General features: G+C 71.4%; 36 protein-coding genes and 4 pseudogenes (1 of these 40 cut by a window edge). 12 read left to right on the forward strand and 28 right to left on the reverse strand.

What is annotated here, in order from left to right:
• The 3 genes from AC5WRT_RS27650 to AC5WRT_RS27660 form a co-directional block, all read left to right on the forward strand.
• Positions 1-709: the 3' portion of an ROK family protein gene (locus AC5WRT_RS27650; RefSeq protein ID WP_496100702.1), read on the forward strand. It extends 479 nt beyond the left edge of the window; the window shows 709 of its 1,188 coding nt (coding positions 480-1,188); the start codon falls outside the window, past its left edge; its stop codon occupies positions 707-709.
• A 309-nt stretch (positions 710-1,018) separates the two neighbouring features.
• Positions 1,019-2,812 (forward strand): alpha-galactosidase D, encoded by a 1,794-nt coding sequence (locus AC5WRT_RS27655; RefSeq protein ID WP_496100715.1) that lies wholly within the window; start codon positions 1,019-1,021, stop codon positions 2,810-2,812.
• A 183-nt stretch (positions 2,813-2,995) separates the two neighbouring features.
• Entirely contained in the window at positions 2,996-5,413 is a 2,418-nt protein-coding gene (locus AC5WRT_RS27660; protein WP_496096762.1) for a glycosyl hydrolase family 95 catalytic domain-containing protein, read from the forward strand.
• A gap of 81 nt (positions 5,414-5,494) precedes the next feature.
• Here the strand turns inward: AC5WRT_RS27660 and AC5WRT_RS27665 are convergent, their stop codons facing one another.
• Positions 5,495-5,728, reverse strand: a complete 234-nt coding sequence (locus AC5WRT_RS27665; RefSeq protein WP_496100703.1) for a hypothetical protein — start codon at positions 5,726-5,728, stop codon at positions 5,495-5,497.
• Between AC5WRT_RS27665 and AC5WRT_RS27670 the strand changes: the two genes are divergently transcribed.
• On the forward strand, positions 5,727-6,824 hold the full coding sequence (locus AC5WRT_RS27670; protein WP_496100704.1) for an SGNH/GDSL hydrolase family protein: 1,098 nt from the start codon (positions 5,727-5,729) through the stop codon (positions 6,822-6,824). The genes AC5WRT_RS27665 and AC5WRT_RS27670 overlap by 2 nt on opposite strands.
• A 33-nt stretch (positions 6,825-6,857) precedes the next feature.
• Here the strand turns inward: AC5WRT_RS27670 and AC5WRT_RS27675 are convergent, their stop codons facing one another.
• Positions 6,858-7,010, reverse strand: a complete 153-nt coding sequence (locus AC5WRT_RS27675; protein WP_496096763.1) for an XdhC family protein — start codon at positions 7,008-7,010, stop codon at positions 6,858-6,860.
• A gap of 190 nt (positions 7,011-7,200) precedes the next feature.
• Here AC5WRT_RS27675 and pyrF point away from each other — a divergent pair, with 190 nt between their 5' ends.
• The 3 genes from pyrF to AC5WRT_RS27690 all read left to right on the forward strand — a co-directional run bounded on the left by pyrF (position 7,201) and on the right by AC5WRT_RS27690 (position 8,870).
• A complete protein-coding gene (gene pyrF / locus AC5WRT_RS27680; RefSeq protein ID WP_496100705.1) occupies positions 7,201-7,896 on the forward strand; it encodes an orotidine-5'-phosphate decarboxylase in 696 nt (231 codons plus the stop codon).
• Between the two features lie 147 nt (positions 7,897-8,043).
• Complete coding sequence (locus AC5WRT_RS27685; RefSeq protein WP_496096765.1) at positions 8,044-8,202, forward strand: hypothetical protein; 159 nt, start codon at positions 8,044-8,046, stop codon at positions 8,200-8,202.
• A 155-nt stretch (positions 8,203-8,357) separates the two neighbouring features.
• A complete protein-coding gene (locus AC5WRT_RS27690; RefSeq protein WP_496096766.1) occupies positions 8,358-8,870 on the forward strand; it encodes a DUF2231 domain-containing protein in 513 nt (170 codons plus the stop codon).
• A gap of 207 nt (positions 8,871-9,077) precedes the next feature.
• Here the strand turns inward: AC5WRT_RS27690 and AC5WRT_RS27695 are convergent, their stop codons facing one another.
• The gene (locus AC5WRT_RS27695; RefSeq protein WP_496100706.1) at positions 9,078-9,365 is read right to left on the reverse strand and encodes a metal-sensitive transcriptional regulator; all 288 of its coding nucleotides are present in this window, start codon (positions 9,363-9,365) and stop codon (positions 9,078-9,080) included.
• A 72-nt stretch (positions 9,366-9,437) separates the two neighbouring features.
• Here AC5WRT_RS27695 and AC5WRT_RS27700 point away from each other — a divergent pair.
• A pseudogene (locus tag AC5WRT_RS27700) lies at positions 9,438-9,692 on the forward strand (rhodanese-like domain-containing protein); the annotation flags it as partial.
• 32 nt (positions 9,693-9,724) lie between these two features.
• Here the strand turns inward: AC5WRT_RS27700 and AC5WRT_RS27705 are convergent.
• The 7 genes and pseudogenes from AC5WRT_RS27705 to AC5WRT_RS27735 all read right to left on the reverse strand — a co-directional run.
• A complete protein-coding gene (locus AC5WRT_RS27705; RefSeq protein ID WP_496100707.1) occupies positions 9,725-9,913 on the reverse strand; it encodes a hypothetical protein in 189 nt (62 codons plus the stop codon).
• A gap of 407 nt (positions 9,914-10,320) precedes the next feature.
• Positions 10,321-11,148, reverse strand: a pseudogene (locus AC5WRT_RS27710) (serine dehydratase beta chain); the annotation flags it as partial.
• Between the two features lie 164 nt (positions 11,149-11,312).
• On the reverse strand, positions 11,313-12,494 hold the full coding sequence (locus AC5WRT_RS27715; protein ID WP_496100708.1) for an NAD(P)/FAD-dependent oxidoreductase: 1,182 nt from the start codon (positions 12,492-12,494) through the stop codon (positions 11,313-11,315).
• A gap of 258 nt (positions 12,495-12,752) precedes the next feature.
• Positions 12,753-13,172 (reverse strand): annotated as a pseudogene (locus tag AC5WRT_RS27720) (SpoIIE family protein phosphatase); the annotation flags it as partial.
• A gap of 181 nt (positions 13,173-13,353) precedes the next feature.
• Positions 13,354-14,487: an aromatic ring-hydroxylating oxygenase subunit alpha gene (locus tag AC5WRT_RS27725; RefSeq protein WP_496096796.1), complete on the reverse strand. Its 1,134-nt coding sequence runs from the start codon at positions 14,485-14,487 to the stop codon at positions 13,354-13,356.
• Positions 14,488-14,507: 20 nt separating this feature from the next.
• A complete protein-coding gene (locus AC5WRT_RS27730) occupies positions 14,508-14,645 on the reverse strand; it encodes a hypothetical protein (RefSeq protein WP_496096800.1) in 138 nt (45 codons plus the stop codon).
• A 160-nt stretch (positions 14,646-14,805) separates the two neighbouring features.
• Positions 14,806-14,880 (reverse strand): annotated as a pseudogene (locus tag AC5WRT_RS27735) (hypothetical protein); the annotation flags it as partial.
• Positions 14,881-15,240: 360 nt separating this feature from the next.
• On the opposite strand from AC5WRT_RS27735, the gene AC5WRT_RS27740 reads away from it, so the two are divergent.
• The 3 genes from AC5WRT_RS27740 to AC5WRT_RS27750 all read left to right on the forward strand — a co-directional run bounded on the left by AC5WRT_RS27740 (position 15,241) and on the right by AC5WRT_RS27750 (position 17,667).
• Positions 15,241-15,753 carry an IclR family transcriptional regulator domain-containing protein gene (locus AC5WRT_RS27740; RefSeq protein ID WP_496096769.1) on the forward strand — a complete coding sequence of 171 codons (513 nt, stop codon included), beginning with the start codon at positions 15,241-15,243 and terminating at the stop codon, positions 15,751-15,753.
• Between the two features lie 129 nt (positions 15,754-15,882).
• Positions 15,883-16,755, forward strand: coding sequence for a formyltetrahydrofolate deformylase (gene purU, locus AC5WRT_RS27745; RefSeq protein WP_496096770.1), 873 nt, complete (start codon positions 15,883-15,885; stop codon positions 16,753-16,755).
• A gap of 114 nt (positions 16,756-16,869) precedes the next feature.
• On the forward strand, positions 16,870-17,667 hold the full coding sequence (locus AC5WRT_RS27750) for an IclR family transcriptional regulator (protein WP_496100709.1): 798 nt from the start codon (positions 16,870-16,872) through the stop codon (positions 17,665-17,667).
• Positions 17,668-17,720: 53 nt separating this feature from the next.
• Here AC5WRT_RS27750 and AC5WRT_RS27755 read toward each other — a convergent pair whose 3' ends face one another.
• The 14 genes from AC5WRT_RS27755 to betA form a co-directional block, all read right to left on the reverse strand.
• Positions 17,721-17,999, reverse strand: a complete 279-nt coding sequence (locus AC5WRT_RS27755; protein ID WP_496096772.1) for a dihydropteroate synthase — start codon at positions 17,997-17,999, stop codon at positions 17,721-17,723.
• Between the two features lie 36 nt (positions 18,000-18,035).
• Positions 18,036-18,413 (reverse strand): bifunctional 3-phenylpropionate/cinnamic acid dioxygenase ferredoxin subunit, encoded by a 378-nt coding sequence (locus AC5WRT_RS27760; RefSeq protein ID WP_496096773.1) that lies wholly within the window; start codon positions 18,411-18,413, stop codon positions 18,036-18,038.
• Positions 18,414-18,615: 202 nt separating this feature from the next.
• Positions 18,616-19,218, reverse strand: coding sequence for a sarcosine oxidase subunit gamma (locus AC5WRT_RS27765; RefSeq protein WP_496096774.1), 603 nt, complete (start codon positions 19,216-19,218; stop codon positions 18,616-18,618).
• Positions 19,211-22,465 carry a sarcosine oxidase subunit alpha family protein gene (locus AC5WRT_RS27770; protein WP_496100710.1) on the reverse strand — a complete coding sequence of 1,085 codons (3,255 nt, stop codon included), beginning with the start codon at positions 22,463-22,465 and terminating at the stop codon, positions 19,211-19,213. Before AC5WRT_RS27770 ends, AC5WRT_RS27765 begins: the two co-directional genes overlap by 8 nt.
• An 11-nt stretch (positions 22,466-22,476) precedes the next feature.
• On the reverse strand, positions 22,477-23,709 hold the full coding sequence (locus AC5WRT_RS27775; RefSeq protein ID WP_496096776.1) for a sarcosine oxidase subunit beta family protein: 1,233 nt from the start codon (positions 23,707-23,709) through the stop codon (positions 22,477-22,479).
• Positions 23,706-24,989 (reverse strand): serine hydroxymethyltransferase, encoded by a 1,284-nt coding sequence (gene glyA / locus AC5WRT_RS27780; protein WP_496100711.1) that lies wholly within the window; start codon positions 24,987-24,989, stop codon positions 23,706-23,708. The genes AC5WRT_RS27775 and glyA overlap by 4 nt, the downstream gene beginning before the upstream one ends.
• Positions 24,986-25,846: a bifunctional methylenetetrahydrofolate dehydrogenase/methenyltetrahydrofolate cyclohydrolase gene (locus tag AC5WRT_RS27785; protein ID WP_496096778.1), complete on the reverse strand. Its 861-nt coding sequence runs from the start codon at positions 25,844-25,846 to the stop codon at positions 24,986-24,988. Before AC5WRT_RS27785 ends, glyA begins: the two co-directional genes overlap by 4 nt.
• Before the next feature lie 102 nt (positions 25,847-25,948).
• Positions 25,949-28,387: a GcvT family protein gene (locus tag AC5WRT_RS27790; RefSeq protein ID WP_496100712.1), complete on the reverse strand. Its 2,439-nt coding sequence runs from the start codon at positions 28,385-28,387 to the stop codon at positions 25,949-25,951.
• Between the two features lie 219 nt (positions 28,388-28,606).
• Positions 28,607-29,572 (reverse strand): ABC transporter substrate-binding protein, encoded by a 966-nt coding sequence (locus tag AC5WRT_RS27795; protein ID WP_496096780.1) that lies wholly within the window; start codon positions 29,570-29,572, stop codon positions 28,607-28,609.
• Positions 29,573-29,585: 13 nt separating this feature from the next.
• Entirely contained in the window at positions 29,586-31,556 is a 1,971-nt protein-coding gene (locus tag AC5WRT_RS27800; protein WP_496096781.1) for an ABC transporter permease, read from the reverse strand.
• Positions 31,556-32,647, reverse strand: a complete 1,092-nt coding sequence (locus AC5WRT_RS27805) for a quaternary amine ABC transporter ATP-binding protein (RefSeq protein WP_496096782.1) — start codon at positions 32,645-32,647, stop codon at positions 31,556-31,558. The genes AC5WRT_RS27800 and AC5WRT_RS27805 overlap by 1 nt, the downstream gene beginning before the upstream one ends.
• Before the next feature lie 21 nt (positions 32,648-32,668).
• The gene (locus tag AC5WRT_RS27810; RefSeq protein WP_496096783.1) at positions 32,669-34,138 is read right to left on the reverse strand and encodes an aldehyde dehydrogenase family protein; all 1,470 of its coding nucleotides are present in this window, start codon (positions 34,136-34,138) and stop codon (positions 32,669-32,671) included.
• 144 nt (positions 34,139-34,282) lie between these two features.
• Positions 34,283-35,119: a methylenetetrahydrofolate reductase gene (locus AC5WRT_RS27815; RefSeq protein WP_496096784.1), complete on the reverse strand. Its 837-nt coding sequence runs from the start codon at positions 35,117-35,119 to the stop codon at positions 34,283-34,285.
• Between the two features lie 3 nt (positions 35,120-35,122).
• Positions 35,123-36,793, reverse strand: coding sequence for a choline dehydrogenase (gene betA, locus AC5WRT_RS27820; RefSeq protein ID WP_496096785.1), 1,671 nt, complete (start codon positions 36,791-36,793; stop codon positions 35,123-35,125).
• A 152-nt stretch (positions 36,794-36,945) separates the two neighbouring features.
• On the opposite strand from betA, the gene AC5WRT_RS27825 reads away from it, so the two are divergent.
• The gene (locus AC5WRT_RS27825) at positions 36,946-37,743 is read left to right on the forward strand and encodes an IclR family transcriptional regulator (RefSeq protein ID WP_496096786.1); all 798 of its coding nucleotides are present in this window, start codon (positions 36,946-36,948) and stop codon (positions 37,741-37,743) included.
• An 87-nt stretch (positions 37,744-37,830) separates the two neighbouring features.
• On the opposite strand, the gene AC5WRT_RS27830 is transcribed toward AC5WRT_RS27825, so the two are convergent.
• The 4 genes from AC5WRT_RS27830 to AC5WRT_RS27845 form a co-directional block, all read right to left on the reverse strand.
• A complete protein-coding gene (locus tag AC5WRT_RS27830) occupies positions 37,831-38,964 on the reverse strand; it encodes an aromatic ring-hydroxylating oxygenase subunit alpha (protein WP_496096787.1) in 1,134 nt (377 codons plus the stop codon).
• A 130-nt stretch (positions 38,965-39,094) separates the two neighbouring features.
• The gene (locus tag AC5WRT_RS27835; RefSeq protein ID WP_496100713.1) at positions 39,095-40,258 is read right to left on the reverse strand and encodes an NAD(P)/FAD-dependent oxidoreductase; all 1,164 of its coding nucleotides are present in this window, start codon (positions 40,256-40,258) and stop codon (positions 39,095-39,097) included.
• Positions 40,255-40,617: a bifunctional 3-phenylpropionate/cinnamic acid dioxygenase ferredoxin subunit gene (locus tag AC5WRT_RS27840; protein ID WP_496096789.1), complete on the reverse strand. Its 363-nt coding sequence runs from the start codon at positions 40,615-40,617 to the stop codon at positions 40,255-40,257. Before AC5WRT_RS27840 ends, AC5WRT_RS27835 begins: the two co-directional genes overlap by 4 nt.
• A gap of 255 nt (positions 40,618-40,872) precedes the next feature.
• On the reverse strand, positions 40,873-41,218 hold a 346-nt coding region (locus AC5WRT_RS27845), incomplete at its 5' end, for an MBL fold metallo-hydrolase (protein ID WP_496096790.1).

Below are 41,218 nucleotides of genomic sequence, written 5' to 3' on the forward strand. Positions count from 1 at the left end.
GGAGGGTGTGGTGCGCTATTCGCCGTTCCTGGAGTGGCGGGACGTACCACTCGCCGAGATCGCCGCCACCGCGACCGGGCTGCCGGTCACGGTCGACAACGACGTGCGGGCCCTCACGGTCGCCGAGCACTGGTTCGGCGCCGGCGTCGGCCTCAGCGACTTCGCCCTGGTGACCGTGGGCGCCGGCATCGGCTGCGGCCTGGTGGTGCACGGGCAGGTCGTGTCGGGGGCCCACGGTGTGGCCGGTGAGATCGGGCATCTCTCGCTCGATCCGCGCGGCCCGCTCTGCCACTGCGGCAACCGGGGATGCGTGGAGGCCATCGCGGCGGACCCGGCGATCCTCCGCGCCGTACGCTCGGTCACGGGCAGGCCGGTGGCCGACGCGGCCGAGGCACTGGACCTGGCACGCGGCGAGGACCCCGCCGTCAGAGGGATCTACGCACGAGCCGGTGAGGCCGTCGGCAAGGCCATCGGATTCCTGGTCAACATCCTCGGACCCGAGCGGGTGGTCATCTCCGGCGAGGGCCTGGCCGCCTACGACCTGGTCGCCGACGGCATCCGGGAGGCGTTCGCCGCGTCCGCCTTCGACACCGCCGCACACTGCGACGTGGTGACACGTCCCCTGCCCTTCGAGGAATGGGCCCGCGGGGCCGCGGCCACCGCCATCCAGTCGTTCATGGCATCGGGCATGCAGGAGGAGCAGCGATGACGCGGAAGAGCCGCCGCGCGCGGGCCGCCGAACCGCCCGCACCCCGAAGGGCGTTCCCGGGACCGCCCGGCGCCGGGCCGCCGCCCCGTCCCCTCATCGGCTCGCGAAAGAGCTGATCCGCCCGTCCGACACACAGGCGGCCGGCGCCACGTCCGTCTGCCGGAGGCTTCACCACGCGTCCACCTGCACGGAAGAACGCCCGTCCCCACCGGGTACCACCGCACGACCCCGCACCCCCTCACAGGAGGCGACCCATGCGGTCCCCGTTCAGAACCCTCCCGGGCCTCCCCCCGACGTACCGTCGGAGCGCTGCTCGTCCTCGCCGTCACCGCCGGACTCGCCTCGGCGGTCCCGGCCGCCGCGTCCGGCTCCCCGGGCCGCACCGCCGCCCCGGCTCTGGCCACCTCCGCCGACGATGCCGGATCCGGCCCAGCCGCCAGGCCGTACATGGGCTGGTCGAGCTGGAGCATGCAGTCCTCCCGGTACCCGGGCCTGAACCCTGACGGCAACTACAGCTACCTCACCGAGGCGAACGTCCTGAAACAGGCGGACGCCCTCGCCACCACGCTGAAGAAGTACGGCTACGACTACGTCAACATCGACGCCGGCTGGTGGATGGACAAGAGCTGGACGTCCGAGTTCGACCGGTACGGCCGGCAGACACCCGACCCGGTGCGGTTCCCGCACGGCATGAAGTCCGTCGCCGACCACATCCACTCCCAGGGCCTGAAGGCCGGCATCTATCTGCCCGTAGGCCTGGAGAAGGGCGCGTACGGCGACGGCAGGACACCCATCTGGAACGCACCCGGCTGCACCACGGCGGACGTCGTCTACCCGGATCTGCGCACCACCAACGGCTGGGACAGCGCCTACAAGCTGGACTTCGACAACCCGTGCGCGCAGAAGTACATCGACTCGCAGGCGCGGATGCTCGCAGACTGGGGCTACGACTTCCTCAAACTGGACGGTGTGGGCCCCGGTTCGTTCAAGTCGGGCGACAACTACAACAACGTCGCGGACGTCGCCGCCTGGCACCGGGCCATCGCCGCGACCGGCCGCCCCATCCACCTCGAGCTGTCCTGGTCGCTCGACATCGGACACGCCGCCGACTGGAAGAAGTACTCCAACGGCTGGCGCATCGACACCGATGTCGAGTGCTACTGCAACACCCTGGTCACCTGGCAGAACTCGGTCGACGACCGCTGGAACGACGCGCCCGCCTGGAGCCACGAGGCGGGTCCCGGCGGCTGGAACGACCTCGACGCGCTCGACGTCGGCAACGGCGCCATGGACGGCCTCACCAACGCCGAGCGCCAGAGCTACATGACGCTGTGGGCCATCAGCAAGTCGCCCCTGTTCACCGGTGACGACCTCACCGAGCTGGACGATTACGGCCTCTCGCTGCTGACCAACCGGGAGGTCATCGCGGTCGACCAGAACGACTCGCCCGTCGCCCGTCCCGTCACCCCGCTCGGCGACCAGCAGGTCTGGGGAACCAGGAACGCCGACGGCACCTACACCGTCGCCCTGTTCAACCTCGGTACCTCCTCGGCCTCCGTCACCGCCGACTGGGCGTCCTTCGGCTTCACCGGGGCCGCCTCCGTGCGCGACCTGTGGAACCACCAGGATCTGGGGACGCACCGGAACAGGATCACCGCGACGCTGCCCGCACACGGCTCCCGGCTGTTCACCGTCAAACCCGGCGGCACGCCCCTGGCGACCACGCGCTACGAGGCCGAGTCCGCCGACAACACCCTGACCGGCAACGCCTCCGTCGCCGGATGCGACGCGTGCTCCGGCGGCAAGAAGGTCGGCAACCTCTACCTCGACAGCAAGCTGCAGTTCAACGACATCACCGTGAAGAAGGACGGCATCTACACCGTCGACGTCGGCTATGTCAGCGGCGATCCCCGCTCGGTCACCGTCTACTCCAACAGCGGCAACGGCACCAGTCTGCGGTTCCCCTCCACCGGCGACTGGAGCACCGTGGACACCGTCAGCGTCCAGCTGGCGCTGAAGGCGGGCACCAACACCGTCACGTTCGACAGCGGCTGGGACTACTCCCCCGACATCGACCGGATCGACGTACCCAAGTCCGCCTGACCCCACGCACGCGGGCCCGCCGGCGACACACGCACCGGGCCCGCGTGCACCCGAGGTCGCCCACGCGTGTCCTGCCGGCCTCAGCCCCCGGCATCCCCACCGTACTGGCCCCACCCGACGCCCGACGGTCCCCGTGTCCGTCGTCTCCCCGCACGCGCCTTTCCCCCGACATGGAGTGCACCCGTGGACACCGAGCACACCGGATCGCGCGACACCCACCCGAGCCGCAGGGGCTTTCTGACTCTCGCCGCCACTGGCGGCGCGGCCGCCGCCCTCGGCGGTCTGCCCGCTTTCACCGCATCCGCGGCCCCCGTCCGCCCCACCGCCTCGCCACTGCTGTCCGCGGCCGCAGCCGCGAAGAACCAGCTGTGGTGGCAGGCCCCCGCCTCCCCCACCTCGATGATCCAGCAGGGCCTGCCGGTGGGGAACGGGCGCCTCGGAGCGCTCGTGAGCAATGACCCCGCCACCGAACTGCTCAGGATCACCGACTCGACCCTGTGGACCGGCGGCCTCAACGACACGCTGCAGAGCGACGGCCAATTCCCCTACGGTCGCGACGACTTCGGCTCCCTGACCCTGCTGGCCGAGCTCACCGTGGACGTCCCCGGCCACGACCTGGGCGCGGTCGACGGCTACCGCCGCTCGCTGGACCTGGCCCAGGGGCTCGTCAGCGCCTCGTACGAGCTGTCCGGCGTCACCTACCGGCGGCAGATCTTCGCCAGCCGCCCGGACGACGTCATCGTCCTGTACTTCTCCCAGCAGGGCGGCGGCACCTACACCGGTACGGTCTCCCTCGCCGGCGCCCACGGCGAGACCGTCAGCGCCGACCGCGCCGGGCGCCACGCCTCGTTCGGCGCGTCCTTCGCCAACGGGCTGAAGTACGGCGCCGCCGTCACGGCCCGCAGCAGCGACGGCCAGGTCTGCGTCGACGGTACGTCGGTCTCCTTCAAGGGCTGCAAGGACCTCACCGTCGTGGTCAGCGGCGGCACCGACTACGCGCCCGACGCGGCCGCCGGATTCCGCGACCCGTCCGTCGACCCGGAGCGCCTGGCCCGCACCAAAGTCCTGGACGCGGCCGGCCACTGCGCGACCACCCTGCTGCACACCCATGTCGCCGACTTCCGGCCGCTCTTCGAGCAGTTGGACATCGACCTCGGCACGTCGTCCGCCGCGCAGCGCGCGCTGGACACCTGGCAACGAGTGCAGGCCCGCTACCGGGACGACGTACCCGATCCCGAACTCGAGGCGGCCTACCTGCAGTTCGGCCGCTACCTGATGATCTCCGGATCGCGCGGCAGCCTCCCCATGGGGCTTCAGGGGCCCTGGCTGGACGGCATCGCCCCGGACTGGATGGGCGACTACCACACCGACATCAACGTCCAGATGAACTACTGGACCGCCGACCGCGCCGGCCTGTCCGGCTGCTTCGACGCCTTCGCCGACTACTGTCTGGCCCAGCTGCCGTGCTGGACGCACGTCACCCAGCGGCTGTTCAACTCGCCGGCCAACAGGTACCGCAACTCCAGCGGGAAGATCGCCGGCTGGACCCTCGCGATCTCCACCAACCCCTACGGCGGGGGCGGCTGGTGGTGGCATCCGGCCGGCAACGCCTGGATCTGCCAGAGCCTCTTCGAACACTACGAATACACCCAGGACCACGCCTACCTCGAGAAGGTGTACCCCCTCCTCAAGGGTGCCGTGGAGTTCTGGGAGGCCCGCCTCCTCACCACCACCGTCACCGACGCGTCCGGAGCGTCGCGCGAGGTCCTCATCGCCGACAGCGACTGGTCACCCGAGCAGGGACCGCTGGACGCCAAGGGCATCACCTACGCCCAGGAACTGGTCTGGAACCTCTTCGGCAACTACCACACCGCGACCCGGGTACTGGGCCGGGACATCTCCTACAGCGCGACCGTCGACGGCCTGCGGGAGCGTCTCTACCTGCCGGTGGTCAGCCCCAGGACCGGCTGGCTGGAGGAGTGGATGTCGCCCGACAACCTCGGCGATACCACACACCGGCATCTCTCCCCGCTCATCGGCCTGTTCCCCGGAGACCGGATCCGCCCGGACGACTCCACTCCGAAGGACATCCTCGCCGGCGCGACGGCCCTGCTCACCGCCCGCGGCATGAACAGCTACGGCTGGTCCAACGCCTGGCGCAGCCTGTGCTGGTCGCGCCTGAAGAACGCGGAGAAGGCGTACCAGCTCGTCGTCACCAACCTGAAGCCGTCGGTCGGTGGCGGCAACGGCACCGCACCGAACCTGTTCGACATCATGGACATGGGGCAGGGCCGGGGCATCTTCCAGATCGACGCGAACTTCGGCACGCCCTCCGCGATGATCGAGATGCTGGTGTACTCGCGGCCGGGACACGTCGAGTTGCTGCCCGCGCTGCCCGCCGCCTGGGCGGCCTCCGGCTCGGTGTCCGGCGTCGGAGTCCGCGGCGGCTTCGTCGCCGACCTCAGATGGAAGAACGGCAGGGTCACCCAGGTGACGCTGAGGAGCGTCGGCGGCCGTGACACGACCGTCTTCGCGAACGGCACCTCGCGCAAGGTCAGTCTCCGGCCAGGTGAGTCCGTCACGCTGGGCAGCTTCGGCTGAGACCGGTTCCCGTCGCCCCGACGTCCGCGCCACGGGGCATGACTTCGTCGGGCGGCACCGGGGGCCCTCCGCCCCGGTATCTCAGCCCGGTCTGCCGCGCACCACGAGAAGAGTGGAGAGTTCGACGATGTACCCGGAGAACGGAAGCACGACCGCGGCGCGCCGACGGCGCCGCAGAACACTGCTGTCGGTGTTCGGCGCGCTGGCCGGAGCGGCCCTGACGGTGGTGCCGCCCAGCACCGCGACCGCGGCCGGCGCCGCCACGTCCTCGTCGCCGGGCAAAGGCACCCGGGTCAGCGCCTGGTCGCCCAGCATGACGACCGGCGGCCCCTCCTTCGACGATCGGACCATCCGGATGGTGGTGCACAGCAGCGTCGCGGGTACGGGCGCCCGCATCACCCTGTCCAACCGGTACAGCAGCGGACCGCTCGAGGTCGGCGCGGTGGACGTGGCCGTCCAGGCGAGCGGCGGGGAGGCCACGCGGGGCACCACACGGAACGTCACCTTCGGCGGATCGGTGCACCTCACGATCCCCGCCGGCGAAGAGGCGGTCAGCGACGTCGTCCCGATCTCCGTCGCCGCCGGGGAGAACCTGCTCGTCAGCGTCTACGTGCCCGGCCCGACCGGCGTGTCGACCTGGCACTCCGACGCCTTCGACACCACGTACATCGCCTCCGGCAACCGCACGGGGGACGACAGCGCGGCCGCGTTCGACTCCACCACGACATCCTGGTACTACCTGGCCGGCCTCGACGTGGTGTCCCCGACCGCGAAGGGCACCGTGGTCGCGTTCGGCGACTCCATCACCGACGGCTACCACTCCTCCACCGGCACCTACACCCGGTGGCCCGACTTCCTCGCACGCCGGCTGGGCGCCGGACCCGGCCCGCAGCGGTTCGGCGTCGTCGACGCGGGCATCGGCGGCAACCGCGTCCTCACCGACGTCCCCAACCTCTGGCAGGGTGTCAGCGCCCTCAAGCGCTTCGGGCACGACGCACTCGCCCAGCCGGGTGTGAAGGACGTGATCCTCTTCGAGGGCATCAACGACATCGGCAACGACGCCGGTCCGGACGGCCGGCCGCTGACCGCCCAGGACCTCATCGACGGCTACCGCACCCTGATCGACGAGGCGCACGCCGCCCACGTCGGCATCATCGGCGCGACGCTGATGCCCGACCAGGGCAACGGCTACTACACACCGTCCGCCGAGGCGATCCGCCAGAGCGTCAACCGGTGGATCCGCACCAGCGGTGCCTTCGACGGCGTCGTCGACTTCGACCGGACCATGCGTGACCCCGACAACCCGGCCGCCCTCGACCCGGCGTACGACTCGGGCGACCACATCCATCCCAACGACGAGGGAATGGAGGCCATGGCGGACGCGACGGACCTGCGGCTCCTGCGCAGCTGAGGCACACCGGCCGACGAACGTCCGGCGGCCCCGTCACGCGGTCTCGGTCGGGGTGCGAGCGCCCAGGCCGAGGCCGACGGGCCCGTGGATCCGCCCGAGCCCTTCCTCGTCCTGGCCCGCCTCGACCAGTTCCGCGGGACGGCGGTCCTGGGTGCGGCGTGAGCCCAGCGCACCGGCGTCGGCCACCGGAGGTCAGCGCGTCGCACAGGACGGGGACGTCCACGTCGGCCGAGGGCCCGGTGCGGGGGGCCCGGGTCCGCGCCGAGGGCATGCGCTCGGCCACCAGGACCGTCAGCCACTCCGGCGCGCCGCGCCTCGCCCAGAGGGCCGGCCTTCTCTGACGGGCCGTCGTGCAACAGGAGGGCACAATGGCGGCGTGGATCAAGACAACCGGATCATCGTCGCCCTGGACTGCGACAACCGTGCCACCGCCGAGGACGTCGTCGGCCGGCTGGGCGAGGAGTGCGGCTTCTACAAGGTCGGCCTGGAACTTCTCACCGTGGCCGGACCCGACTTCGTCGAACGCCTCACAGCGCAGGGCAAGAAGGTCTTCCTGGACCTCAAACTCTTCGAGATCCCGCACTCGGTCGCCGGTGCGGTGCGCGCCGCGGGGGCTCTGGGCGTCTCCATGGTGACCGTGCACGGCATGGGCGGAGCGGGCATCATGACCGCCGCCGTCGATGCCGCCCGTGCCTTCCCCGGCTTGCGTGTCCTCGCCCTGACCGTGGTCACCAGCATGACCGACGGGGACCTGGCCGACATCGGCGTCCGCGGCTCCGTCGAGGGGCAGGTGCTGAGGCTGGCCCGGCTGGCGGGCGAGGCCGGCTGTCACGGAGTGATCGCGTCGCCTCGGGAGGTCGCGGCCCTGCGGAGCGTCCTGGGTCCCGATGCCCTGATCGTCACCCCGGGGGTCGCCCCGCCCGGTGAGGCCCCGGCCGATCATGCCCGCCCCGGAACACCGGGTGCCGCCCTGGCGACCGGTGCCTCGCACATCGTCGTGGGCCGGGCGGTCACCCGTGCCGCGGATCCCGCGGCCGCGTTCCGTCTCGTCGGCGCGAGTCTGGGCGCGTAGCGACCCGGAGGCGCACAGGACGGCGGCGCAACGCACCTGCGCCGGGATCGCGTTGCCCACCGGCGCTCCCAGGAGAGACAGTCCGCCGCCGGTGCGGACGCCGGCCAGGCCCCCCGGCTCTCGCACGGTCCGGTACGACGTCCGGTCGTGGCACCGGAGATCCACTGGACCTGGTCGGTGGTCCGGTGCGCCGCCGAGGATCGTGCCGCGGTCCTCGGCGGCGTCGACGCCCCCCGCGCCGGCGTCGAAGACCTCGGCGTCCATGGCCCGGCCGCCTGGCTGCCCGCCGACGATCCGCACCGGTGACCGGGGCCCGCGGACCGATCCGCCCCCCGCCCCGGACCGGCTGACCTGGCCCGGGAGGCGCCGACTGCTTCCCCTCGGGTCTCAGCGGACTCAGAGGTTACTGAGAATTTGTTGTGGCAGGCTGGCACGCCTCAACCCCCCTCAGGAGCATTCGTATGACTTTGATCAACGGTCTGCCCGCCCATGTCCTGCTGGTTCACGTGGTCGTCGTACTGATACCCCTCACCGCGTTGGCCCTGGTGGCGGCGGCTCTGTGGCCGCGGGCCGCCCGCCGGCTGGGCGTGCTGCTGCCGCTGCTGGCCTTCATAGCCCTGGCGAGCGTGCCGCTGACCACACATGCCGGCGAATGGCTCGAACGGCACGTGGACGACGACGCCCTGGTGCGCAGGCACACCGAGCTGGGAGACGGGCTGCTGCCGTGGGCCCTGGGCCTGTTCGTGCTGGCGGCCGTCGTGTGGTGGGCGGGCCGCCGTGCGCAGGCGGAGTCCGGCCAGGGCGGCGGCCTGCGCTGGACCGCGCTGCCGGTGCGGATCGTCGTGGGTGTGCTCTCGCTGGCCGTGGCCGTGGGTGCCGTGGTGGACGTGTACCGGATCGGTGACTCCGGAGCGAAGGCGGCCTGGCACGACGCGTACTCGAAGACGGCGTCGCGCGGCGAGGACGGCTCCTGATCCTGGATCGGGCGGAGCCCCAGCCCTCGGGTGAGGTGGCGGGCCCGGCCCCCGGCGGTTCGCACGCGGCTTGCGCGCGGACGGCCCCGGGGGGTCGGGCCCGCCTTCGTTCTGTGCGCCGGGTCCTGCCGGCGGTGGCCGGCTTCCTGCTGGTCGACACGGTGGTCCGGCCGACCGTGCCACCACCCCTTGCGGCGCCGGCGCCGCCTATGCCAGCGAGAGGAAGAGCTTCTCCAGACGGGCGCGCATCGCCTGCGGATCCTCACCGTTCTTGCGGCCCGATTCAATGTCGAGCACACACTGCTGCAAGCCGGTGGCGATGATCGCGAACCCGGCCCGGTCGAGGGCGCGCGAGGCTGCGGCCAGCTGCGTGACGACCTCCTCGCAGTCCCGCCCCTCCTCGATCATCCGGATCACACCGGAGATCTGGCCCTGCGCGCGCCGCAGTCGGTTCAACACGGCCCGCAGGGATGTGCCCTCAAGCTCCAGTTCCACGATCACTCCTCAGAGATATACCCCAAGGGGTATTGTACGTCCGGGCGGGGACAACGGCGAACACCAAGGATCCCATGCGCCCTGGCCACACGCGGCGGCCGGATCACGGAGCGGCAGGTCCGCCTTCACCGCGGGGACGCTCGTTCTGCTGGGCCTGCTCCCTTGCCTGCTGGTGCATCCGGCCTTCCGGTCCCCGCCGGCCGACACCACGGGTGGGCTGGTCTCCTCCGCGCTCACCGACACGTGCGCGATGGCGGCCGTGCTGGGCCAATTGCTCCGCAGCCGTCCCGCGCGGCTGACCCGGCCACGACGCTCGCCGCGCTGCGCCGCGGCCGAACGCGGCGGACCGCGCACTGCGCTCAGCCGAACAGACCGCGCACGCGGATCGTCTCGACGCGCCGCCACGAGCCGCCGGGCAGCAGCACCCAGTCCCCCTTCCTGGCGGACGCCTTGCGTGCGGCGGTGGGGCGCGGCGCACGGCGCGACGGCAGCCGGGAGCCGCCGCCCCGCGTCTTTGCCCGCTGCCGGGCAAGGCCGTCCCTGCTCATCGCCACTCCCGCGTCGTGATGCGCTGCACGCCACTCATGTGTTCGCCCGCATGCGCACTCCCTCCGCCTCCATCGTCCCTCTGTTCCCACGGGATCGCCCGGTGATGCAACGGTTCGCCAGTGCGTCCTTCCGCCGGCAGGAGAACGGTGCTCATGAACCTCCGGGGCACCGGGCGCCGCCCATGTTCAGCCGCGCAGGTGGCGGTCGTGCAGTGCAGCCGCGTACACCTCCGCCGTCGCCGCCGCGGCCGCGTCCCAGCCGAAGCGCCTAGCGTGCCGGGCCGCCGCCGCACCCATCCGCGACGAGCGCGACGGGGCGTCGGCGAAGTAGCGCGGCGCCCGCGCTCACGGCGGGGGGCGCCGGACGCGCACGGCCCGGGCGGGTGGACCGGGGCGCTGCCCCGGGACGCCATCGCGTAGAGGGTCACCCACTCCAGCGCGCGGTCCGCCGGGTCGCCCTCGCTGCGCAGTGCCCGGGCCGCCGACGCGGCCCTCCGGCGGACCTTCAGGCCACCGGGCAGGATGCCTTCGCGGGACAGGCCGCGGGAGACACAGCCCTCCATGACCCGCCAGATTCCGAGCAGACCCGCGCGGATGTCCTCCTCACTGCGCCTGGCCCGCTCGTTCTCCAGCATCAGCGCGGAGACGGACAGGCCGGTCTCGCGGGCGAGCCGCAGCAGCTCGTCACCGGTGCGGAACGGGTGGGGCAACTCCGTGTCGTCGGCCTTGATCCGGTCGGCCCCCACGGCGTCCTCGTCGACCACGAATCCGCCGCCGACCGAGTAGTACGTCTTCTCCAGCAGCGGCACGCCGTCGACGTCGTACGCGAACAGGGTCATGCCGTTGGCGTGGTACGGCAACGAGCGCCGGCGGTGCAGGACCAGTTGGGTGGAGTCGTCGAAGTCGATCTCGTGGGCGGCGCCGATCTCGGCGTCGAGGAGGCGGATCCGGCCGGTGCCGCGGATCCGTTCGACGTCCAGGTCGGCCTGGGTGACGTCGACCGTGTGGGGTTCGTTGCCCTCCAGGCCGAGCAGGACTGCCTTGGGGGTGCCGTGGCCGTGGCCGGTGGCGCCGAGGGAGCCGAACAGCTCAGCTCGCACCGCCGTGGTCTGGGCCAGCACGCCGTCCTTCTTCAGCCGGGCGGCGAACATCGCGGCCGCGCGCATCGGGCCGACGGTGTGCGAGCTGGACGGGCCGATACCGATGGAGAACAGGTCGAAGACGCTGATTGCCACGCCATAACTCCGGGGGAGGAACGGGGCGTTCCGAGCACGCCCCTGCGGGAGGGTCGTCGGTCACCGGCCGGGGTGGGCCGAGGCGTACCCGTCGGGGCGCCGGCCCCGGCGCTCGGTCCGCATGGCCAGCCTCCGGTGCACCCGGGTGAGTTGATGCGCGGTGCTCATGAGACGGCGGGCACGGCGAGGGGGACGAGGGTGCGGCGGAGCCGGTTGAACAGCTTCGGCTGGTTCAGGGAGAGCACCGCGACCGGGGTGTCCTCGCGCCGATAGACGGCGGTGAAGCACCTGCTGTCGAGGTCGCCGTCGACCACCTCGGGCTCGGCGCCGGGAGCGACGTGCCCGGCGAGCTGGATGCGCACCCGGTACTGGTCGGACCAGAAGTACGGCGCGGTGGCCGGGGCGGCGGCCGGCACCCCCGTCAGCAGCGTGCGGGCGGCCGTCGTCCCCTGCTCCGTGGCGTTGCTCCAGTGCTCGATCCGGGCGTGCCGCCCGGTGAACGGGTGGGGGCAGCGGGCGACGTCACCGACGGCGACCACACCCGGGACGGTGGTGGCGCAGCCGGCGTCGCACACCACGCCGTCGTCCACCTCGACGCCGGAGCCGGCGAGCCAGTCGGTGGCGGGCCGCACCCCCACGCCGACCACCACGATGTCGGCGGGCAGCACGCGTCCGTCGGCCAGGCGCACTCCGGTGACCCGGCCGTCGCCGACGAGCCCGGCCACGCCGGTGCCGCACAGCAGGCCCACGCCGTGATCACGGTGCAGCGAGGAGCACACCCGCCCCATCTCGCGGCCCAGTTGACGCTCCAGCGGGACGTCGAACGCCTCGACGATCGTGACGTGCAGTCCGAGCCGGTGGGCGGTGGAGGCCACCTCGGCACCGATGAAGCCGGCCCCGATCACGACCACCCGGGGCAGACCGCTCAGCAGTTCGGCGCGCAGCGCCCGAGCGTCGTCCAGGGTGCGCAGGGTGTGGACGCCGGCGAGTGTGTCCATCCCGGGGAGGGTACGGGCGGTGGCGCCGGTCGCGATGACGACACCTTCGGTGCGCACGTGCCGTCCGCCGGCCAGTGCGACGGTCCGGGCGGCGGGGTCGAGCCGCACCACGCGCTCGCCGAGCAGCCAGTGCACGCCGAGATCCTCGTACTCGTCCGCGTCGCCGAGCGCGAGCGCCTCGGCGTCGAGATCTCCCCTGAGGAAGTCCTTGGACAGCGGCGGCCGGTCGTAAGGGGCGTGCCGCTCCTCCCCGACGACGACGATCTCGCCGTCGTAGCCCTGTGCGCGCAGCGCGCGGACCGTGCTCAGGCCTGCCAGTGACGCGCCGACGACGGTGATGCTCCTCATGCGGGCTCTCCGTGGGATGTGGAGCCGTCGGTCGCGCGGTGACAGGCGGCGGGGCGACGGCGTGGGAGGTGACTGTCTCGAACGGTTGTCCCACCTGACTGTCTCTAATGGCACAACCTCGTTCGTTATACGCAACATGCTTTCCGGTGCTTCGGACCCCTGTCAAGGGCACGGGACGCACCAGTCCGTGCCGGCGAAGAAAATTGCGCAGCATGCAACACAGGGCGGGGTGACAGGAGATGGCTGCCCGAGCTCAGAGGCGGGCCCCGGAGGACCGGCCCGGGCGGCACGACAGCGGCCGGAGACGGGGTCGTGGACGGCGAGCAGACAGGTGGCACCGGCGATGCCGGCGTCCTCCGACTCGGCGGTCCCGGTCTCGTCGATCCGCGCGACCAGTTCGTCCATGGGGCCGAGGAGCTCGTCGGTAGGCAGATCCGCGGCGCAGAAGTTGTGCACCACCGTGCGCAGTCGGCCCATGGTCACCGCCGCGTGCAGCCGGTGGCCGACGACATCAACGACGACGAGGGCGACCCGGGTCCCGGGCAGCGGGATGACGTCGAACCGGTCACCGCTCGCCCCGGCCTGCGCGGGGAGGAGGCGGTAGGCCACCTCCAGGGCCGACTGCTCGGGCAGGTAGCGGGGCGGCAGGCTGCGCTGGAGGGTGGCCTCCATGGTGTGCGCGGACGCAGCCGCGGCCGACGGCCGCTGCCCGGCCTGCCGCTCGGCCCCCGGGCCGGACGCCGGCGCGTGGCCACCCCCCGGTGTGGATGGCGGCCCCGGCACGTGCCCGGGGGCCAACAGGGCCCGTCCCCCTGCAAGAAGACGGGGCAGCAGGCGGACGGGCTGCCGGGGACGGGGATCAGCGGGCGGGGTGCACGTGGAGCCGGTCCTGCAGCCAGGTGTGGAAGGCGCCGATGTGGTGCTCGCTGGGCACCAGGACACCGCCCTTGGCGTACGCCCGGGAGCTCATCCCCGGCTGGGTGCGCTCACAGGCGTCGAAGTCCTGCTGGTTCACCCGGTGGAACAGCTCCACCGAGCGGTCCACGTCCTTGCCGCTCTCCACCACGTGCGGCAGGTACAGCCAGTCGCATTCGACCACCGTGCGGTCGTGCGCCATGGGGTACATCCGGTGGAAGACCACGTGGTCCGGCACCAGGTTGACGAACACCTGCGGCCTGACCGTGATCGCGTAGTAGCGGCGGTCCTGGTCCTCCGCGACCCCCGGGATACGGTCCAGGCCCTCGCCGCCGTCGACGGTGAAGCCCTTGACCTCCGCACCGAACTCGGCGCCGTGGCCGACGTAGTACTGCGCCGCGTAGCCGTCGGCGAACTCCGGCAGCACCTCCGTCAGCTCGGGGTGGATCGTCGCGCAGTGGTAGCACTCCATGAAGTTCTCGATGATCAGCTTCCAGTTGGCCCGCACGTCGTAGGTGATCCGCCTGCCGACCTGGAGGTTGTCCACGTCGTAGTTCTCGATCGGCTCGGCGTCGCCGAGCCGCTCGACGACCGCGCCGATCACGTCCTGTTCGAAGGACGGCGGGGTGTCGGCCAGGCACACCCACACATAGCCGAGCCACTCGCGGACGTGGACGTTGATCAAGCCGTACGCGGTGCGGTCGATGTCCGGCATCGACGTCAGGTTCGGCGCCGCCACCAACTTGCCGTCCAGGCCGTACGTCCAGGCGTGGTACGGGCACTGGAACGCGCGCTTGACCTCTCCGGACTCCTCCAGGCACAGCTTCGCGCCCCGGTGCCGGCAGATGTTCAGGAAGGCCTTGACCGAGCCGTCCCGTGAGCGCGTGACGAGCACGCTCTCACGGCCCACCTGGTGGGTGCGGAACCGGCCCGGCCCGCCCAGCTCCGAGGCGCGGGCCACACAGAACCACATGGCCTCGAAGATGCGCTCCTGCTCCAGGGCGAAGACCTCCGGGTCGGTGTAGTACTCACCGGTCAGCGTGGCGATCAGGCTGGGGGGAAGGCCGGTCGTCGTCATGGTGATCACCTCGGAGCGTGTCAGACGCGCACACGGCGCGGGTCGGCAAGGGCGATGGGGTGCTGGGTGGTGCCGTCGACGGCCAGGTCGGCGACGATCTCGCCGATCACGGGCACGAACTTGAACCCGTGGCCGGAGAAGCCGCAGGCCACGATCACCTGCGGATGGTCCGGGTGCCGGGCGGGGACGAAGTGCTCGTGCGGGGTGTTGTGTACATGCAGGCCGCGTCTTTGAGGTGACGGCGGCACCTCGGCGCGGCACCGGGGTGCCGGGGGCGGCGTGCTCGGCCGGCGGCCGGGCGTGGCCGACGGGCGCGCCGGTCGTGCAGCCGTGGGCGGCTCCGGTGACCTGGCCGACCGGACCGCCGTCCGGGTGCACCGGCTGGTGGCCCATGACCACGGGACGCTCGTGGCAGTGCAGGTCGGTGTGGCGGACACCGCGGGCCTGGACCTGCACCAGGCGCTTCTGCCGGGCCGGGGTCGGGCACCAGGACGGTCTCCAACGAGACCGGGACACCCTGCTTCCGGGCCAGGACGGCGCGTACCTCGTGCGTCACTGCCGATCTCCTCGCTGAAGGGCGGCCGAATGCACGTTTCGGCCGGTTTTCTTGGTGGCGGGCCGATCGCTGCATCGGAGCGGTCGACGAGGGGACGGAGGGGGCCGACGGTCCAGGAGCCTGGGGAAGGTCTGGAACGAGCCGCATCTGTTGCGCAATGTGCAATTAACTTCTCTATAAGCAACAGTCACACTGTCATGCCTCTGGACGAGCAGTGTCAAGAGGTCGACCGGACGAACTCCCACGTGGAACCGCGCGGACTCATCGAACGGACGGAGGCGCGCGGCGAGTGCCGCCTCGGACCGGGCCTCGTCCGCCTGGCCGGCGCCGCCTCCGTCCGGCTGAACCTGCCTCGACACAGCCGCCCGGCCTGCGAAGACCCGGCGGCCCTCACCACGCACGACCGGCTGGGCCGGCACACCCCGTTGCGCGCCACCTCCAGCGGCAAGGCCCTGCCGGCGCACCTGCCCGAGCGCGGCAGGCGGCTCGCGGCACGGCTGGAGCGCCGCCCACCGCACACCCTCACCGATCCCCGCAGCCTCAGGCCCCGGTTGACGAGCACGCGCACGGTCGGCTGCGCCTGCAGCGCGCTCAGCGCTTGGGCGCCGTCGTTCCGCCTGTCCGCGCGGCGGCTTCGGGAGGTGCCCGTGCCGGTACGGACCGCAGGCCAGGAGATCTGCGGCCGGCTGGGCCATCTCGGCCACCCCTGAGGCGAGTTGTTGCGCACTACGCATCTTCTTGCTCCTGGAAGAACAAGCCTCTTGACCGGCCGCTGTCCGCACCGGACCATGTTGCGTATCACTCTCAAGGTTGCGTAATACGCATTAATGGAGGATGTCATGTCCCCTCGTCCGCAGCCCGGCCGCGAGTTCGTCCTCACCCTCTCGTGCCCAGACCGGTCAGGAATCGTCCACGCGGTCACCGGTTTCCTCGTGAGTCATTCAGGCAACATCCTCGAGAGCCAGCAGTTCGACGACCGTCTGCAGGACCGCTTCTTCATGCGCGTCCATTTCGAGGTCACCCATCCGGCCACATCCCTGGAGCTGCTGCGCACCGACTTCGACCCGGTCGCCGAGGCCTACCGGATCACCTGGCAGCTGCACGACGCCTCGACCCCGACCCGCACCCTGATCATGGTGTCGAAGTTCGGCCACTGCCTGAACGACCTGCTCTTCCGCCAGTCGACCGGCTCGCTCAACATCGAGATCCCGGCGATCGTCTCCAACCACCGCGACTTCGAGCCGCTGGCCCGGAACTACGGCGTCCCGTTCCACCACATCCCGGTGACGCGGCAGACCAAGGACGAGGCCGAGGCCCGGCTGCTGGAGCTCGTCGCCGAGTCGGACATCGACCTGGTGGTGCTCGCCCGCTACATGCAGATCCTCTCCGACGACCTGTGCAAGCGGCTCGACGGCCGGGCCATCAACATCCACCACTCGTTCCTGCCGAGCTTCAAGGGCGCCCGGCCGTACGTGCAGGCCCACCGGCGCGGCGTGAAGCTCGTCGGGGCCACGGCGCACTACGTCACGCCCGACCTCGACGAAGGCCCGATCATCGAGCAGGACGTCGTGCGCGTGGACCACTCCCACACCCCCGACGAGCTGGTCACCATGGGCCGGGACGTGGAGGCCCGGGTCCTTGCCCGCGCCGTGCAGTGGCACAGCGAGAGCCGGGTGCTGGCCAACGGCAACTGCACGGTCGTCTTCCGCTGACGAACGCGCCGCCCTAGGGTGTGGGGGACCGTCGGCGTCAAGGACCCATCGGGTCCCCCATCCAGCCGTTGCGACCCTTAGCCGCGCCCTCATCCGCGTGCGTATAGTTGCGCTATGAGCAACTACACCGCAGATAGCGAAACAGCGGCTCCGGCGGTGAACGGGGTGCAGTCCGTCGACCGTGCCGTCAGCGTGCTGGAGATCCTCGCCCGGCGCGGCGAGGCCGGCGTCAGCGAGGTCGCCGCCGAGATCGACGTCCACAAGTCGACCGCGTTCCGCCTGCTCGGAGCGCTGGAGGCGCGCGGCCTGGTCGAGCAGGCCACCGAGCGCGGCAAGTACCGCCTCGGCTTCGGCATCGTGCGCCTGGCCGGCGCGGTCACCGGACGCCTGGACATCACCCGGCAGGGCCGGGAGGTGTGCGAGCGGCTCAGCGAGGAGATCGGAGAGACCGTCAACATCGCCGTACTGCAGGAGCACTACGCCGTCAACCTGTACCAGGTGCGCGGGCCGGGGGCCGTCGGCACCCACAACTGGGTCGGGCAGCTCACTCCGGTGCACGCCACGTCCAGCGGCAAGATCCTGCTGGCGCATCTGCCGGCGAAGGAGCGCGACGAGGTGCTCGCGGCCTCGGGACTGCGCAGGCACACCGAGCGCACCCTGACCACCCGGGCGAAGCTGGAGCACGACCTGACCGAGGCGCGGGAGCGCGGGTACGCGGTGACGCTGGAGGAACTGGAGATCGGACTGCACGCCATGGCGGCCCCGGTCCGTTCCCACCACGGTGAGGTCATCGCCGCCCTCAGCTCCTCCGGTCCCGCGTACCGCTTCACCGAGGAGCGCATCCACGAGTTGGCGCCCCTGCTGATCAAGGGCGCGGAGGAGATCAGTCACCGCATGGGCTACGTCGGCTGACGCGCCCCAGCGGACTCAGCCGCGCTCCGGGCGTCCACCAGGTGCCCCGCTCGTCACCGGTGCGCCCGCGCCGACGCAGCGGCCTCGGCGCCCCAACGGGCGGTCACCCGTGCCGCGTCGAGGGTCGAGGCGACGTCGTGCACGCGCAGGCACCAGACGCCCTGCGCGGCGGCGAGAACGGACACGGCACAGGTCCCGGCGTCCCGTGACGGCGCAGGCCTCGGTCGTCCCGTCGCCGGGTCGGCCGGCACCTGAGCCAGGAAGGACCTGCGGGACGCCCCGAGAGCCGCATTCGCCTGCTGCGCCGCGCATGTCGTTGTCCGGCGCCGCACCCGAGACCTGAGGCCGCTCGACGCCCGTCGCGGTCCTCACGCGCCGGCTCCGGCGACCGGGACGGCGCCGAGCCGGGCGGCGACGCAGGAGGGCGGGAGGTTCGGCGGGGCCTCGGAGAGCTCGACGTAGACCATGCCGTCCTGGACGACGACCCGGTGGGTGCGCACGGGCAGCCGGGCCGGGGGTGTGTCCACACCGCCGGTGCGCAGGTCGAACTTCGAGGCGTGCAGCGGGCATTCGACCTCGCACCCCTCCAGCCAACCGTCGGCCAGCGAGGCGTCCTGGTGGGTGCAGGTGTCGTCGATCGCGTAGACCTCGCCGTCATCGGTGTGGAAGACGGCGACGGGCGGGTCGTTCTCGAGCCGGAACGCCTCGCCTCGCGGCAGATCGGCGAGAGGGCACACGGGAATCATGAGGACCACCTCGGTGCGTATTAAGAAACTATATGCACTCAACGCAACGCCAGTCTGCGGTCGGCCCCTCCCGTTGTCAAGAAGTCGCCGGGTCTTCGGGGGAGTTCGCCCGGCGCCACGGTGGACATGGAACGGCGGTGCCGGGCCGACCGTTCGTGTCGGCCGGCACCGCCGGGTCATCTCTGCCGCCCCGCCGGGCGGCTCACCGGTATTCGACGGCCGCGTCCAGCAGCCAGTCCGCCAGGTAGCCGGCGAAGGAGGAGCGCACCAGCACCCAGAACCCGGCCCTCGGTCGGTCGCGGGCCACCAGGACGACCTGGGTGCGGGCCAGCGACGTCTGCGCGCAGCGGCCCGGACCGAAGGAGCGCGGGTGCAGGTCCAGCGAGCAGCCGTGGGCCAGCAGGTCGCGGGCGCGGGGTCCGGCCACCAGCAGGGTCGTGCGCTGGGCCGAGACGTCGGTGACGGAGACCGGTTCGTCACCTGCCGCCGACCGGACCCGGCCCTCCAGGTCACGCTCGGTGCCGGGCCGGCCCACCACCAGCCATTCGTCGGGTCCGAGCCACACCGCCGTCGCGTCGCCCGCGTGCACGACGCTGTTGGCCTCCAGGGGCAACTGGAGTCCCAGGGCGAGTCCGACGGCGTCCGCCGCCGGTCCCTTGGCGTCGAGGCGGACGTTCACCTGGGCCAGGCAGGGGAGTTCGGCGAGCCGGATCGCGCCCCGGGAGCTGCGCGTCGCGGCGGCCAGGCGGTGGGCGGCGTCTGCCAGGGGGCTGCGCTGCCATGGGCTCAGGGCGGTGTCAGCCATCGCGGCGGGCTCCCTCGGGGTCGTAGAGGACGGGGCTTGCGACGGTCACCGGGACCAGCCGGTCGCCGACGGGCGCGTAGAGCCGTTCGCCGACCCGTTCCCGGCCGCCCTTGATCAGGGCGAGGGCGAAGGTCCGGTCGAGCGCCGCGCTACGGTAGCTGGAGGTGACATGACCGAGCATCGGCACGGGCGGGGCGGGCAGCTCTGCATGGGCGACCAGATGCGTGCCCTCCGGGAGGAGGACGGACGGGTCCTCGGGGAGGAGCCCGACGAGATGCTTGCGGTCGGGCCGCACGGTGTCCGCGCGGGCATAGGAGCGCTTGCCGATGAAGTCGGGCTTCTTCTTGGACACCGCCCAGCCCATGCCCAGGTCCTGCGGGGTGACCGTGCCGTCGGTGTCCTGGCCGACGATCGGGTAGCCCTTCTCGGCGCGCAGGACGTGCATGGTCTCGGTGCCGTAAGGCGTGATGCCGTACGGGGCGCCGGCCTCGTACAGCGCCTCCCACAGCCTGCGGGCGTCCCACGGCGACACGTTGATCTCGTAGGCGAGTTCGCCGGAGAAGCTGATCCGGCACACGCGCGCGTCGATGCCCGCGACCGTCGTGTCCCGCCACGCCATGAACGGGAAGTCCGCGTTGGAGACGGCCAGTCGAGGCGCGAGCGAGCCGAGGACCGTGCGGGACTTCGGGCCCACCAGGGCCACGGTGGCCCACTGCTCGGTGACCGAGGTGCAGTGGACCCGCAGGTCGGGCCACTCGGTCTGCAGCCACTCCTCCATCCAGTCCAGGACGGCAGCCGCGTTGCCGGTGGTGGTCGTGACCAGGAACCGGTCCTCGGCGAGCCGGATGACGGTGCCGTCGTCGAAGACCATCCCGTCCAGGCGGCACATCACTCCGTAGCGGATCATGCCGACCTTCAGGGTGCTCATCATGTTGGTGTAGAGCCGGTCGAGGAAGCGGGCGGCGTCCGGGCCCTGGACGTCGATCTTGCCGAGCGTGGAGGCGTCCATGAAGGTCACGCCCTCGCGGGCGGCCCGGCACTCACGCAGCACGGCGGTCTCCATGTCCTCGCCGTCCCGTGGGTAGTACCGGGGCCGCTTCCACTGGCCCACGTCCTCGAACAGGGCGCCGTGCTCGACGTGCCAGGTGTGCAGGGCGGTGGTGCGGACCGGGTCGCTCAGCGCGCCCCGGTCGCGGCCGGCCAGGGCGGCGAAGGACACCGGGGCGTACGGTGGCCGGAAGGTGGGCAGGCCGAGCGCCGAGATGTCCACTCCGAGGAGTTCGGCGACGACCCCGCTCGCCAGGACACCACCCGTCTTGCCCTGGTCGCCCGCGGTACCGGCCGTGGTGTAGCGCTTGGTGTGCTCCACCGACCGCAGGCCCGCGCCGGTCGCCCGCGCCAGGTCGTCGACCGTCACGTCGCGCTGGAGGTCGACGAACCGCGGGGCGCCGGTGTCGCCGGGGACGGTGAAGACCTGCATGGGCGGGGTGTACGGCTGGGCGGCCACGGCCGGGAGCAAAGGCGCCTCGGCCGTGCAGCCCTCCGCCTCGGCCGCGCGGACACCGGCCGACGCACCCTGCGCCAGGGCCGTGGCGAGGTCGAAGGCGCCGTTCGCGCCGCCCGCGGCCTCCACCGCCTGACGGCAGCTGTCGGGCACGAACGCGCCGAGGGCGTCGTCGTGGCGGAGCTTGCCGCCCGCCTGGCTGAACAGGTGCGCGACCGGGTTCCATCCGCCGGACACCAGCAGCAGGTCGGCGGCGAACTCCCGCTGCCCGGTGGACTCGCCGTAGGGGGCGACCGTCACGGCGGTGATCCGGGCGGTGCCCTCCGTGCCGATGACCGCGTGTCCGGCGAGCACCTCGATCCCGGCGGACCGGGCCCGCTCGGCCCACTCCCCGGGCTCCGGCCGGGTGTCGACCACCGCCGCGATGTCGACGCCGACGGCCGCCAGATCGAGGGCGGCGGCGTAGGCGCTGTCGTTGGTGGTGAACACGACCGCGTGCCGGCCGGGGACGACGGCGTAGCGGTGCAGGTACGTGCGGGCCGAGGACGCCAGCATCACGCCGGGGCGGTCGTTGTCGCCGAACGCCAGCGAACGCTCGTGGGCGCCGGTGGCGAGGACCACGCGCCGGGCGCGGATGCGCCAGACGCGCTCGCGGGAGACGTTCTCGGGAGCGCCGGCGCCGAGGTGGTTGGTGCGGCGCTCGACGGCGAGCAGGTGGTTGTCGTCGTAGTGGCCGAAGACGGTGGTGCGGCGCAGGACCCGTACCTCGGGCGCGGCGTCCAGCCGGGCGCTGGTCGCCCGGACCCAGCCGAGGTGCTCGCCGGTGCCGAGCAGACTGCCGCCGGCCTCCGGCTGGTCGTCGGCGAGGATGACGCGGGCGCCGCCGCTCGCCGCCGCGGCCGCCGCCGCCAGACCGGCCGGACCGGCGCCGACGACCAGCACGTCGCAGTGGGCGTGTACGGCGTCGTAGCGGGCGGGGTCGGGTTCGGTGGCGAGGCGTCCCTGGCCGGGGAGGCTGCCGGCGACCAGACCGTCGTAGAGCTCGACGGTCGTGGCGGGGAGCATGGGCTCGGGGAACGGGGCCTCGATCTGGACGACCGCGTTGGGTTCCTCCACTCCGGCCGAGAAGATGCCGCGGGGACGGCCGAGCCTGATGCTGGTGGCGGCGTGGATGACACCGTTGGCCAGGAGGGCGGACGCGAGGGTGTCGCCCCGGTAGCCCTGGTAGGTGGTGCCGTCGAAGCTGAAGGTGAGGGGGGTGTCGCGGTCGACGCGGCCGCCGCTGCGGGTGCGGAACGGTTGGCCCGCGGTGGAGCCGCTGAGGGACGCAGCGCCCCCGTCGCCCCTCCCGTCCTCCAAGGGCTCCGCTTCTTCGCCCCGGCCGGGGGCCGCGCCGCCGGACCCGGCTTCGGCCTCGACGGCGTCGTCCCCAAGGGCCGGACGGGCTGGTTCCCAAGGTCTCGGCCGAGAGGTCACCGGGCGTGGCTCTCCCACCCGGTACACCGCCAGGATCTCGTTCGTCGACGTGTCCCGCACCGCGTTGAACCACTTGCGGCAGCCCGCCGCATGGCTCCACCGCTCGGCGAACGGGCCCTTGGGGTTGTCGCGGAAGAACAGGTACCGCGCCCACTCCTCGTCGGTGAGGGCGGCGGGGTCCTCGGGGTAGGGGACGTGGGCCTGGCCGCCGTAGTGGAACTCGGCCTCGTCACGGGGCCCGCACCACGGGCAGGGGATGAGCAGCATGGTTCGGCTCCCTAGTGGGCCACCGCGGCAGCGCCGTGCTCGTCCACGAGCGCGCCGGTGGTGAAACGGTCGAGCGAGAAGGGGGCGTTCAGGGCGTGGGGGGTGTCGTGGGCGATGGTGTGGGCGTAGACCCAGCCGACGCCCGGGGTGGCCTTGAATCCGCCGGTCCCCCAGCCGCAGTTGAGGTAGAGGTTGTCGACCGGCGTGAGGCCGACGACGGGCGACGCGTCGGGGCTGACGTCGACGATGCCGCCCCAGGTGCGCAGCACATGGGCGCGGGCGAAGACCGGGAAGAGCTCCAGGGCCGCCGACATCTGCTCCTCGATGACGTGGAACGCCCCGCGCTGGGTGTACGAGTTGTACGCGTCGATGCCGGCGCCCATCACCAGCTCGCCCTTGTGCGCCTGGCTGACGTACACGTGGACGGCGTTGGACATCACCACGGTCGGGTGCACCGGCTCCAGGAGTTCGGAGACGAGTGCCTGCAACGGGTGGCTCTGGAGGGGCAGTTCGATGCCGGCCATGGCGGCGAGGACGGAGGTGTGGCCGGCCGAGCACAGGGCCACCTTGCCCGCGGCGATGGGACCCAGGGACGTCTGGACGCCGATCACCCGGCCGCCGGCCGTGTCCAGGCCGGTGACCTCGCAGTTCTGGATGATGTCGATGCCGGCCGCGTCCGCGGAGCGGGCGAAGCCCCAGGCGACGTAGTCGTGCTTGGCAATGCCGGCGCGCGGCTGGTAGGTGCCGCCGAGGACCGGGTAGCGCACGTCGGGGGAAGTGTTGACGATCGGGCAGACCTCTTTGACCCCGTCGGCGTCCAGCCATTCGGCGTCCACCCCGTTGAGCCGGTTGGCCTCGACGCGGCGGACGCTGTCGCGGACGTCCTGCAGGCTGTGGGCGAGGTTGAGCACACCGCGCTGGGAGAACAGGATCGGGTAGTCCAGTTCCTCCTCCAGCCCCTCCCACAGCTTCAGGGCGTGCTCGTAGATGCCCGCGCTCTCGTCCCACAGGTAGTTGGAACGGATGATCGTGGTGTTGCGGGCCATGTTGCCGCCCGCGAGCCAGCCCTTCTCCAGGACGGCCACGTTGGTGATGCCGTGGTTCTTGGCCAGGTAGTGGGCAGTGGCCAGGCCGTGTCCGCCGCCGCCCACGATGATCACGTCGTACGACCGCCTGGGCTCGGGGGTGCGCCAGAGCCAGTCGGGGTGGTCGGGCAGGTCCGCGCCGGGGGTGCGGGGGCTCATCGGGCGTCTCCGTCGTGCGAGAGGTGGGGGTAGAGCGGGTGCTTGGCCGCGAGTGCCTCGGTGCGGGCGCGCAGCGCGGGCACGTCCGGTTCCGGCTGGAGCGCGAGCGCGATCACGTCGGCGACCTCGGCGAAGTCCTCCTCGGTGAAGCCCCGGGTGGCGAGCGCAGGGGTGCCGATGCGCAGGCCGGAGGTGACCATGGGCGGGCGCGGGTCGAAGGGCACCGCGTTGCGGTTGACGGTGATGCCGATCTCGTGGAGGAGGTCCTCGGCCCGCCTGCCGTCGAGTTCGGAGTCGCGCAGGTCGACGAGGACGAGGTGGACGTCCGTGCCACCGGTCAGCACCTTCACACCGGCAGCCGCCGCGTCGGGCCGGGTGAGGCGTTCGGCGAGGATACGGGCGCCGGCCAGGGTGCGGGACTGGCGTTCGGCGAACTCGGGTGACGCGGCGACCTTGAAGGAGACCGCCTTGGCGGCGATGACGTGCTCCAGCGGGCCGCCCTGCATGCCCGGGAACACCGCCGAGTTGATCTTCTTGGCGAGGTCGGCGTCGTTGGTGAGGACGACGCCTCCGCGGGGGCCGCCGAGGGTCTTGTGCGTGGTGGTGGTGACCACGTGGGCGTGCGGGACGGGGCTCGGGTGCAGTCCGGCGGCGACCAGGCCCGCGAAGTGCGCCATGTCGACCATGAGGAGGGCGCCGACCTCGTCGGCGATCCGACGGAAGGCCGCGAAGTCCAGCTGCCGCGAGTACGCCGACCAGCCCGCGATGATCATCTTGGGGCGGTGCTCCTTGGCGAGCCGCTCCACCTCGTCCAGGTCCACGAGGTGGTCCGCCGCGGAGACGTGGTACGGGACGACGTCGAGCATCTTGCCGCTGTAGTTGATGCGCATGCCGTGTGTGAGGTGGCCGCCGTGCGCGAGGTCGAGGCCGAGGATCGTGTCGCCGGGCTGGAGGAGTGCGAAGAACACGGCGGTGTTGGCCTGTGCGCCCGAGTGCGGCTGGACGTTGGCGTGGGCCGCGCCGAACAGGGACTTGACGCGCTCGATCGCCAGCCGTTCGGTGACGTCGACGTGTTCGCAGCCGCCGTAGTAGCGGCGTCCGGGGTAGCCCTCGGCGTACTTGTTGGTCGCGACGGAGCCCTGCGCCTCCAGCACGGCGGTGGGCGCGAAGTTCTCGGAGGCGATCATCTCCAGGGTGGTCTGCTGGCGGCGCAGCTCGGCGCGCAGGGCTTCGTGGACCTCCGGGTCCAGCTCGGCGAGGCGGGTGTTCAGGGAGTTCATAGGGCGTTCGCGTTCCTCTCGGCGGCCTCGACGACATTGGCGAGGAGCATCGCTCGGGTCATGGGCCCCACTCCTCCGGGCATCGGGGCGAGCCATCCGGCGACCTCCGCGGCCTCCGCGTGGATGTCGCCGACGAGCCCGTGCTCGGTGCGGGTGATGCCGACGTCCAGGACGGCCGCGCCGGGACGCAGCATGTCCTTGGTGATCAGTCCAGGCGAGCCGGCCGCCGCGACGACGATGTCCGCCTCGCGCACGTGCCGGGCCAGGCCCTTGGTTCCGGTGTGGCACAGGGTCACGGTGGCGTTCACGGACCTGCGGGTGAGCAGCAGCCCGATGGGCCGTCCGACCGTGATGCCCCGGCCGACCACGCACACCCGGGCCCCGGCGAGCGGGACCTCGTGGCGGCGGAGCAGTTCGACGATGCCGCGCGGGGTGCAGGGCAACGGGGCGTCGACACCCAGCACGAGGCGGCCGAGGTTGACGGGGTGCAGGCCGTCGGCGTCCTTGGCCGGGTCCATGCGCTCCAGCAGGGCGCCCGCGTCCAGGTGGCGCGGGAGCGGGAGCTGGACGATGTAGCCGGTGCAGGCGGGGTCGGCGTTGAGTTCGTCGATGACGTCCTCGACCTGCCGCCGGCCGGCGTCGGCGGGCAGTTCCCGGCGCAGGGAGGCGATGCCGGCCTGCGCGCAGTCGCGGTGCTTTCCGGCGACGTAGGCGTGGCTGCCGGGGTCGTCGCCGACGAGGACCGTGCCCAGTCCTGGAGGGCGCCCTTGCGTTGCCGTCACCTTTGCCGCTCGCTCGGCGAGTTCGCGCCGGACGGCGGCCGCGGCAGCCTTGCCGTCGAGAAGTTGTGCGGTCATCGGCGGTGCTCCTTCCGACAGGGCGGCCGGCGTTGTCGTGCGTCTGCGGATGCGTCGTGGCTGATCGCGCACTTCCCCGCACCCCTTCGGGGCGCGAGCCTCTCACCCACGGAGCCGGGACATCGCCGGATCGAACAACGGCTCCTCGGCCACCACCGCTTGCACGCGCCGGCCGAAGTAGCCGATGTGCACGGTCGTGCCGGGGACGGCCAGGTCCGCCGGCATCCAGGCGTAGGCGATGCCCTTGCCGACGGTGTAGCCGTGGGCGGCGCTGGTGACGTAGCCGACGGCGCGGTCGCCGTCGTACACCGGTTCCTTGCCCATGACGACCGCCCGCGGGTCGTCGATGGTGAGGCAGCTCAGCTTGCGCCGGACGTGCTCCTTGCGGCGCTCCAGCGCGGCCTTCCCGATGAAGTCGCCCTTGTCGAGCTTGACGGCGAAGCCGACGCCGGCCTCGTACGGGTCGTGCTCGTAGGTCATGTCGGTGCCGAACGAGCGGTAACCCTTCTCCAGGCGCAGGCTGTTGAAGGCACCGCGGCCGGCGACGATGCCGCCGAGCGGCTCGGCCGCGGCCCACAGGGTGTCCCACAGCTTCTGGCCCTGGTCGGCGGTGGTGTACAGCTCCCAGCCCAGCTCACCGACGTAGCTCAGCCGCATGGCGGTGACGGGGACCGAGCCGATGTAGGCGCGCTTGGCGCGGAAGTACTTCAGGCCCGCGTCGGAGAAGTCCTCGTCGGTGAGCGGCTGCAGCACCTCGCGTGCGAGCGGGCCCCACAGGCCGATGCAGCAGGTGCCGGCGGTGATGTCGCGGACCTGGACCCGTCCGTCGGCGGGCAGGTGGCGGGTGAACCAGTCGAGGTCCAGGTTGCCGTTGGCGCCGACCTGGAAGAGGCCGGGGGCGAGGCGGGCGACGGTGATGTCGCTGCGGATGCCGCCGTCGTGGTCGAGGAGCAGGGTGTACGTCACCGAGCCGACGGACTTGGCGACCTTGCCGGTGACGAGGCCCTCCAGGAACTCGGCGGCGCCGGGGCCGCTCACCTCCAGGCGCTTGAGGGCGGTCATGTCGTACAGGGCGACCTTCTCGCGGGTGACCTGGGCCTCGGCGCCGACGATGGGCGACCAGTAGCGGGCGGCCCAGTCGTTCGGGGTGGGGATGTCCCGGCCCTCGGCCAGGGGCGCGTTGGCCTCGTACCACTGAGGGCGCTCCCAGCCGTTGGCCTCGAGGAAGAACGCGCCGTATTCCTGCTGGCGGGCGTAGAAGGGGCTGGTGCGGATCGGGCGCGGCTCACCCGAAGGCTGGAGCGGGTGGAGGATGTCGTAGACCTCCACGAAGTTCCGGCAGTCGCGGGCCAGGACGTACTCCGGGGACAACTGGTGCGGCTCGAAGCGGTTGACGTCGCACTCGTGCAGGTCGAACGAGGAGCAGTAGCCGTCGACCAGCCACTCGGCGACGGCCCGGCCGACGCCCGCGGAGTGGGTGACCCACACGGCCTCGGCGACCCAGAAGCCCTTGAGGTCCGGGGACTCGCCGAGCAGCGGGTAGCCGTCGGTGGTGAAGGAGAACAGGCCGTTGATGCCCTCCTCGACCTTCGCCTCCCTGGCCGCCGGCAACAGGGACTGCGTCTCGGTCCAGGCGGGCTCGAAGTCCTCCTCGGTGAACTTCAGGACCGAGGGCATCTCCTCGGCCTCGTCCACGGAGAGGATGTCGTCGGCGGAGACCGGCATGGGGCGGTGGCCGTAGTAGCCGATGCCGAGGCCGTCGAAGCGGTCGCGGTAGTACAGGTCGGCGTCCTGGTGGCGCAGGATCGGGCGGACCGCCTCCTCGGTCTGGCCGGCGAGGGCGGGGACCGGGCCGGTCCAGGCGAACTGGTGGGCGAGCGGGGTGAGCGGCAGATTCATCCCGGCCATGCGGGCGATCTTCGGGCCCCATATGCCGGCACAGCACACGACGACGTCGGCGTCGATCTCGCCGTGGTCGGTCACCACGCCGGTGACGCGGCCCTCGCTCTGCCGGATGTCGAGGACTTCGTGGCGGGGGAGGAAGCGCACGCCGCGCTCGGTGGCCCGGCGGATCTGAGCCTCGACGGCGAGCACGGCCTTGGCCAGGCCGTCGGTGGGGACCAGGAGACCGCCGAGGACCTTGTCCCGGTCGACCAGCGGGTGCTGGGCCACGCACTCGTCGGGGCTCAGCAGGCGCGCCTCGACGCCCCAGGCGGTGACCCAGCCGTGGCGGCGCCGGAGTTCGGCGAGCCGCTCGGGGCTGGTGGCCACCTCGAGGCCGCCGACCTGGAGGAAGCAGGGCTTGCCGTCCACGTCGAGGGAGCAGAACTTCTCCACGGTGTAGCGAGCCAGTTCCGTCATCGTCTTCGAGGCGTTCGTCTGGAAGACCAGGCCCGGGGCGTGCGAGGTCGAGCCCCCGGTGGCCGGGAGAGGGCCCTGGTCGACCACCGTCACTTCGGTCCAGCCGCGCGCGGAGATCTCGTCCGCCAGGGCTGCTCCCACGACACCCGCTCCGATGATCACCACTCGGGGTCCCGCCATCGCCCAACCTCCGAACTTGAGACCGGTTCAGTTGCTTTCTGCGCAACCTGATTCAGGTTACGCAACTCAATGTGCCTGTCGCCGTGAAGGGTGTCAAGGGGTCGGTGACGTCGGAAAACAGGCCGGAAAACGGCCCCGGCGACGGCAACGCCCGACGGGCGGTGCGCGCAGGTGCACACCGCCCGCCGGGCGTCATCAGCCGGCCGCTCCGACCCCGGACTACTTCAGCCAGGCGTCGACCTTGTCGCGGTGGGCGTCGACCCACTTCTTGGCCGCCGCGTCGTCCGACATCTTGTCCACCGCGATGTACCTGGCCACGGTGTTCTGGTCCTCGTTCGTCCAGTTGAAGTTCTTCACCAGCTTGTAGGCGGGACCGCCCGACTTGGCGAACTGCGCGCTGACGATCTTGTCCAGGTCGTAGACCGGGTAGTCACAGGCGACCTTCGCGGCGTCGGCGTCGCACCCCGTCGTGTACTTGGGCAGGTTCACCTTGACCAGCGGCACCTCCGACATGAACCACTGCGGCTCGTAGAAGTAGCCGATCATCCACTGCTTGTTCTTCTCGGCGGTGCGATAGGCCTGGATCAGCGCCGTCTCACTGCCCGCGTACACCACCTTGAAGTTCAGCTTCAGGTTCTTCACCAGCGCCGCGTCGTTGGTGACGTACGACGGGTCGCCGTCGAGGAGCTGGCCCTTGCCGCCCGACTCGGAGGTCCTGAAGTTGGCGGCGTACTTGTCGAGGTTCTTCCAGTCGGTGATGTCCGGGTGGGCCTTGGCCAGCCACGGCGGCACGAACCAGCCGATCACTCCCTTGTTGCCCGTCGATCCCGCCTCCACGGCGGTCTTCTGCTCGGTGATGTACTTCTTCTTCAGATCGTCGTGGCCCCAGTTCTCCAGAACGGCGTCCACCTCACCGGTCCCGAAGCCCTGCCAGGCGATCTCCTCCTTCAGGTCCTTCTTGTCGACCGTGCAACCGAGGTCGTGCTGCGCCACGTACGCGACGACCGCCGCGTCCGCCTCGTAGCCGACCCACGGGTTGACGGCCAGGTTGAAGGTGCCGCACTTGCCGCCCGAGGACTTCGCGCCGGCCGAGGTGCTGTCGCCGACCTTCGCCCCCGAGCAGGCCGTGAGGGTGAGGCCGAGGACGGCCAGGCCGGCCGCGCCGGCTCGCCAGTGATGTGCCATGGTGTCGTGCTCCTTATGCCCTGGTGCGTCGCGCCGCAGCCTGCGTGATCCGGTCGAACATGACTCCGAGCAGTACGATGGCGAGTCCGGCCGCCAGCCCCTTGCCGTACAGCTCTCCCTGCGAGAACCCGGCCACGACGTCGTAGCCGAGGGCGCCTGCCCCTACCAGGCCGCCCACAACAACCATCGACAGCACGTAGATCAGACCCTGGTTGGTGGCGAGGGTCAGGGCGCTGCGTGCCATCGGCAGCTGAACCTTGGTGATGATCTGCCAGGTGTTGCACCCGGAGGAGGTGGCCGCCTCCACGGTGGCCTCGGACACGTTCCGCACACCGTCCGCGATGATCTTGATGGCGACGGGCGCCGCATACACGACGGCCGCGACGATCGCGGTGAACCGGGTGGCGCCGAACAGGGCCAGGAACGGCACGAGATAGACGAACGGCGGCATGACCTGCGCGGCGTCCAGGGTGGGCCGCACCACCCGGTCCACCAGCCGGCTGCGCCCCATCCACACGCCGAAGACGACGCCGAGCAGCATCACCAGCACCGTGGCGACGGCGGTCGAGGCCAGTGTCGTCATGCCGTCGGACCACACACCCGTGCCGACCAGCAGCCCGACGCACACCGCGGCCGTCGCGGCGGCGCGCCGGCCGCCGAGCACCGCGCCGAGCGCGACCAGGGTGATGCCGACCAGCCACCACGGGGAGTCGGTGAGGAGCGTCTGGAACGGGTTGAGCAGACCGTTGGTGATGACGTTCCGCAGACCGTTGGTCAGCCCCGACAGATGGTCCTGCAGCCAGGTGGTCGCGGTGTCGGCCGCGCTCGCGATGCGGCTTCCGGTGCCGCCGCCTCCGGGGAACTCGGCCGCCCAGACGTAGGTGTGGGACAGGTACACCAGGACGGCGGCCCCGATGCCGCCCGTCACCAGCAGCGGTCGGCGCCACTTCAGCAGACGGCCGTCCGTGCGGCGGGCCTCGGTGCGTGCGGCCGCGGCGGTGGTCACCCGGTCGAGCACGATGGCCATGACGACGATGGCGAGGCCGGCGTTGAACGCCGTACCGACGTCGAGCGACTGCAGGGCCTGGACGACGGTCTTGCCGAGGCCGGGCGCGTCGATCAGGGCGGCGATGGTCACCATGGCCAGGGCGGCCATGATGGTCTGGTTGACGCCCATGACCACCGTGCGCCTGGACATCGGCAGCAGCACCTTCAGCAACTGCTGCGACCGCGTGGTGCCGAGCGAGTCGGCCGCCTCGACGGTGGTCTCGGGCACCGAGCGGATGGCGTGCGCGGTGATGCGGATGGCGGGCGGTGCCGCGTAGATGACGGTGGTGATCACGGCGGAGGCGCCGCCGATGAGGAAGATCAGGGTCAGCGGGGCGAGGTAGACGAAGGTCGGCATCGTCTGCATGAAGTCCAGGAAGGGCGTCATGATCCGGTTGAACCGGTCGGACAGACCGGCCCACACGCCCAGCGGGATGCCGATGAGCAGCGCCACGAGGACCGCGGACACGGTCAGCGCGAGAGTGTCCATGCTCTCCTGCCACAGACCCTGGAGCCCGAAGAAGGTGAAGCCCGCGACCGCCAGCAGCGCGACCCGCCAGTTGCCCACGGCCCAGGAGACATAGCCGGTGAGTCCGACGACGCCGAGCCAGCCGATCTGCGGGACGGGGCGGGTGCCGGTGGGCTGGGAGATCAGCGACTGGACGAAGGTGACCAGGTTGTCGATGGCCAACCGGATCTCGTTGAAGAAGTACAGGAAGAGCGGGTTCGAGTTGCGGCTGGCCCCGATGCTGTCGTTGAGGTCGTTCAGCCGGCGGTGCAGACCGGTGAGGTCGGCCGCCGCGAGGGCCAGGGTCTGCCGGCCGCGCAGTACGGCGAAGAGCACCAGCCAGCCGAGCAGGATCGCGGCCACCACCATGGGGCGGCCGACCTTCCGCCGTATGGTCGCGACCGGCGCGGTCGCGTCGGCGACGGCCATCACGCACCGCCTTCCTGCCCGGCGACGACGGAGAGGATCTCCTCGTCGCCGACGATGCCCAGCAGCTTGCCGTTCTCCACGACCTTGACGGGCTTCTCGGCGGCGAGCACCGCGCGGGTGGCCTCGCGCACCACCACGTCCGGCCCCAGCTCGGGCCCGTCCAGGGCGTCGCCGGGTCCGGCGGGGCGCATGATCCAGCGCAGGGTGAGGACGTCGCCGCGCGGCACGTCCTTGACGAAGTCCCGTACGTAGTCGTCGGCGGGGGCGCCGACGAGTTCGTCGCCGGTGCCGCACTGGACCGTCTTGCCGTCCCGCATGATCAGGATGCGGTCGCCCAGCTTCAGGGCCTCGGACAGGTCGTGGGTGATGAACACCATGGTCTTGCCGACCTCGTGGTGCAGGCGGATCACCTCGCTCTGCATGTCACGGCGGATCAGCGGATCGAGCGCGGAGAACGGCTCGTCGAAGAAGAGGACGTCCGGGTCGCCGGCGAGAGCCCGGGCGAGGCCGACGCGCTGCTGCATACCACCGGAGAGCTGGTCGGGGTAGGAGTTCTCGTATCCGGCCAGGCCCACCAGTTCGACGACCTCCAGGGCCTTCCTCGTGCGCTCGGCCCTGCCCATGCCCCGTATCTCCAGGCCGAACGCCACGTTGTCGACGACCCTGCGGTGCGGCAGCAGACCGAAGTGCTGGAAGACCATGGAGAACTTGCTGCGCCGCAGCTCGCGCAGCCGCCTCGCGTCGGCGCCGCGGATGTCCTCGCCCTCGAAGACGACCTCTCCGGCAGTGGGTTCGATCAGCCGGGTGAGGCAGCGCACCAGGGTGGACTTCCCGGAGCCGGACAGGCCCATGACGACGAAGACCTCGCCGGGAGACACGTCGAAGCCGACATCCCGTACGGCGGCGGTGCACCCGGTGCGGTCCATGAGCTCGCGACGGCTGAGCCCGCACAGCTCCGTGGAGCCCGGCACCTCGTCGGCCCTGGGTCCGAACACCTTCCACAGCCGGCGCACGGAGATGACCGGGGTACGCGCCTGGGGCTCCTGGGACGTGTCGCTCGGCCGCGACACCTCGGTCTGGGCTGGGGTCATGATCGGGCCTCTCTTCGGCGGTCAGCCGCGGAACCAGTGCTGCGGCCGGGGTTGGATGTTCTGCCAGACGTGCTTGGGCTCTCGGTACTCGTCGAGGCCGGCCGGTCCCAGCTCGCGGCCCACGCCCGAGTGTCCGAAGCCGCCCCATTCGGCCTGCGGCACATAGGGGTGATAGTCGTTGATCCACACGGTGCCGTGGCGCAACCCGCGGGCCACCCGCTGGGCCTTGCCCGCGTCCTGGGTCCAGACGGCCCCCGCGAGGCCGTACTCCGTGTCGTTGGCGATGCGGACGGCGTCGTCCTCGTCGTGGAAGCGCTCGACGGTGAGTACGGGTCCGAAGGATTCCTCGTGCACCACGAGCATGTCCTGGCGGCACTCGTCCAGGACGGTCGGCGGGTAGTAGAAGCCGTGCGCCAGCGCGGGGTCGTCGGGGCGTGCGCCGCCGCAGCGCAGGACGGCGCCCTCGGCGAGGCCGGCGGCGACGTGGGCCTCGACCTTCTCCCGGTGCTGTGCGGAGATCAGCGGCCCGGTCTCGGCCTCGGGGTCGAAGGGGCCGCCGAGCCGGATCCGCCGGGCCCGGCGTACGACCTCGTCGACGAAGGCGTCGTGGACCGAGTCCTCGACGACGAGGCGGGCGCCGGCCGAGCAGACCTGCCCGGAGTGCAGGAAGACGGCGGTGAGTGCGAAGTCGACGGCCGTTTCGAAGTCCGCGTCGGCGAAGACCACGTTCGGGTTCTTGCCGCCGAGTTCGAGGGCGACCTTCTTCACCGTCGCCGCGGCGGTGGCCATGAGGTGCCGCCCGGTGTGCAGGCCTCCGGTGAACGACACCATGTCGACGGCCGGATGCTCGGCGAGCGGCGCGCCCGCCTCGGTGCCGGCTCCCAGCACGAGGTTGGCCACGCCGGCCGGCAGCCCTGCCTCCTCGAGTGCCTTCATCAGCAGGATCGAGGTGGAGGGCGTCAGCTCGCTGGGCTTGAGGACGACCGTGTTCCCGGCGACGAGCGCCGGGGCGACCTTCCAGCTCGCTTGCAGCAGCGGATAGTTCCATGGAGTGATCAGTCCGCAGACGCCGACCGGCTCGTAGGTGACCCGGCTCAGCGCGTCGTCCCGCCCGGTGTCGACCACCCGGCCGGCGCTGGTGCCCGCGATGCCGCCGTAGTAGCGGAAGCAGGAGACGACGTCGGCGATGTCGTACTCGCTCTCCACCAGCCGCTTGCCGGTGTCGAGGGACTCGGCACGGGCGAATTCCTTGGCGTCGCGCTCGATGACGCCGGCGGCGCGCAGCAGCAGTGCGCCGCGCTCGCGCTCGGGGGTCCGCGGCCAGGGGCCGTCGTCGAAAGCGTGCCGGGCCGCGGCGATCGCCGCCTCGGTGTCGGGGCGGGTCGCCTCCGAGACCGTCGCGACCAGGGTGCCGTCGGCCGGACAGCGGATCTCCCGGTGGCCGCCGGCCACCGGAGCGCGCCATTCTCCGTCCACATACAGATCTGCCACGCGCTGCGCCCTTCGAGCGGAATTCGTTGCGCATTATGCATTCAATTGCTTGTGGTGGAACACCCTGGCCGAATCGACTGACGTCCGTCAAGAGGTCGGCATGTCTCGATTTCGCCGTCCCCGATCCGCTCCCCCGGCTGCGCGTCAGCCGGCCAGGCGATCCAGTGCCGCACGGCGCCAACGCTCCGTCTCGGCGATCTGGTTGAAGGTGAACACGTGCAGCCCGGCCACCGCCGCGGCGGACGCGGTGAGTGCCGCAGCGCCGGGGGCGAGCAGGCGCTCGGGGTCGTATCCACCGGGTGCCGCGAACCGCAGGAACCACGACGGATGCCGGGTGAGGAAGCGCGTCGACTCCCCCACCCCGATCTTCGTGGCCATCGACAGCAGCTTCGCCCGGTGCAGGGGGCCGGCGACACCCACGTACAGGGGCAGCGTGACGTCGCGGCGCCTGATCCGGGCGATCCAGTCGCCGAGCACGCGCGGATCGAAGCACAGGTTGCTGACGATGTAGGTGGCGTACGTCCGCTTGTCCCACATCGACTGGATGGTGATGTCGTCGTGGATGAACGGATGGCTCTCCGGATAACCGGTGATGCCGAGGTCGGCGAAGGGGCCGCCCGGACCGGCCAGCGCGCACAGCACCGGCAGCGCGCCGCGGTACGGCCCGGCCGGCGGATCGGCGTCACCGGCCGGGACGAAGACGTCCTCGACGCGGGCCGCGCGCAGCCGCTCGGCGACCTCCTTCAGATGCGCCTCGTCCCGCAGCAGCCGCGCGGGGACGTGCGGCACCACGCGGTACCCGTGTGCCGCCAGCCGCTCGGTGAGGAGCAGCGTCGGCTCCAGCCCCTTGACCGGCGACGCCGTGACCGTGACCACGACGTCGCGGGGCACATGGGCGAGGACCTTCTCCTCCGTCGCACGCACCGGCAGCACCTCGTAGCGGACACGGGTGAGGAGCGTCCGCAGGGCCTCGGCGGCCATGGTTCACCCGGCCTGCTTCTGGGCGTCGCGGTGCCGGTAGTACGCGGCCTTGGAGGGGGGCAGCGGCTCGTTGCCCAGAATCAGGTCGGCCGCCTTCTCGGCGATCATCATCACCGGCGCGTAGATGTTGCCGTTGGTGACGTACGGCATCACCGAGGCGTCCACCACCCGCAGTCCGTCCAGTCCGTGCACCCGCATGCTCAGCGGGTCGACGACGGACATGTCGTCGGTGCCCATCTTGCAGGTGCAGGAGGGGTGCAGTGCGGTCTCACCCTCCTCGGCGACCCAGGCGAGGATCTGCTCGTCGGTCTCGACGGAGGGTCCGGGCGAGATCTCGCCGCCGTTGTAGGGCGCGAGGGCGGGCTGGTTGAGGATCCTGCGCGCCACCCGGATCGCCTCCACCCATTCCCGGCGGTCCTGCTCGGTGGACAGGTAGTTGAAGCGCAGCGCGGGCTTCACCCGCGGGTCCCTGCTCTTGATCTTCACCGATCCGACGGCGTCCGAGTACATGGGCCCGACATGCACCTGGTATCCGTGGCCACCGGCCGGCGAGGAGCCGTCGTAGCGGACGGCGACCGGCAGGAAGTGGAACATCAGGTTGGGGTAGTCCACGTCCTCGTTGCTGCGGGCGAAGCCGCCGGCCTCGAAGTGGTTGGTGGCCGCGGGCCCCTTGCGGAACAGCCACTGCAGTCCGATCAAGGGGGCCCGCCACTTCGCCATGTAGGGCTGCATGGAGACGGGCTGCTTGCAGGCGTACTGGACGTACACCTCCAGGTGGTCCTGCATGTTCTCGCCGACGCCCGGCAGGTCGTGCACGGTGCCGATCCCGAGTGCGGACAGTTCGGCGGCGTTGCCGACGCCGGAGAGCTGGAGCAGCTGCGGGGAGTTGATGGCGCCGCCGCACAGGACGACCTCACCGGCACGGACCTGCTGGACGGCGCCCCTGCCGCGCCGGTACTCGACGCCGACGGCCCGCTTGCCCTCGAAAAGCACCCGGGTGACCAGGGTGCGCGTCTTCACGGTGAGGTTCGGCCGCTTCATCGCGGGGTGGAGGTACGCCTTGGAGGCGGACAGCCGGCGCCCGCGGTGGACATTGCGGTCGAACTTCGCGAATCCCTCCTGCCGGTAGCCGTTGACGTCGTCGGTCGGGGCGTAGCCCGCCTCCTGGGTGGCCTTGAGGAAGGCGGTGAACAGCGGGTTGGTGGCCGGGCCGCGTTCCAGGACGAGGGGGCCGTCGTGGCCGCGGAACTCGTCGTCGGGGTCGGCGGCCAGACAGTTCTCCATGCGGCGGAAGTACGGCAGACAGTGGGCGTAGTCCCAGGTCTCCATGCCGGGCCCGGCCGCCCAGCGCTCGTAGTCCATGGGGTTGCCGCGCTGGAAGATCATGCCGTTGATGCTGCTGGATCCGCCGAGCACCTTGCCGCGGGCGTGGTAGATGTGCCGGCCGCCCATGTGGGGCTCGGGCTCGGACTCGTACTTCCAGTCGTAGAAGCGGCTGCCTATGGGGTAGGTCAGCGCGGCGGGCATGTGGATGAAGACGTCCCAGGGAAAGTCCGAGCGGCCCGCCTCCAGGACCAGCACCCGGTTGGCGGGGTCGGCCGACAGCCGGGCGGCCAGTGCGCTGCCGGCCGATCCACCGCCGACGATGACGAAGTCGTACTGCAAGGGAGCCATGATGCCTCGTCTCGCTCGCGCCTTGTGATGTGCCGGGCATGCTAATACGGGTGCCGCTATACGCACCAGGTTGCGAACAACGCAACTTGTAAGATCTTTGTGCACAGGGCGTTACTTGCAGGAGTGTTGTTTACTCCGCGTATAGTTCCGCCATGAGCAACTACAGTCCGGATACGGAAACGAACGGTTCACCGCCCGGCGGAGTGCAGTCCGTCGACCGGGCCATCAGCGTGCTGGAGATCCTGGCCCAGCGCGGCGAGGCCGGTGTGAGCGAGGTGGCTGCCGAGATCGACGTGCACAAGTCGACCGCTTTCCGCCTGCTCGGCGCCCTGGAGGCGCGCGGCCTCGTGGAGCAGTCGGGCGAGCGGGGGAAGTACTCGCTCGGCTTCGGCATCGTACGCCTGGCGGGCGCCGTCACGGGCCGCATCGACATCACGCAGCAGGGCCGCGTGGTGTGCGAGCGGCTGGCGGAGGAGATCGGCGAGACCGTCAACATCGCCGTGATGCAGGAGCACTATGCGATCAACCTCTACCAGGTGCGCGGCCAGTCCGCCATCACCGCGCACAACTGGGTCGGCCAGCTGACCCCGCTGCACGCCACCTCCAGCGGCAAGATCATGCTGGCCCACCTGCCGGCCAAGGAACGCGCCGCGCTGCTCGCGGAGGCCGGCCTGAAGAAGCTGACTCCGCACACGATCACCTCGAAGGCGAGGCTGGAGAAGAACCTCACCGAGGCCCGGGAGCGCGGTTACGCCTGGACGCTGGAGGAGCTGGAGATCGGCCTGCACGCCGTGGCCGCCCCGATCCGTGACCGGGAGGGCCAGGTCATCGCGTCGATCAGCGCCTCCGGACCCTCGTACCGGTTCACCGAGGAACGCATGCACGAACTGGCTCCGCTGCTGGTCAAGGGCGCGGAGGAGATCAGCCACCGGATGGGATACCTCGGCTGACCACCCGGAGCACGACCGCCGCACGGCCCGCGTCCGCCCCCCGCGCGGGCCACGGCCGTCCCTCCTCGACGGCGCCCCGTCGCGGCGTCACCGCTGCTGCGGCGTGCCGAGACGCCCGTTCACCCAGTCGTGGAAGGCGCCGATGTGGTGCTCGCTGGGTACGAGCACGCCGCCCTTGGCGTACATGCGCGAGCTCATCCCGGGCTGGGTGCGTTCGCAGGCGTCGAAGTCCTGGCGGTTGACCCGGTCGAACAGTTCCACCGACCGGCTGACGTCCTTGCCACTCTGAACGACGTGCGGCAGGTAGAGCCAGTCGCACTCCACGATCGTGCGGTCGACGGCCACCGGGTACATGCGGTGGAAGATCACGTGGTCGGGCACCAGGTTGATGAACACCTGCGGCTTGACCGTGATCGCGTAGTAGCGGCGGTCCTGCTCCTCCAAGACACCGGGGATGCGGTCCAGCCCCTCGGAGCCGTCCACGGTGAAGCCCTGCACGTCCGCACCGAACTCCGCGCCGTGGCCGACGTAGTACTGCGCGGCGTAGCCGTCGGCGAACTCCGGCAGGACCTCGGTGAGTTCGGGGTGGATGGTGGCGCAGTGGTAGCACTCCATGAAGTTCTCGACGATGAGCTTCCAGTTCGCCCTGACGTCGTAGACGATCCGCCGGCCCACCGAGAGGTTCGCGACGTCGTAGCGCTCGATCGACTCGGTGTCGCCCAGCCGCTCCACCACCGCCCCCATCACGTCCTCCTCGAAGGAGGGCGGGTTCTCCGCCAGGCACACCCAGACGTAGCCGAGCCATTCACGGACGGCCACGGTCACCAGGCCGTACTCGGTGCGGCCGACGTCGGGCATCTTGGTCAGGTTGGGCGCCGCGACGAGCTTGCCGTTCAGGTCGTAGGTCCAGGCGTGATACGGGCACTGGAAGGCCCGCTTCACCTCGCCCGTCTCCTCCGTGCACAGCTTGGCGCCGCGGTGCCGGCAGACGTTGAAGTAGGCGCGGATCGAGTGGTCCCGGGCCCGGGTGACGAGAATGCTCTCGCGGCCCACGTCCACGGTACGGAAGGCACCGGGCCTGGCCAGGTCGGACGCGCGCGCGACGCAGAACCACATCGCCTCGAAGACACGCTCCTGTTCCTGGGCGAAGATGCCGGGGTCCGTGTAGGCGGAGCCGGGGAGGGTGGCGATCAGGCTGTCCGGCAGGCTGGTCGAGGTCACGGTGCACTCCTCGGGGGAACGTCGTGGATCGGTAGGTCACGCGCCGGGAAGAGCGACTCCGGTCAGCGTTGTGTATGAAGCAACACTGCGTTTCATGTGCAACGCAGCATGGGGTGGCGCAGGAGTGGTGTCAAGACGCTGCGGCGGTGAACCGCTTGCGCCGGCGGGTGAACAGCCTCGGCTGGTTCATGCCGAGCACGGCGACCTCCCGGCCGTCCTTGCGGTAGACCGCGAGAAAGCTGCGGTCGCCGACCGAGCCCTCCTCGACCGTCACACTGTCGGCGCCGGCGGCATGCCCGACGAACTGGATCTTCACGCCGTACTGGTCGGACCAGAAGTACGGCGGGCCGGGCACAGCCGGTTCCGTGGCGCCGTACGCGAGCAGTGCGGCGACGGCGGCGTCCGGACGTTCCAGTGCGCCGGTCCAGTGCTCGACCCTGCGGTGGGCCCCGGTGCGCGGGTCGTACCAGTTGGCGCAGTCGCCGACGGCGACCACCCCGGCGAGGCTGGTCCGGCCGTCAACGCCGCACCTCACTCCGTTGTCCAGTGCGACGCCGGACCCCTCCAGCCACTCGACGCAGGGACGTGCGCCGACGCCGACGACGACGGTGTCCGCGGGGACGGTGCGGCCGTCCTCCAGCAGCACGGCGTCGACCCGGTGCTCTCCGCTCAGCGCCTTGACCCCCACGCCGCACAGCAGACGCACACCGTGATCCGCGTGGAGGGCGGAGACGACCTTGCCCATGGTCGCGCCCAGCGGTCCGGCCAGCGGCGTCGGGGCCGCCTCGACCACGGCCACGTCCCGTCCGAGGGCGTGCGCGGTGGAGGCGACCTCGGCGCCGATGAATCCGCCACCGATCACCACCACCCGTCCGCCGCGGGCCAGGTCGTCCCTGAGGGCGCGGGCGTCGTCGAGGGTGCGCAGCACATGGACGCCGGCCAGACACTCGGTGCCGGGCAGGGTGCGGGCGGCCGCGCCGGTGGCGATGACCACGCCGTCGGCGCGTATCTCACGGCCGTCGGCGAGCCGGACGGTTCGCTCGGTGCGGTCGAGTCCGGTGGCGCGGGCGCCGAGCACCCACTGCGCCCGCAGATCGTCGTCGTCCGTCTCCAGCGCCAGTTCCGCTTCACCGATGGCACCGGCCAGGAACTCCTTCGACAACGGCGGCCTGTCGTAGGGCCGGTGGAGCTCGTCGCCGACGATCACCAGCCGGCCGTCGTAGCCCCGTTTCCGCAGTGAGCGCGCGGCCGACAGACCGGCCAGCGAGGCACCCACCACGGCGACGGTCCTCACGCGGGGCCTTGGGCCAGGCGGGCGGCGACGCACGGCGGCAGGTTCGGCGCCTCGGTGGAGAGCCGCACGTGGACCGTGCCGTCCTCGACGACGACCTCGTGGGTACGGACCGGGAGCTTGGCCGGGGGCGCGTCCACGGCCCCGGTCCTCAGGTCGAACTTCGAGGCGTGCAGCGGGCACTCGACCTCGCAGCCCTCCAGCCAGCCGTCGGCGAGCGACGCGTCCTGGTGGGTGCAGGTGTCGTCGATGGCGAAGAGCTCGCCGTCCTCGGTGTGGAACACCGAGACCGGCGGGTCGATGTCGAGCCGGTGGGCCTCGCCTCGCGGCAGATCCGCGAGGCGGCACGCGGGAATCATCATGACACCTCGGTGCGTATAGCGAAACGGATTGCGATTAGCGCAACGCCAGTCTGGGGCCGCCCTGAAGGGTTGTCAAGGCATCCGCAAAGCGGTTCACAGGGTGTGCGGCGCGCGGTGTCGGGGCAGGCCGAAGCGGCCTCGAAAGCACAGGTCAGCGCGAGGGGGAGCGGGCATGCACGGGTACGGCGAGCGGCCCTGCGCCGGTGTCGTCCGCTTCGGTCCGTCACCGGCGCAGGGCCGCTTGCCGCCGGGCGGTCAGTGACCGCGCTCGATCCACTCCTCGAGATGCGGCGCCTCGGCGCCGAGGGTGGTGGTCTCGCCGTGACCGGTGTGCACGACGGTGTCCTCGGGCAGGGTGAGCAGACGGCGCTCGATCGAGCGGATGATGGTCGGGAAGTCGCTGTACGACCGTCCCGTCGCCCCAGGCCCGCCGGAGAACAGGGTGTCGCCGCTGAAGAGCGCCGAGAGCCCCGGGGCGTACAGGCACACGGCCCCCGGGGCGTGCCCCGGGGTGTGCAGCACGGTCAGTTCCACACCGGCGACGGCCAGGCGCTGCCCGTCGGCCAGCTCGCCGTCGGGCGCCCGGTCGGGATGGGTCTGT

This window comes from Streptomyces sp. NTD91, from assembly GCF_059510455.1.

What these genes read in the sequence shown, in the direction of transcription:
- AC5WRT_RS27800 (WP_496096781.1), bottom strand. Translation starts at nt 31,556, where the DNA reads ATGGCCGTCGCCGACGCGACCGCGCCGGTCGCGACCATACGGCGGAAG.
- AC5WRT_RS27825 (WP_496096786.1), top strand. Translation starts at nt 36,946, where the DNA reads ATGAGCAACTACAGTCCGGATACGGAAACGAACGGTTCACCGCCCGGC.
- AC5WRT_RS27785 (WP_496096778.1), bottom strand. Translation starts at nt 25,846, where the DNA reads ATGACCGCACAACTTCTCGACGGCAAGGCTGCCGCGGCCGCCGTCCGG.
- AC5WRT_RS27840 (WP_496096789.1), bottom strand. Translation starts at nt 40,617, where the DNA reads ATGATGATTCCCGCGTGCCGCCTCGCGGATCTGCCGCGAGGCGAGGCC.
- AC5WRT_RS27790 (WP_496100712.1), bottom strand. Translation starts at nt 28,387, where the DNA reads ATGGCGGGACCCCGAGTGGTGATCATCGGAGCGGGTGTCGTGGGAGCA.
- AC5WRT_RS27760 (WP_496096773.1), bottom strand. Translation starts at nt 18,413, where the DNA reads ATGATTCCCGTGTGCCCTCTCGCCGATCTGCCGCGAGGCGAGGCGTTC.
- AC5WRT_RS27725 (WP_496096796.1), bottom strand. Translation starts at nt 14,487, where the DNA reads ATGACGACGACCGGCCTTCCCCCCAGCCTGATCGCCACGCTGACCGGT.
- AC5WRT_RS27670 (WP_496100704.1), top strand. Translation starts at nt 5,727, where the DNA reads ATGACGACCGGCGGCCCCTCCTTCGACGATCGGACCATCCGGATGGTG.
- AC5WRT_RS27805 (WP_496096782.1), bottom strand. Translation starts at nt 32,647, where the DNA reads ATGACCCCAGCCCAGACCGAGGTGTCGCGGCCGAGCGACACGTCCCAG.
- glyA (WP_496100711.1), bottom strand. Translation starts at nt 24,989, where the DNA reads ATGAACTCCCTGAACACCCGCCTCGCCGAGCTGGACCCGGAGGTCCAC.
- AC5WRT_RS27690 (WP_496096766.1), top strand. Translation starts at nt 8,358, where the DNA reads ATGACTTTGATCAACGGTCTGCCCGCCCATGTCCTGCTGGTTCACGTG.
- AC5WRT_RS27770 (WP_496100710.1), bottom strand. Translation starts at nt 22,465, where the DNA reads ATGCTGCTCATCCCCTGCCCGTGGTGCGGGCCCCGTGACGAGGCCGAG.
- AC5WRT_RS27750 (WP_496100709.1), top strand. Translation starts at nt 16,870, where the DNA reads ATGAGCAACTACACCGCAGATAGCGAAACAGCGGCTCCGGCGGTGAAC.
- AC5WRT_RS27775 (WP_496096776.1), bottom strand. Translation starts at nt 23,709, where the DNA reads ATGAGCCCCCGCACCCCCGGCGCGGACCTGCCCGACCACCCCGACTGG.
- AC5WRT_RS27765 (WP_496096774.1), bottom strand. Translation starts at nt 19,218, where the DNA reads ATGGCTGACACCGCCCTGAGCCCATGGCAGCGCAGCCCCCTGGCAGAC.
- AC5WRT_RS27815 (WP_496096784.1), bottom strand. Translation starts at nt 35,119, where the DNA reads ATGGCCGCCGAGGCCCTGCGGACGCTCCTCACCCGTGTCCGCTACGAG.
- AC5WRT_RS27740 (WP_496096769.1), top strand. Translation starts at nt 15,241, where the DNA reads ATGCCTCTGGACGAGCAGTGTCAAGAGGTCGACCGGACGAACTCCCAC.
- purU (WP_496096770.1), top strand. Translation starts at nt 15,883, where the DNA reads ATGTCCCCTCGTCCGCAGCCCGGCCGCGAGTTCGTCCTCACCCTCTCG.
- AC5WRT_RS27665 (WP_496100703.1), bottom strand. Translation starts at nt 5,728, where the DNA reads ATGCTGGGCGACCAGGCGCTGACCCGGGTGCCTTTGCCCGGCGACGAG.
- AC5WRT_RS27795 (WP_496096780.1), bottom strand. Translation starts at nt 29,572, where the DNA reads ATGGCACATCACTGGCGAGCCGGCGCGGCCGGCCTGGCCGTCCTCGGC.
- AC5WRT_RS27715 (WP_496100708.1), bottom strand. Translation starts at nt 12,494, where the DNA reads ATGAGGAGCATCACCGTCGTCGGCGCGTCACTGGCAGGCCTGAGCACG.
- AC5WRT_RS27705 (WP_496100707.1), bottom strand. Translation starts at nt 9,913, where the DNA reads ATGAGCAGGGACGGCCTTGCCCGGCAGCGGGCAAAGACGCGGGGCGGC.
- betA (WP_496096785.1), bottom strand. Translation starts at nt 36,793, where the DNA reads ATGGCTCCCTTGCAGTACGACTTCGTCATCGTCGGCGGTGGATCGGCC.